This is a genomic window from Amycolatopsis sp. NPDC024027 (genome assembly GCF_040638975.1).
Classification (GTDB): Bacteria; Actinomycetota; Actinomycetes; order Mycobacteriales; family Pseudonocardiaceae; genus Amycolatopsis.
In genome coordinates, this window is the sequence record NZ_JBEZYY010000007.1 from 1 (window position 1) to 55,342 (window position 55,342).

The following is a 55,342-nucleotide window of genomic DNA, read 5'->3' on the forward strand; positions in this document are numbered from 1 at the left end:
AGACAAGAAGAAGGATCAACCAAGGGCTGCCTGCATGATCAACCAGGGTCGCCCCAACCGCCCCCGACGTTAAAACCCAAGGAGTCATTCACTGCGGCACCGCGGCCGGAAATCCCCACTGACCGGGCCGGTTTCGGGGAGCGAGCCGTTCCAGCCACCCCGAAGGTCAAAAGACTTGCGACGCGACTCCAGTTGGTGAAGCTGCCCGGAGCACCGGCTCACCGATCGGCGAGCCGCGAGGCCTCGCCCACCAGCCAGGTCCTGGCACCCGCGCATCGCGAGGGGGGCCGCACGCCGGGGAAGCCGCCTCGCTGCCCGCGCAGCGCCCGCGGCCGTCGGTGGCCGCGCCAGGGGAGCCGCCGCTCCGGCGTTGCGCAGCGCCGGCACCCGCGCGCCCCGTCGGCGACTGCACGCCGCGGAAGCCGGCACCCGCCCAGCCGCCACCCGACCAGCCGCCACCCGCCCACCGCCAGCACCGGCGCCGGGGTCAGCCACCCGCTTAACCCCAGCACGTGCCACCGAGCCGGCCGCCCCGTGCCGAGTAATCTGCTCCGGCGCCGCCCAGCCCTGGCACCCGCGCACCCCTGTCGACAGCCGCACGCTCGCCGAACCGCCCGTCGCGCCGCGAGCCTGAGCGCCCCGCGACCCGAGGCGTGGAATGTCCCGCAGCCCAGGGGCGTTGAGAGGTACGCTGGAGGTTCGCCGACCTACAGACCCCCCGCCGCGTTCCTCCCGGACCCGGGCGGGTATCTTTGGAGACCGTGCCCGGCATGCGTCGGGCCGCTCCGCGTGCCGTGCGCATGGACGGGGTGCTCAGGCACCCGGTCACCGGCTTCGGCAGGTCGGGGTTCCGACGGAAATCCCTCCGGGAAGTTACCGGTCGCGAGACCGTGACGCGGGCCGACACGCCCGACCGCGGGGGCCGGTGAAGACACGAAGAAGCAGATCACGACAGGAAGCTGGTCCATTGCCCACGATCCAGCAGCTGGTCCGCAAGGGCCGCCAGGACAAGGCTGCCAAGCAGAAGACCGCGGCCCTCAAGGGGAGCCCGCAGCGGCGTGGCGTGTGCACTCGCGTGTACACCACGACCCCCAAGAAGCCGAACTCGGCGCTTCGCAAGGTCGCGCGTGTGAAGCTGACCAGCGGCATCGAGGTCACCGCCTACATCCCCGGTGAGGGCCACAACCTGCAGGAGCACTCGATGGTGCTCGTGCGTGGTGGTCGTGTGAAGGACCTTCCGGGTGTCCGTTACAAGATCATCCGCGGTTCGCTCGACACGCAGGGTGTCAAGAACCGCAAGCAGGCGCGCAGCCGGTACGGCGCGAAGAAGGAGAAGAGCTAATGCCCCGCAAGGGTCCGGCCCCCAAGCGGCCGCTGATCTCCGACCCCGTCTACGCCTCCCCGCTGGTCACCCAGCTGGTGAACAAGGTGCTGAAGGACGGGAAGCGGTCCCTGGCCGAGCGCATCGTGTACGGCGCGCTCGAAGGCGCTCGCGAGAAGACCGGCACCGACCCGGTCGTCACGCTGAAGCGCGCCCTCGACAACGTGAAGCCCACCATCGAGGTGAAGAGCCGCCGCGTCGGTGGTGCCACCTACCAGGTGCCGATCGAGGTCAAGCCGGGCCGCTCCACGACGCTGGCGCTGCGCTGGCTGGTCTCCTTCTCGCAGGCCCGCCGCGAGAAGACGATGATCGAGCGCCTGCAGAACGAGCTCCTGGACGCTTCCAACGGCCTCGGTGCCTCGGTGAAGCGTCGCGAGGACACGCACAAGATGGCCGAGTCCAACCGGGCCTTCGCGCACTACCGCTGGTGATGACCGCCCGGCTGTCGACCAAGCCATGCCGGGCCCCAAGCTTGAGAACAGGGGAACACTCTCGTGGCACGTGAAGTGCTGACCGACCTGAACAAGGTCCGCAACATCGGCATCATGGCCCACATCGACGCCGGCAAGACGACCACCACCGAGCGGATCCTGTTCTACACCGGGGTCAACTACAAGATCGGTGAAGTCCACGACGGCGCCGCCACCATGGACTGGATGGAGGAGGAGCAGAAGCGGGGTATCACCATCACCTCGGCTGCCACCACCACCTTCTGGGACGACCACCAGATCAACATCATCGACACCCCGGGCCACGTCGACTTCACCGTCGAGGTGGAGCGCAACCTCCGGGTGCTCGACGGTGCGGTCGCCGTCTTCGACGGCAAGGAAGGCGTCGAGCCGCAGTCCGAGCAGGTCTGGCGGCAGGCGGACAAGTACGACGTCCCGCGCATCTGCTTCGTCAACAAGATGGACAAGCTGGGTGCGGACTTCTACTACACCGTGAAGACCATCGTGGACCGCCTCGGCGTGCGCCCGCTGGTCATCCAGCTGCCGATCGGCGCCGAGAACGACTTCGAAGGCGTCGTCGACCTGGTCCGCATGAAGGCGCTGACCTGGCGCGGCGAGGTCCAGAAGGGCGAGGACTACTCGGTCGAGGACATCCCGGCCGACCTGGCCGAGAAGGCCGCGGAGTACCGCGAGAAGCTCGTCGAGACCGTCGCCGAGGCGGACGACGCGCTGATGGAGAAGTTCCTCGAGGGTGAGGAGCTGACGGAGGCCGAGATCAAGGCCGGCATCCGGAAGCTCACCATCACCAGCCAGGTCTTCCCGGTGCTGGCCGGTTCCGCGTTCAAGAACAAGGGCGTGCAGCCCATGCTCGACGCGGTCATCGACTACCTGCCGACCCCGCTGGACGTCCCGGCCGTCGAGGGCCTGCTGCCCGACGGCGAGACCGTGGCCTCCCGCAAGGCGTCGGTCGACGAGCCGTTCGCCGCGCTCGCGTTCAAGATCGCCGCGCACCCGTTCTTCGGCAAGCTGACCTACATCCGGGTGTACTCGGGCAAGGTCGCCGCCGGCGCGCAGGTCATCAACGCGACCAAGGAGCGCAAGGAGCGCATCGGGAAGATCTTCCAGATGCACTCCAACAAGGAGAACCCGGTCGACGACGCCCAGGTCGGCCACATCTACGCGGTCATCGGGCTGAAGGACACCACCACGGGTGACACCCTGGCGGACCCGCAGAACCCGATCGTGCTGGAGTCGATGACGTTCCCCGAGCCGGTCATCCGGGTCGCGATCGAACCGAAGACGAAGGCCGACCAGGAGAAGCTGTCCCTGGCGATCCAGAAGCTGGCCGAAGAGGACCCGACGTTCCAGGTCAAGCTGGACGAGGACACCGGCCAGACGATCATCGCGGGCATGGGCGAGCTGCACCTCGAGGTGCTGGTGAACCGGATGAAGTCCGACTACAAGGTCGAGGCGAACATCGGTAAGCCGCAGGTCGCCTACCGTGAGACGATCAAGAAGACGGTCGACAAGCTCGACTACGTCCACAAGAAGCAGACCGGTGGTTCCGGCCAGTTCGCGAAGGTCATCGTGAAGCTGGAGCCGCTCGAGCGCACCGACGGCGCGCTCTACGAGTTCGACAACAAGGTGACCGGTGGTCGCGTGCCGCGGGAGTACATCCCGTCGGTGGACGCGGGCGCGCAGGACGCGATGCAGTACGGCGTCCTGGCCGGCTACCCGCTCGTCGGGTTGAAGTTCACCCTGTTGGATGGTGCCTACCACGAGGTCGACTCTTCGGAGATGGCGTTCAAGATCGCCGGTTCCATGGCGATGAAGGAAGCCGCGAAGAAGGCCGGCCCGGTGATCCTGGAGCCGATGATGGCGGTCGAGGTGACCACGCCCGAGGACTACATGGGTGACGTCATCGGTGACCTCAACTCCCGTCGTGGTCAGATCCAGGCCATGGAGGAGCGGGCGGGCATCCGCGTCGTGAAGGCGCTGGTCCCGCTGTCGGAGATGTTCGGCTACGTCGGCGACCTGCGGTCCCGCACCCAGGGCCGGGCGAACTACTCCATGTTGTTCGACTCCTACGCCGAGGTTCCCGCGAACGTCGCGAAGGAAATCATCGCGAAGGCGACGGGGGAGTAATCCCCCCAGCGCTCGCGGGCATTAAGGGACTCTCCTGAACGTCCGCAGCACCGACGAAGGAACAATCGTGGGGCGGCAGCCACGCCGCCCCACGAGCACAAAGCGAAATCAGTCCAGGAGGACATTCCAGTGGCGAAGGCGAAATTCGAGCGGACCAAGCCGCACGTCAACATCGGCACCATCGGTCACGTTGACCACGGCAAGACGACTCTGACCGCGGCCATCACCAAGGTGCTGCACGACAAGTACCCGGAGCTGAACGAGTCGCGGGCGTTCGACCAGATCGACAACGCGCCGGAAGAGAAGCAGCGCGGCATCACGATCAACATCTCGCACGTCGAGTACCAGACCGAGAAGCGTCACTACGCGCACGTGGACGCCCCCGGTCACGCGGACTACATCAAGAACATGATCACCGGTGCCGCCCAGATGGACGGTGCGATCCTGGTCGTGGCCGCCACCGACGGCCCGATGCCGCAGACCCGTGAGCACGTGCTGCTCGCCCGCCAGGTCGGCGTGCCCTACATCGTGGTCGCGCTGAACAAGGCCGACATGGTCGACGACGAGGAGATCCTCGAGCTCGTCGAGCTGGAGGTCCGCGAGCTGCTGTCCTCGCAGGAGTTCCCGGGCGACGACGCGCCGGTCGTGCGCGTTTCCGGCCTGAAGGCCCTCGAGGGTGACGAGAAGTGGTCCGAGGCCGTTCTCGAGCTGATGAGCGCCGTCGACAACAACGTGCCGGACCCGGTGCGTGAGCTCGACAAGCCGTTCCTGATGCCGATCGAGGACGTCTTCACCATCACCGGTCGTGGCACCGTGGTGACCGGTCGCGTCGAGCGCGGCCAGATCAACGTCAACGAAGAGGTCGAGATCGTCGGCATCAAGGAGAAGTCGACCAAGACGACTGTCACCGGTGTCGAGATGTTCCGCAAGCTGCTCGACTCGGGCCAGGCGGGCGACAACGTCGGCCTGCTGGTCCGCGGCATCAAGCGCGAGGACGTCGAGCGCGGCCAGGTCGTCGTGAAGCCGGGCACCACCACCCCGCACACCGACTTCGAGGGCCGGGTCTACATCCTGTCGAAGGACGAGGGTGGCCGTCACACCCCGTTCTTCAACAACTACCGCCCGCAGTTCTACTTCCGCACCACCGACGTGACCGGCGTCGTGACCCTCCCCGAGGGCACCGAGATGGTCATGCCGGGCGACAACACCGACATCACGGTCGCGCTGATCCAGCCGGTCGCGATGGACGAGGGTCTGCGCTTCGCCATCCGCGAGGGTGGCCGCACCGTCGGCGCGGGCCAGGTCACCAAGATCAACAAGTGATTTAGGCGCCCCACCCGGGGCTGATACACCCCCGGGTTCGGGGCGTCAAATCACGTGTGCGACACTATTCAGGTTGCTCGTCCTGGGGCGGCCGATCCCTTTGGGGATCCGGCCGCTCCGGTGCGAGTGGCCACGGTCCGCGGAGCTCTTTCCTTCGGGTGAGGCGAGCGGGCAAAGGCAGTGAGACGGGCAGTGCTTGCAAAAGCGGTGCCGGCTCAGCGCCTCCTCACGTTGAGGAAGACCAGGCAAGACGACGATCCCGCGGGATCCGTCTGTGCGTCGGGCGCGACACGCCCGACCGCGTGGACCGGGGACAGGGCCGTTGAACTGCGGAAACCCAGGCTCAGGGTGGCAACACCCAGCGGGGTTTGTGAGATAGCGGCACGAGACGACAAGGAACGAGCAGCCACCATGGCGGGACAGAAGATCCGCATCCGGCTCAAGGCCTACGACCACGAGGCGATCGACACCTCGGCGCGCAAGATCGTGGAGACGGTCACGCGCACCGGCGCCCGTGTTGTCGGGCCGGTGCCGCTGCCCACCGAGAAGAACGTTTACTGCGTCATCCGCTCGCCGCACAAGTACAAGGACTCGCGCGAGCACTTCGAGATGCGCACGCACAAGCGTCTGATCGACATCCTCGACCCGACGCCGAAGACGGTCGACGCGCTCATGCGCATCGACCTGCCGGCGAGCGTCGACGTCAACATCCAGTAGTAGCGGCGGGCGAGCGGCGGAGAGTAAGAGACTCATGTCTGACAGGCAGATGAAGGGCATCCTGGGCACCAAGCTCGGCATGACCCAGGTCTTCGACGAACAGAACCGGGTTGTCCCGGTCACCGTCGTGAAGGCCGGTCCGAACGTGGTCACCCAGGTTCGGACCCAGGACAAGGACGGCTACACGGCCGTGCAGCTGGCGTTCGGCGCGGTCGACCCGCGCAAGGTGAACAAGCCGCGCACCGGCCACTTCGACAAGGCGGGCGTGACGCCGCGCCGGTTCCTCGCCGAGCTGCGCACCACCGACGCCGAGACCTACGAGGTCGGCCAGGAGATCACCGCCGAGGTGTTCGCCGCCGGCGTCGAGGTCGACGTGACCGGGACCAGCAAGGGCAAGGGCTACGCGGGCGTCATGAAGCGCCACGGTTTCAAGGGCCAGGGCGCGAGCCACGGTGCCCAGGCCGTGCACCGCAAGCCGGGTTCCATCGGTGGCTGCGCCACCCCCGGCCGCGTCTTCAAGGGCCTGCGCATGGCGGGCCGGATGGGCAACGACCGGGTCACCACGCAGAACCTGACCGTGCACGCCGTGCGTGCCGACGACGGCCTGCTGCTGATCAAGGGCGCCGTGCCCGGTCCCAAGGGCGGCGTGCTGTTCGTTCGCAGCGCCGCGAAGGGTGGTAACTCCGAATGACAAGCGTCGAGCTGAAGACCCCGGCCGGTAAAGCCGACGGCACCGTGGACCTCCCCGAGGAGATCTTCGACGTGCAGGCCAATGTCGCGCTGATGCACCAGGTCGTGGTGGCCCAGCAGGCCGCCGCTCGCCAGGGCACGCACGACACGAAGACCCGTGGCGAAGTTCGCGGTGGCGGCAAGAAGCCGTACCGCCAGAAGGGCACCGGCCGTGCCCGCCAGGGTTCGACCCGCGCGCCGCAGTTCGTCGGCGGTGGCGTCGTCCACGGCCCCACGCCGCGTGACTACTCGCAGCGCACCCCGAAGAAGATGAAGGCCGCCGCCCTGCGTGGCGCTCTCTCCGACCGGGCCCGCGCCGGCCAGCTGCACGTCGTCACCGAGCTGGTGACCGGTGAGAAGCCGAACACCAAGGCCGCCAAGGCCGCCCTCGCCGCGGTGACGCTGGCGAAGCGCGTGCTCGTGGTGCTGCACCGGGACGACGAGCTGAGCTGGGTTTCCCTGCGGAACCTGCCCGAGGTGCACATCCTCTGGGCCGACCAGCTCAACACCTACGACGTGCTGGTCAACGACGACGTCGTGTTCACCAAGGCCGCGTACGACGCGTTCGTCGCCGGCCCCGTCCGCGGTAAGACCGTCAAGGCTTCCGCGCGGTCGGGCGAGGTCACGGAAGGGAGTGACGAGAAGTGAGTTCGGTCGCCATTCCGGACCCCCGCGACATCCTGCTCGCGCCGGTCATCTCCGAGAAGTCCTACGGGCTGCTCGAGGACCACAAGTACACGTTCATCGTCCGCCCGGACGCCAACAAGACCCAGATCAAGATCGCGGTCGAGAAGGTGTTCGGCGTCAAGGTGGTCAGTGTCAACACGGCCAACCGCCAGGGCAAGCGGAAGCGGACTCGCGCAGGCTTCGGCAAGCGCAAGGACACCAAGCGCGCCATCGTGACTCTTTCGCCCGAGAGCAAGGCGATCGAGATCTTCGGCGGACCCACCGCGTAAAGGACTGAGCTGACAATGGGCATCCGCAAGTACAAGCCGACGACCCCGGGTCGTCGCGGTTCGAGCGTCTCGGACTTCGCCGAGATCACCCGCTCGACTCCCGAGAAGTCGCTGCTGCGTCCGCTGAGCGGCACCGGTGGGCGTAACTCGTCCGGCAAGATCACCACCCGGCACAAGGGTGGCGGCCACAAGCGCGCTTACCGCCTGATCGACTTCCGTCGCAACGACAAGGACGGCATCCCCGCCAAGGTCGCGCACATCGAGTACGACCCCAACCGGTCCGCTCGCATCGCGCTGCTGCACTACGCCGACGGCGAGAAGCGCTACATCATCGCGCCGGAGAAGCTGAAGCAGGGCGACACCGTCGAGAACGGCCCCCGGGCCGACATCAAGCCGGGCAACAACCTGCCGCTGCGCAACATCCCGGTCGGCACCGTGATCCACGCGATCGAGCTCCGCCCCGGTGGCGGCGCGAAGATGGCGCGGTCCGCGGGCGCGAAGGTGCAGCTCGTCGCCAAGGACGGTCCGTACGCCCAGCTGCGTCTCCCCTCGGGTGAGATCCGCAACGTGGACGTGCGCAACCGCGCCACGGTCGGCGAGGTCGGCAACTCCGAGCACGCCAACATCAACTGGGGCAAGGCCGGCCGCAACCGCTGGCGCGGCAAGCGCCCCACGGTCCGTGGTGTCGTCATGAACCCGGTCGACCACCCGCACGGTGGTGGTGAGGGTAAGACCTCCGGTGGTCGCCACCCGGTCAACCCGAACGGTAAGCCCGAGGGTCGTACGCGTCGCCGCAAGGCATCCGACGCGATGATCGTCCGCCGTCGCCGTACCGGCAAGAACAAGCGCTGAGCAGGAGGTAGAAGAACATGCCACGTAGCCTCAAAAAGGGCCCCTTCGTGGACGACCACCTGCTCAAGAAGGTGGACGTTCTCAACGAGTCGGGCAAGAAGACCGTGATCAAGACTTGGTCGCGGCGCTCCACGATCATCCCGGATTTCCTGGGTCACACGATCGCGGTGCACGACGGCCGCAAGCACGTCCCGGTGTTCGTCACCGAGGCGATGGTGGGTCACAAGCTGGGCGAGTTCGCCCCGACGCGGACCTTCAAGGGCCACATCAAGGACGACCGCAAGTCGCGCCGCCGCTGAGCGGGCACGATAAGAGACAAGGGAAGTAGCGATGAACGCCCAGAACGACGCGACGACCGAGGCTGAACTGCCTACGGCGTACGCGCGGGCTCGCTTCGTCCGGGACTCGCCCACCAAGGTGCGCCGGGTGATCGAGCTCATCAAGGGACGTAGCGCCGCCGACGCCTTGGCCGTGCTCCGGTTCGCCCCGCAGGCGGCCAGCGAGCCGGTCGCGAAGGTGCTCGCCAGCGCCGTGGCCAACGCCGAGAACAACCTTCAGCTGGACCCGGAGACGCTCTGGGTCAAGAACGCGTACGCCGACGAGGGCCCCACCCTCAAGCGCATCCGTCCGCGGGCCCAGGGCCGCGCGTACCGGATCCGCAAGCGGACCAGCCACATCACCGTCGAGGTGGAGTCGCGTCCGGCCGTCGCGCAGAAGGCTCAGAGCAAGAAGAAGGCAGGTGGCCGGTAGTGGGCCAGAAAATCAACCCGCACGGTTTCCGCCTGGGTATCACCACGGACTGGAAGTCGCGCTGGTACGCCGACAAGCAGTACGCCGAGTACGTGGCCGAGGACGTCAAGATCCGCAAGCTCCTCGCCACGGGCATGGAGCGGGCCGGCATCTCCAAGGTCGAGATCGAGCGCACCCGTGACCGCGTCCGCGTGGACATCCACACCGCCCGGCCGGGCATCGTCATCGGCCGCCGCGGTGCGGAGGCCGACCGGATCCGCGGCGCGCTGGAGAAGCTGACCAAGAAGCAGGTCCAGCTGAACATCCTCGAGGTCAAGAACCCCGAGGCCGACGCCCAGCTGGTCGCCCAGGCGGTCGCGGAGCAGCTCTCCAACCGCGTGGCGTTCCGCCGCGCGATGCGGAAGGCGATCCAGACCTCCATGCGCTCGCCGCAGGTCAAGGGCATCCGCGTGCAGTGCGGCGGTCGTCTCGGCGGTGCCGAGATGTCCCGTTCCGAGCACTACCGCGATGGCCGTGTCCCGCTGCACACGCTGCGCGCCGACATCGACTACGGCTTCTTCGAGGCCAAGACGACGTTCGGTCGCATCGGCGTCAAGGTGTGGATCTACAAGGGTGAGCTCGTCGGTGGCCTGAAGGCCCGCGAAGCCCGCGACGCCGCCGAGCGCGCGCCGCGCGGTGGTCGCGACCGTGACCGCAGCGACCGGCCGTCCCGTCCGCGTCGTTCCGGCGCCTCGGGCACGACCGCCACCTCGACCGAAGCCGGTCGCGCCGCCGCTGCGGCCACGACCGAGGCCCCGGCGGCTCCGGCCACCGAGACCGCAGAAAAGACGGAGGGCTGAGACGTGCTCATCCCGCGCAGGGTCAAGCACCGGAAGCAGCACTCCCCGAAGCGCCACGGCGCCGCCAAGGGTGGCACGAAGGTCAGCTTCGGCGAGTACGGCATCCAGGCGCTTGAGCACAGCTACGTGACGAACCGGCAGATCGAGTCCGCTCGTATCGCCATGACCCGTCACATCAAGCGTGGTGGCAAGGTGTGGACGACCATCTACCCGGACCGCCCGCTGACCAAGAAGCCGGCCGAGACCCGGATGGGTTCCGGTAAGGGTTCGCCCGAGTGGTGGATCGCCAACGTGAAGCCGGGCCGCGTGATGTTCGAGATCTCGTTCCCGAACGAGGAGACGGCTCGCGAGGCGCTGCGCCGCGCGATCCACAAGCTGCCCATGAAGTGCCGCATCGTGACCCGTGAAGGTGGTGAGTTCTGATGGCTAACGCAGGTGCCGCACAGGCATCGGAGCTGCGTGAGCTCACCGCGGAAGAGCTCGTCCTGCGTCTGAAGGAATACAAGGAGGAGCTGTTCAACCTCCGCTTCCAGATGGCGACCGGGCAGCTCGACAACAACCGCCGTCTGCGCACCGTCCGCACGGACATCGCGCGGATCTACACGGTCATGCGCGAGCGCGAACTCGGCCTGTCCGTTGCCCCCGACGCCGAGAGTGAAGGTGCCGCATGAGCGAGCCCACCACCGAGACGCCGGCCCGGAACGACCGCAAGGTCCGCGAGGGCTACGTCGTCTCGGACAAGATGAACAAGACGATCGTGGTCGAGCTCGAGGACCGCAAGAAGCACCCCCGTTACTCGAAGGTCGTCCGCTCCACCTCCAAGGTGAAGGTGCACGACGAGAACAACGAGGCGGGCGAGGGTGACCGGGTCCTTCTGATGGAGACCCGCCCGCTGTCGGCGACGAAGCGGTGGCGCCTGGTGCAGATCGTGGAGAAGGCCAAGTAAGCAGGGCTCTTCGGAGTCTTTAGTTCCGCAAGGCTCGCCACTGTGAAACCTCACAAGCGGGCGAGAACCGGCGCGACATACAGGAGTTGACGTGATCCAGCAGGAGTCGCGGCTTCGGGTAGCCGACAACACGGGTGCGAAGGAAATCCTCTGCATCCGCGTTCTCGGTGGCTCCGGGCGGCGCTACGCCGGCATCGGTGACATCATCGTCGCCACCGTGAAGGACGCCATCCCGGCTGCCGGGGTGAAGAAGGGCGACGTCGTCAAGGCCGTCATCGTCCGCACGGTCAAGGAGCGCCGTCGTCCGGACGGTTCCTACATCCGGTTCGACGAGAACGCCGCCGTGCTCATCAAGAACGACAACGAGCCCCGCGGCACCCGCATCTTCGGCCCGGTGGGCCGCGAGCTGCGCGACCGAAAGTTCATGAAGATCATTTCGCTCGCGCCGGAGGTGCTGTGATGAAGGTGAAGAAGGGCGACACGGTCGTCGTCATCGCCGGCAAGGACAAGGGCGCCAAGGGCAAGGTCATCCAGGCTTACCCCGAGCGCGAGCGCGTGCTGGTCGAGGGCGTGAACCGGATCAAGAAGCACACGCGGATCAGCCAGACCCAGCGCGGTGCGCAGTCCGGCGGCATCGTCACGCAGGAGGCGCCCATCCACGTCTCGAACGTGATGGTCGTCGACTCGGACGGCAAGCCGGCCCGGGTGGGTTACCGCATCGGCGAGGACGGCAAGAAGGTCCGGATCTCGCGCCGGAACGGTAAGGACATCTGATGACCACCGCAGAGAAGACCTCGCCGCGCCTCAAGGTGCGCTACCGCGAGGAAATCAAGGGCCAGCTGCAGGCTGAGTTCTCCTTCGCCAACGTCCACGAGATCCCGGGCGTGACGAAGGTCGTCGTGAACATGGGCGTCGGCGACGCCGCCCGCGACAGCAAGCTGATCGAGGGCGCGGTCAAGGACCTCGCGCTGATCACCGGCCAGAAGCCGGAGGTCCGGAAGGCCCGCAAGTCCATCGCGCAGTTCAAGCTGCGTGAAGGCCAGCCGATCGGCGCGCGCGTCACGCTGCGCGGCGACCGGATGTGGGAGTTCCTCGACCGGCTGCTGACCATCGCGCTGCCGCGTATCCGCGACTTCCGCGGGCTTTCGCCGAAGCAGTTCGACGGCCACGGCAACTACACGTTCGGTCTCAACGAGCAGTCGATGTTCCACGAGATCGACCCCGACTCCATCGACCGCCCGCGCGGCATGGACGTCACCGTCGTCACCACCGCCACGAACGACGACGAGGGCCGGGCGCTGCTGCGCAAGCTCGGCTTCCCGTTCAAGGAGAACTGAGCCGATGGCCAAGAAAGCCCTGGTCCACAAGGCCTCGAAGAAGCCGAAGTTCGCCGTGCGCGCCTACACCCGCTGCCAGCGGTGCGGCCGCCCGCACGCCGTGTTCCGCAAGTTCGGGCTCTGCCGGATCTGCCTTCGCGAGATGGCGCACGCGGGCGAGCTGCCCGGCGTCCGCAAGTCCAGCTGGTAAGAGCTTCTTTTTAACTCCCACTTCGCCACAGGCCCCGCCCGCTCCGGTGGGCGGGGAACCAGGCGAGAAAGGTTGACAGGTCACCATGACGATGACCGACCCCATCGCAGACTTCTTGACGCGTCTGCGTAACGCGAACTCGGCGTACCACGACGAGGTCAAGCTCCCGCACTCGAAGCTCAAGGCGAACATCGCCGAGATCCTCAAGCGTGAGGGCTACATCGCGGGTTACCACGACGAGCCGGGCGAGAAGCACAAGAACCTCGTCGTCGAGCTCAAGTACGGCCCCAACCGTGAGCGGAGCATCGCCGGCCTCCGGCGCGTCTCCAAGCCCGGTCTGCGGATCTACGCAAAATCGACCGAACTGCCGTCCGTGCTCGGCGGCCTGGGCATCGCGATCATCTCGACGTCCGGTGGCCTGCAGACGGACCGGCAGGCCAAGCGCAACAGCGTGGGCGGCGAAGTCCTCGCCTACGTCTGGTAAGGGAAGGGGAACAGGCATGTCACGCATCGGAAAGCTGCCGGTCGCCGTCCCTTCCGGGGTCGAGGTGACCATCGACGGTCAGCAGATCAAGGTCAAGGGGCCCAAGGGCACCCTCGAGCACACCGTCGCCGAGCCGATCACCGTCGAGCGCGACGAGGACGGCACGCTGCTGGTCAAGCGCCCGGATGACGAGCGCACCAGCAAGGCGCTGCACGGGCTCACCCGTACGCTGGTGAACAACCTCGTCGTCGGCGTCACCGCCGGCTACGAGAAGAAGATGGAAATCCACGGCGTGGGTTACCGCGTGCAGGCCAAGGGTTCGGACCTCGAGTTCGCCCTCGGCTACTCGCACCCGGTCAAGATCGAGGCCCCGGAGGGCATCACCTTCAAGGTGGAGACCCCCACCCGGTTCTCGGTCTCGGGCATCGACAAGCAGAAGGTCGGCCAGATCTCGGCCGTCATCCGCAAGCTGCGGCGCCCGGACCCGTACAAGGGCAAGGGCCTGCGCTACGAGGGTGAGAAGATCCGCCGCAAGGTCGGAAAGACGGGTAAGTGATCATGAGCGACACGACTACGAAGCGCAAGCCGGTGGGCAAGGACATCTCGACCCGCCGCCGCGTCGCGAAGGCCCGTCGGCACTTCCGGCTCCGCAAGAAGGTCTCGGGCACCGAGCAGCGACCGCGCCTGGTCGTCAAGCGGTCCTCGCGGCACATCGCCGTGCAGGTGATCGACGACCTCGCCGGCCACACGCTGGCGTCGGCGTCCACCCTCGAGGCGGACGTCCGGTCGGTCGACGGCGACAAGAAGGCCAAGGCCGCCAAGGTCGGGGAACTCGTCGCCGCGCGGGCCAAGAGCGCCGGGATCTCGGCTGTGGTGTTCGACCGTGGGGGCAACGCCTACCACGGCCGCATCGCCGCGCTCGCCGACGCCGCCCGTGAGGCGGGGCTGGAGTTCTGACGATGCAGAAGCTTGTTAACGGAAGGAAAGCCTGATGCCGGGACGTACACGGCAATTCGGCGGCGGACAGGGCGGACCCGGCGGGCAGGGCGGCAACGACCGCAATGACCGTCGCGGTGGCGGCCGGGACCGGCGCGACAGCGGCCGTGGCGGGGCCGGCCAGGACAAGACCCCGCACCTCGAGAAGGTCGTGACGATCAACCGCGTCGCCAAGGTCGTCAAGGGTGGTCGTCGCTTCAGCTTCACCGCCCTGGTGGTCGTCGGCGACGGCGACGGTCAGGTCGGCGTCGGCTACGGCAAGGCCAAGGAAGTTCCCGCGGCCATCGCCAAGGGCGTCGAGGAAGCGAAGAAGAACTTCTTCCGCGTTCCGCGCGTCGGCGGCACCATCCCCCACCCGATCACGGGTGAGGAAGCCGCTGGTGTCGTCCTGCTCCGCCCGGCTTCCGCCGGTACCGGCGTCATCGCCGGTGGCCCGGTGCGTGCGGTGCTGGAGTGCGCGGGTGTCCACGACGTGCTGTCGAAGTCGCTCGGCTCCGACAACGCGATCAACATCGTGCACGCGACCGTGGCGGCCCTGAAGGGTCTGCAGCGTCCCGAAGAGGTCGCGGCTCGCCGCGGTCTCCCGCTCGAGGACGTCGCGCCGGCCCGGATGCTGCGCCAGCGTGCGGGCCAGGGGGTCTGACATGGCTCAGCTCAAGGTCACCCAGGTCAAGAGCAAGATCGGCACGAAGCACGCTCACCGCGAGTCGCTGCGCACCCTCGGGCTGCGCAAGATCCGCCAGAGCGTCGTGCGTGATGACACCCCCCAGGTGCGCGGCCTGATCCACACCGTCCGCCACCTGGTGGAGGTCGAGGAGGTCCAGGCATGACGGCCATCAAGATCCACCACCTGCGTCCGGCTCCGGGCGCCAAGCGCGAGAAGATGCGCGTCGGTCGTGGTGAAGGTTCGAAGGGCAAGACGGCCGGTCGCGGTACGAAGGGCACCAAGGCCCGGAAGAACGTGCCGGCCCGGTTCGAGGGTGGGCAGATGCCCATCCAGATGCGGCTCCCGAAGCTTCGCGGCTTCAAGAACCGCTTCCGCACCGAGTACCAGCCGGTGAACGTGGGCGACATCGCCCGCGTCTTCCCGGACGGCGGCAAGATCAGCGCCGAGGAGCTCGCGCAGAGCGGTCTGGTCCGCAAGGGCAAGCTGGTGAAGGTGCTCGGCAACGGCGATCTGAACGGCGTCAAGCTGGACATCACCGCCGACGCGTTCTCCGGCTCGGCCAAGGAGAAGCTCGAAGCGGCCGGTGGCTCCGCCACCACCAACTGAGGTTGCTCGTTCGAAGGCCCGTCTGGCTCTGCCAGGCGGGCCTTCGCCGTCTGCTCCTGACGGCGGTTCCTTGCCGGGAAGGGAATCCGGACGGAGGATCAAGGGGTGGACAGACCGTCGCAGGAGCCCGCAGCACAGCCCGACGGCGCCGAGTCGCCGCTGAGCTTCCCGGTCGAAGCACCGCGGCCCGCCGGCCCTGAACCGGGAGCAGGCGCGCCGCAGGCCGAGCCGCTGCGTTTCCCGGCGGAGGCTTCGGGGCCCGATGCGCCCTCGCCTGGCGTTCCGCGGCCTGCCGATGTGCCGCCGCTGGGGGAGCCGCTGCGTTTCCCGGCGGAGGCTTCGGGGCCCGATGCGCCCTCGCCTGGCGTTCCGCGGCCTGCCGATGTGCCGCCGAAGGCGGAGCCGCTGCGATTCCCTGCCGAGGCGCCGCGGCTGGAGGCGGCTTTCCAGCCCGCTGATGTGCCGCCGCTGGCTGAGCCGCTGCGTTTCCCGGCGGAGGCCCCGCGGCCCGAAGTGCCCTCGCAGACCGCACTCCAGCCCGCCGACGTGTCGCCCCCATCCCAGCCCTCGCCGTTCCCGGGTGCCGCGTCTCCGCCGCCCGGACCGCCCTTCCACCCCGCCGAGCTGCCGTACCCCGTCGCTCAGCTCCCGGGAGCCGTGCCCGGCAGCACCCAGCCGCCACCGCCGCACGCCGACCAACCTGCCGCCGAACCGCCGGCTCCCGCCGCCGCTTCCCTCCTGCGGTTCGCTCCGCCCGTGCTCGCGGTCGTCGCGGCCGTCATGACCCTGCTCGGGGCCTTCCTCCCGCTCTTCCGGATCCGTGAACACTTCGGCGCCGGCCAGCAGTACCTGGACGCCCAGATGCTCATCACCGAGACCGCATGGGGCCACACCATCGAAGTCCCGGGCCAGGAGCTCACCGACCAGGCCGGTGCACCGGTCGGCGTCCCGCTCCTCTTCGCCGTCGTCGTCCTGGTCGCCGCCGCGCTCCTCACCTTCAGCCGCCCGGGCCACCGGCTCGGCCGGTGGCTGATCGCCGCGGGGGCTGTCTTCGCCGCCGGTGTGGTCAGCACCGCCGGCACGAGCGGGATCGGGTGGTCCGCCAGGTCCAGCGAGGTCGAGGTCACGGTCGCCACCGGGCCGGGCCTGTGGCTGCTGATCGGCGGCACCGTCGTGGCCGCGGCCGCCGCTGTCGTCGCGTACCTGCCCTGGCGGCAGCCGCCCGGCTGGGCCGATCCGGCGCTCGCCTACGCCGACACCCCGACGCCGCCGTCCGGGGTCGCCATCACCGTCCTGCCGCCGGACGACGAACAGCCCTGACCGCCGCTACCGTGGAGGTGTGTGGGTCTTCTTCGGGGCGTCCGTGCTCGTCGCCCTTACGCCCGGGGCGAACAACCTGCTCGGTCTCCACCACGGCATGACGCACGGTGTTCGCCACGGACTCGCCGGGCTCGGCGGCCGGCTGGCCGCTTTCACCCTGTTGATCGCCGCTGTCGCGGCCGGGCTGGGGCAGCTGCTGGCCGCGTCCGAGACCGCGTTGACGATCATCAAATGGGCCGGCGCCGCCTACCTGCTCTACCTCGGCCTCCGCCTGCTCTGGTCCACCTTCCGCGGCGAAAACACCCCGAAAGAGCTGCCGAAAACCCCCACGACGGCGTGGCGCGTGACCCGCAAAGAGTTCGGTGTCGCCCTCACCAACCCGAAGGCGATCCTGATCTTCACCGCCTTCGTCCCGCAGTTCATCGACGCAGGTCACGGGCCATATCCGGGACAGCTCGCGCTGCTGGGCGCGGGCTACCTGCTGGCCGAGTTCCTGGCCGGCTCGGTTTACGTCGGCGTCGGCGCCGCGGTGAAGACGATCAGGCTCTCCCGGCGGGCCCGGCGCAACGTCGATCGGGGCACCGGTGCGGTCCTCGTCGGCCTGGCCGGAGCGCTCGCGATGTCGAACGCCTGAGCCGCATTCTGTCAAGGAATCCGGCCAAGACGGCGATGTGGATCAACCCGCCGGAGCAACCTTGGTACGGAAAACGCACACGGACTGCGGACACGCCCTGTGAAGCTGTTAGAGTCGGCGACACGCTTCGGGACGAGTGTGCCCCGAAGCGTTCCTGGCTTGCGTGCCAGTAGTGCTGTGTGTTCCTGCCGGCCCCGTGCCGGCCAAGCCGATCGTCGGTTAGGACAGCCGACGACGCCGAGGAGGTCCCCCGCGTGCTCAGCGCCTTCCGCTCGGCTCTCGCGACGCCGGATCTACGCAAGAAGATCCTGTTCACGCTAGCCATCGTCGCGGTTTACCGAATCGGTGCGACTATTCCGGCGCCCGGCATCTCGTACGGTGCCGTACAGGCCTGTAGCTCCCAGGCGCAGCAGGAGGGCGTCTACCAGCTGCTGAACCTGTTCAGCGGTGGTGCGCTGCTGCAGCTGTCGCTCTTCTCGACCGGCATCATGCCGTACATCACGGCGAGCATCATCATCCAGCTGCTCACCGTGGTCATCCCGCGGTTCGAGGAGCTGAAGAAGGAAGGGCAGTCCGGCCAGGGCAAGCTGACCCAGTACACCCGGTACCTGACGATCGCCCTGGCGATCCTGCAGGCCACCGGCGTGGTCGCGCTCGCGGACCGCAAGCAGCTCTTCCCCGACTGCCAGTCGCCGATCATCCCGGACAACAGCGTCTACTCGCTGGCCATCATCGTCATCACGATGACCGCGGGCACCGCCGTCATGATGTGGCTGGGCGAGCTGATCACCGAGCGCGGTGTCGGCAACGGCATGTCCGTCCTGATCTTCCTGAACATCGCGGCGCGCATCCCGGTCGAGGGCGGCAACATCCTCAGCAACGCCGGTGGCGTGGGGCTGGCGATCGTCTGCGTCTTCGGCCTGGTGATCATCGCCAGCGTCATCTTCGTCGAGCAGGGGCAGCGCCGGATCCCGGTGCAGTACGCCAAGCGCATGGTCGGTCGCCGGATGTACGGCGGCACGTCGACCTACCTGCCGATCAAGGTCAACCAGGCCGGCGTCATCCCGGTCATCTTCGCGTCGTCCCTGCTGTACCTGCCGGACCTGATCAGCCGCCTCGTCGGCGACCAGAACGCCAACTCCGGCTGGCAGGTCTTCATCAAGAACTACATCGTGAACCAGTCCAGCTGGGCGCACATCGCGCTGTACTTCGCCCTGATCATCTTCTTCACGTACTTCTACATCACGATCACGTTCAACGTGGACGAGCGTGCGGAAGAGATGAAGAAGTTCGGCGGCTTCATCCCGGGCATCCGCCCGGGCCGCCCGACGGCGGAGTACCTGAGCTTCGTGCTCGGCCGGATCACCCTGCCGGGTTCGCTGTACCTGGGCATCATCGCGATCCTTCCGAACTTCTTCCTGTCGTTGACCGGTAGCGGGAACAACCAGAACTTCCCGTTCGGTGGCACCGCTGTGCTGATCATGGTCGGTGTCGGTCTCGACACCGTGAAGCAGATCGAGAGCCAGCTGATGCAGCGCAACTACGAAGGGTTCTTGAAGTGACGCGCCTGGTTCTCGTGGGCCCGCCCGGCGCGGGCAAGGGCACGCAGGCGGTGGCCCTGTCCGAGCAGCTGCGTGTCCCGCACATCTCCACCGGTGACCTGTTCCGCGCGCACGTCGGCCAGGAGACCCCGCTCGGCCAGGAGGCGAAGCGCTACCTGGACTCGGGTGAGCTCGTGCCCGACTCGGTGACCAACGAAATGGTCCGCGAGCGGCTCGCCGAGCCGGACGCCAAGGCCGGCTTCCTGCTCGACGGCTTCCCCCGCAACACCAAGCAGGCCGAGGTCCTCGGCGAGATCCTGGGCGACGCGGATGTTTCGCTCGACGCGGTGATCCAGCTGCAGGTCCCGGAGGACGTCGTCGTCGGGCGGCTCATGTCACGCGGCCGAGCGGACGACACCGAAGAGGTCATCCGCCGCCGTCAGCAGATCTACGTGTCGGACACCGCGCCGCTGCTGGAGTACTACGCCGACATCCTGGTGACCGTCGACGGTGTCGGCAGTGTCGAGGAGATCTCCGGCCGGGTGCTGAAAGCGCTGCGCGACCGCACGTGAACCTCGGAGGATTGCGTGTTCTGCAAGTGCTCCGCCGTGGGCGCATGATCGAAGTCAAGACGCCGGACGAGCTGCAGGCGATGCGGGCCGCGGGCCTCGTCGTCGCCCGCACGCTCGCGGCGGTCCGCGCCGCGGCGAAGCCGGGCGTCAGCACCGCCGAGCTCGACGAGCTGGCCGAGCAGACGATCCGGGACGCCGGGGCGGTGCCGTCGTTCAAGGGCTACCACGGTTTCCCGGCGTCGATCTGCGCGTCGGTGAACGAGCAGATCGTCCACGGCATCCCGGCGAAGACCCAGGTGCTGGCCGACGGCGACATCATCTCCGTCGACTGCGGTGCCATCCTCGACGGCTGGCACGGCGACTCCGCCGTGACGCTGGCCATCGGCCAGGTCTCCGACGCCGACCTCGCGCTGTCCGCGGCGACCGAGGCGGCGATGTGGGCCGGGATCGAGGCGGTCCGCGCCGGCGGCCGGCTCACCGACATCTCCTACGCCGTCCAGTCCGCCGCCGAGCGCGCGGCCCGCGACGACGGCATCGAGTACGGGATGATCGTCGAGTACGGCGGCCACGGCATCGGCCGCGAGATGCACATGGACCCGTTCCTGCCCAACGTCGGCAAACCCGGCAAGGGCCCGCGGCTGAAGCCCGGCATGGCGCTCGCGATCGAGCCGATGCTGACCGGTGGTGGTGGCGAGACCCGCGAGCTGGACGACGGCTGGACGGTCGTCACGGCCGACGGCTCCCGCGCGGCCCACTGGGAGCACACCGTCGCGATCACCGAAGACGGCCCCTGGGTGCTCACCGCCCCGGAAGACGCCTGACCTGCACGTTCACCCACAAGCGGTGATCGCGATCACGTCCACCTGCACGTTCCTTTAGCATGGTCACCCCCGGTTTGGGGGTCGCGACACGGGTTGCGTACACTGTCAAGTCGGCGCACTTATCGCGCCCGGATCCTGCGCGCTCGTGAATTCACGGTCTACTGGGACTCGGGCACCGGTGTGCCGACGCACCGCCCAACCAGCACTCGTGCTCCGGTTGGTCACAGACTGTAGCGACAGACAGTGTCGACAAAGGAAATGCGGAGGACATGGCGAAGAAAGACGGGGCCATCGAGGTCGAAGGCCGCGTAGTCGAGCCGCTCCCCAACGCGATGTTCCGCGTCGAGTTGGAGAACGGTCACAAGGTCCTGGCACACATCAGCGGCAAGATGCGGCAGCACTACATCCGCATCCTGCCCGAGGACAGGGTTGTCGTGGAGCTCTCGCCCTACGACCTCTCTCGTGGTCGCATCGTCTACCGCTACAAGTGATCACGAAGAGCAGCTAACAGGAGAGCAGAAGACGTGAAGGTCCAGCCGAGCGTCAAGAAGATCTGCGACAAGTGCAAGGTGATCCGCCGTCACGGCCGGATCATGGTGATCTGCGAGAACCTGCGGCACAAGCAGCGGCAGGGCTGATTACCAAGCACTCGACCAGAGTGGATTGACGGCTACACAACCTCCCCGCACCTGCCGGTTCACGCGAGTGAACCGGTTCACCCCCGGGCTTCAGGCCGGGGCCGGGACACCCGAAGCGCAAGCCGAGGGCACGACAGGCGAGTCGGTCCCGGAACCGGACGGGGAGCAGACCTGAAGATGAAACCGAAGAAGGAGCATCAACGCCAATGGCACGACTCGCTGGCGTAGACCTCCCCCGCGAAAAGCGGTTGGAGATCGCGCTTACCTACATCTACGGCATCGGCCGTACCCGCTCGAAGCAGCTCATCAAGGCTGCCGAGCTCAACGCGGACACCCGCGTCAAAGACCTCAGCGATGACGACCTCGCGAAGCTGCGTGTGTACATCGAAGAGAACTTCAAGGTCGAGGGTGACCTTCGCCGCGAGGTGAACGCCGACATCCGTCGGAAGATCGAGATCGGGTGCTACGAGGGCCTTCGCTGGCGCCGCGGACTTCCCGTCCGTGGTCAGCGCACGAAGACCAACGCCCGTACCCGCAAGGGTCCGAAGAAGACGGTCGCCGGCAAGAAGAAGGCTGGCAAGAAGTGAGCGTCCAGGGCAAGAAGGTCGTGCAGATGGGTGGCGTTCACCGCCGCGGCTCGGCTTGTGTCTCGCCCAAGGCGCTCTACGCCCGCCCGATGGCGCTCCGCAACCTGTACACCGACGCCGGTTCGATCATCCGGCGCGGACAGGCCGAAGCGGTCGCCGCTCACCAAGAGAACGCGCGCTAACAGGAGATCCCTCACAACATGCCACCGAAGTCTCGTACTGCGGCCGGGGCCAAGAAGGTCCGCCGCAAGGAAAAGAAGAATGTCGCGCACGGTCACGCGCACATCAAGAGCACCTTCAACAACACCATCGTCTCGATCACGGACCCGACCGGTGCCGTGATCGCGTGGGCGTCGAGTGGGCACGTGGGCTTCAAGGGCTCCCGCAAGTCCACCCCGTTCGCCGCGCAGATGGCCGCCGAGAACGCTGCCCGCAAGGCCGCCGAGCACGGCATGAAGAAGGTCGACGTCTTCGTGAAGGGCCCGGGTTCGGGCCGCGAGACGGCGATCCGCTCGCTGCAGGCGGCCGGCCTCGAGGTCGGCACCATCCAGGACGTGACCCCGCAGCCTCACAACGGCTGCCGCCCGCCCAAGCGGCGCCGGGTCTGAGGAACGGGGAGGAGTAAGAAGAAATGGCTCGTTACACCGGCCCCGCGACGCGTATTTCGCGTCGCCTCAAGGTTGACCTCATCGGCGGCGACCAGGCTTTCGAGCGTCGCCCCTACCCGCCGGGCCAGCACGGCCGCGGGCGCATCAAGGAGTCCGAGTACCTCCTGCAGTCGCAGGAGAAGCAGAAGGCTCGCTACACCTACGGCGTTCTCGAGCGTCAGTTCGTCCGGTACTACAAGGAAGCCGTCCGGCGTCCGGGCAAGACCGGTGAGAACCTGCTCCAGATCCTCGAGTCCCGCCTGGACAACGTGATCTACCGCGCCGGCATCGCCCGCACCCGCCGTCAGGCGCGTCAGCTGGTGAGCCACGGCCACTTCCTGGTCAACGGCGTCAAGGTCAACGTCCCGTCGTACCAGGTCACCAAGTGGGACATCATCGACGTGCGGCCGAAGTCGTTCTCGATGCTGCCCTTCGTCGTGGCCAAGGAGTCCTTCGGCGACCGCCCGATCCCGGCGTGGCTGCAGGTCGTCCAGTCCAACCTCCGCGTGCTGGTCCACCAGCTCCCGGAGCGTGCGCAGATCGACGTTCCGGTTCAGGAACAGCTGATCGTCGAGCTCTACTCGAAGTAGTCCGGCCTCGTCGGACAAGGCGGCGGCGCGACAGGTGCGCCGCCGCCGCGCCATCCCTTCGACGTCATATGGCGGGCGTCGTCTGGAAAGGAATTAGGAAGAAATGCTGATTTCCCAGCGGCCGGCTCTCGGCGAAGAGACGGTCAACGAGACCCGCTCCCGGTTCACCATCGAACCGCTGGAGCCCGGCTTCGGCTACACGCTCGGCAACTCGCTGCGTCGTACGCTGCTGTCGTCCATCCCGGGCGCGGCCGTGACGAGCATCCGCATCGACGGCGTGCTGCACGAGTTCACCACCGTTCCCGGGGTGAAGGAAGACGTCACCGACATCATCCTGAACCTCAAGGAGCTCGTGGTGTCCTCGGAAGAGGACGAGCCGGTCACCATGTACCTGCGCAAGCAGGGCCCCGGTGAGGTCACGGCGGCCGACATCGTGCCGCCGGCGGGTGTCACCGTGCACAACCCGGATCTGCACATCGCGTCGCTGAACGGCAAGGGCAAGCTCGAGATCGAGCTCGTCGTCGAGCGCGGCCGCGGTTACGTTCCGGCCCTGCAGAACAAGCAGGCGGGCGCGGAGATCGGCCGGATCCCGGTCGACTCGATCTACTCGCCGGTCCTCAAGGTGACCTACAAGGTCGAGGCCACCCGTGTCGAGCAGCGCACCGACTTCGACAAGCTGATCCTGGACGTCGAGACCAAGCCGTCGATCACGCCGCGCGACGCGGTCGCGTCGGCCGGCAAGACGCTGGTGGAGCTGTTCGGTCTCGCTCGCGAGCTGAACGTCGACGCCGAGGGCATCGAGATCGGCCCGTCGCCGCAGGAGGCGGACACCATCGCCGCCTACGCGATGCCGATCGAGGACCTGGACCTCACCGTCCGGTCGTACAACTGCCTCAAGCGCGAAGGCATCCACACGGTGGGCGAGCTCGTCTCGCGCAGCGAGGCGGACCTGCTCGACATCCGCAACTTCGGCGCCAAGTCGATCGACGAGGTCAAGCTCAAGCTCGTCGGCCTCGGCCTCGCGCTGAAGGACAGCCCGCCCGGGTTCGACCCGACCGCGGCTGCGGCCAGCTACGACGGTGAAGGCTGGTCGGAGGGTGTCGGTGGCATCGCCGACGGGATTTCGGACGGCCACGACGATGGCCAGGACTACGCAGAGACCGAGCAGCTCTAGGGCTCTGTGCCTGGACGCTGCGAGCTGAACTAGTAGGAGAACCAATGCCCACCCCTACCAAGGGAGCCCGGCTCGGCGGGTCGTCCGCGCACGAGCGGCTGATCCTGGCCAACTTGGCCACGCAGCTGTTCGAGCACGGCAAGATCACGACCACCGAGGCGAAGGCCCGCCGGGTCCGCCCGCTGGCCGAGAAGCTGATCACGAAGGCGAAGCGGGGCGACCTGCACAACCGCCGTCAGGTGCAGAAGGTCGTCCGTGACAAGGACGTCGTGCACAAGCTGTTCGCCGAGATCGGTCCGCACTTCGCGGAGCGGGCGGGCGGCTACACCCGGATCACCAAGACGATGGCGCGCAAGGGCGACAACGCCGCCATGGCCGTCATCGAACTGGTGGCCGAGAAGACCGTGACGTCCGAGGCCGAGCGCGCTCGCAAGACGAAGTTCGCCAAGGACGAGAAGGCCGCCGCCCCGGTTGCCGAGGAGACCACCACCGAGGCTCCGGCCGAGGAGGCTCCCGCTGCCGAGGAGGCCAAGGCCGAGGACACCACCGAGGCTCCCGCCTCGGAGGAGACCGACGCCGACGCCAAGAAGGACTGACGTCCTGACGGCCGCTTCGACACCGGACGAGCCCGCCACTCCCTTCGGGGAGGGCGGGCTCGTTCGTCTGCGCCTGGACGTCTCTTACGACGGCACGGACTTCTCGGGCTGGGCCCGGCAGCCGGGCCGCCGGACGGTCCAGGGCGTCCTGGAGGAGGCCCTGCAGCGGCAGCCACCGGGAGCCGCGGTGCCGAAGTCCGTCGTCGTGGCGGGCCGTACGGACGCCGGGGTGCACGCGACCGGCCAGGTGGTGCACGTCGACGTCGTGCCGCTCGCTCCGGGCGCCTCCGGCCGTGTCCCGGTCTCCGCCGAGGGCATCCCGGACCTGACGCGCATGGCGGGCCGCTGGAACCGCCTGCTGCCGGGTGACGTCCGGGTGCTGGGTGCCCGGGTCGCTCCCGAGGGCTTCGACGCGCGGTTCTCGGCGATCCGCCGTCACTACCGCTACCGCGTCTCGGACGCGCCGTGGGGCGTGGACCCGTTGCGCCGCCACGACACCCTGGCGTGGAACCGTCCACTGTCGACGGACGCGATGAACGCCGCCGCCGCGGAGCTGCTGGGCCTGCACGACTTCGCGGCCTACTGCAAGCAGCGCGAGACGGGCACGACGATCCGTGAGCTGCAGCGCCTGGAATGGGCGCGGGTGGACGAGCACCTGCTGGAGGTCCGGGTCTCGGCGGACGCGTTCTGCCACTCGATGGTCCGCAGCCTGGTGGGCGTGCTCCTCCTGGTCGGCGACGGCCGCCGCACGGACGCGTGGCCGTCGAAGGTGCTGGAGAGCGGCATCCGGGACAGCGCGGTGGCCCCGGCCCACGGCCTCACGCTGCTGCGCGTGGACTACCCCCCGGACACCGAGCTGGCCGCGCGCGCGGAGCAAACCCGCAACGTCCGCACCTCGCTCTAGCCCGTTCCGATGCAGTGAATGACTCATTCCTGACGTCAGACGCCAGGAATGAGTCATTCACTGCGTGGGTCAGTCGCCGCGGCGGACCGGGCCGAGGAGCTGCTGCTCCTTGCCCGTGGTGACCAGGCGAAGCGGTCGCCAGAGGTTGCGGCCCAGGGCCACCGCCTGGTCGTCCTTCAACGTCGTCAGCTGGCGCATCATCTGGGGCGGCAGGCGCCAGATGCGGGCCGCCAGCTCGGCCTGGCCGGCCGGGAGGCGCTGCATCAGGACCAGGTCCGCCGCGTTGGCCGTCGCGCCCGCCTGCGGGTGCAGGTAGGGGAGCACGTAGACCGTCGTCTGCCAGGGCGAGCGGGGCGGGAACAGGTCCTGGGGCGTCGGGCCGCCGTCGGTCACCACCAGCAGCGGCGCGTCCTCCGACGGCCGCGGCAGCTCGACCGGTGACAGCCGCCGGATCTGCACCAGCGGCGACGGTCGCCCGTCGCGGCTGCCGGCCGCCCGGGAGAGCACCTGCCACTCGGTCGGGCGCCCGGTGGCGACGACGACCCAGGCGCCGACCGCCATCGCGCGCATGGCCACCTGGCGGGCCAGGTAGAGCCCGCCCACCAGCACGATCCGGGTGGGGGTCGAGCGCAGCGCCGAGATCGTCAGCGGCTCGCCCTTGAGGCCCGAGCCGAGCACGATGCCGCCGCGGTCACCCGAGGGGCTGATCGCGTCGAGCATCGCGGGGTCCACGGTGAACTCCGGCGCGACACCGCTGTTCTGCCCGGCGTCACGGACGCGGGAACTCATGCGCACACCTCGCTCACGCTCGGCGCGGCATTCGCCGAAGACGCAGTGTTGAATGATTCGGTCGCAAGCTCCCTCATGCTGTTCCTCCGATCGGCAGCGTCGCGGCGAAGGCGGAAACCTGCAGGCCGCGCAGCGGCGTCAGGTCCACTCCGAGCCGCTCGGACAGCCCCTGCAGCCGCTGGTCGGCGGCGTCGAGCTCACGCGGGTTCCGCGCGCTCAGCCGGACCACGCCGCGCAGCCCGATCTTGCCCTCGTCGGACGCCGGGGAAATCGACATCGCGAGCGTCGCCGACAGCGCTCGGACGCTCGTCAGCGCGTTCAGGCTGTTGGCGACCTTGCCCTTCGGCCAGCCGGTGATGGCGTAGCTCGCGTGGCCGATCCCGGCCGCGGTCACGCCGGACCAGCGTTCCTGCAACGTCACCTTGGTGGGCGACCCGGCCACCGACGTCAGCTCCGCGGCGGAAATGCTCGCCCGCAGCAGCTCGTCCGGGTCCAGGGGCCGCGTCGGCACGCCCTGGGACTCCAGTGCGTTGCGCACCCGCGACAGCGCCCCGATCAGCGCGCGGTGGGCGCCGACGACGCCGCCGCCGCGCTCCCGGATCGCCGCCGGGCACCGCCTCGGGTCGAGCCGGATCGCCACCCACGTCGTCCGCCGGGCCGCCGCGGGCAGCGGCCCCAGCACCTCCATGTAGGAGCTCAGCGCCGGCGAGTCCGACGGCAGCGCCGCGCTGCCCGGGTAGCAGTGCCAGATCATCTGGATCGAGTCGAGGACCACGCCGCGGTCTTCGAGGCAGGGCGCCAGCGCCGACAGCGGCAGGCTCGGCGCGCCGTCGGCCTGGGTGATCAACGCGGGCGCCGGCTCGACGAGCAGCACCGCCGTCCACGTGCCGTCGTTCCAGGCGAGCCCCACCTGCTGGCGCTCGTGGTCGACGCCGTGGGCGACGACGAGGTCCGGCACGGCGATGCGGAGCAGGTTCACGCGGGCGTCGTCGGGGCCGGTGACCGTGGTCTCTTCGGCGGTCATGGCTTCGACGGTGCTCGGCGGCAGCGGGTCCGCGACCCGGTCGTGCGAGCGGAAGGTGTAGCGCAGCGTCAGGCCGACCCACTGGGTGAACCAGCGGCCGCGCCAGCGCAGCAGCGCGACGATGAGGGCGAAGCCGACGATGCCGATGCCGACGTACTTGAGCGACATGTCGATCGCGAGCAGGACCAGGCCGATCGCCAGGCCGACTTCGAGCACGACGAGGTTGGCCACGGGCAGCGGGCCGAGGGTGACGCCGGCCGACCGCCGCCGCGCCGGCGGGGCCACCCGGGCCGGGCCGGGCGGGGGAGTGGCGGGACCGCTGTCGTCGGGCCCTTGCGGGCCGCCGGGGCCGCCACCGGGACCACCCGGGCCACCGCCGCCGGGACCACCGGGGCCACCGGGACCGCCGCCGCCAGGACCGCCGGGGCCGCCGGGGCCACCCGGGCCGCCAGGGCCTCCGGGACCACCCGGTCCGCCGGGACGTCCGCCAGGGCCACCGGGAACCGGGCCGCCGGGACCGCGCGGGGGCATGCCAGGGACGCCACCGGGTCCGCCGGGGCCGCCACCGGGTCCGCCGGGGCCGCCACCGGGTCCGCCGGGTACGCCGGGAACGCCTCCGGGACCACCGGGAACGCCTCCGGGACCACCGGGTCTGCCCGGCCGGGGCGGCGGGCCCGGCGGACGGCCACCGGGCGGCGGGGGCCCGGGCGGGCCAGGCGGACGTGGAGGAGTGGTGACGGACATCCGCGCTTTCTCTTCCCCTCGTGCTTGCTGCGTACCCGGAAGCCGGGTCCCGGGGAGCCCGACCCTAGCTGGAGTTGGTAGAAACCCCACACCAGACGGTCCCCGTACGGCTATCCTGCGGAACCGTACCGCGACGGGGAGAGCTGTAGGTCGAGAATGCCATCAACACCGACGACTAAGTCTCAGGTCCAGGCGTATCAGTTCGTCCTACGGCGGATGCAGTCGGCGCTGGTCCGGCGGGACGCCGTGATGCTGCACGACCCGATGCGCACCCACACGCGGGCCACGATCGTGGGGGTGGTGCTGGGCGCGCTCGGCATGATCGTGTTCGTCGTCTGGGGCCTGCTCAGCCCGGCGCCTTCGGTGCCCGAGGCCGGGAACATCGTGATCGGCGAACAGTCCGGCACGGTGTACGTGGTGACGGGCAACCCGAAGAAGCTGATTCCGACGTTCAACCTCGCGTCGGCGCGGCTGTTGCTGCTGGCCCAGCAGAAGTCGACCAGTGCGGGCGCGGGCGCCGGCGGCGCGGCTGCCACCCCGGCCCCCGCCGCGGCGAGCCCGGCGAGTGTGAAGAATCCCACGGTCGTTTCCGACGAGCAGCTGAAGGACATTCCGCGCGAGAAACTGACCGGAATTCCGGACGGTCCGCAGCTGATCCCGACGGATTCCCAGCGAATTTCCCCGAATTGGGCCGTCTGCGACCAGGTTCAGCTGGACCCGTCGCTGCCGAACCCCGACACCGGCCGGACCAACACCTACGTTTTCGGCGGCATCGCGCCGAGCGGGCTGGGCACCGAGCTGCGCGAAAACGAGGCGCTGCTGGCGAAGGCCGACAACGGGAAGACCTACCTCGTGTACCGGCTGCCGAGCTCCCGGAACCGGCCGAACGCGAACACCGTGCGCGCCGAGATCGACGTCGACAACCCGAATGACGCGGTGCGGACGGCGCTGCAGCTGCCGCCGTCGCCGCGGAAGATCACGCAGGGGCTGCTCAACGCGATCCCCGAGGTCGCGAAGCTGACGCCGCCGAAGATCGCCGGCGGCCAGGTCCCGGCGGACTTCGACGGCCTGACCGTCGGCGACGTCTTCGCCACGCAGCAGGCCGGCGAGACGACGCTCAACTACTGGGCGATCACCCGCGGCGGCATCCAGCGGGTGTCCAACGCCGTCGCCGACATCATCCGCGTCGCGAAGAACGGCAGCTCCGGCCGGATCCAGACGCTGGGCCTCGACAAGCTCGCCGGGGTGCACACCATGCAGCCGGCCGACCCCGACTACATCGCGGTCGACGACTTCCCGCGCTCGGTGCCGACGGTCCTCGACGCGACGAAGAACTCGTCGGTCGCGTGCCTGGGCTGGTCGCTGGCGGGGTCCGGTCCCGACCAGGACGCGCACACCTCGGTGTACGTCGACACGCAGCTGCCCGGTCAGAAGAGCGGCGGCGAAAAGTTCGTCCCGATGACGGTGACCACGCCGGGCCCGAACCGGGTGCCGCTCAACGGCTTCTACCTCAAGCCCGGGTTCGCCGCGGTCGTCCAGTCCGCCACCGGCAAGGCCAGCTTCGGCAAGGGCCAGATCCAGCTGATCTCCGACCGGGGCGTCCGCTACAGCGTCCCGGACGCCCAGACCGCGGACGCGATCGGCATGAACAACCGGCAGCCGGCGCCGGAGTCGATCATCGGGCTGCTGCCGACCGGGGCGTCGCTGAACACCCAGGACGTGCTGCGGCAGTTCGACGCGGTGCCGATCGACCCGAACGCCGGCGCGTACCCGACCCCGCAGCCGGGGAACTGAGCGGAACCGCCGGACCGCGCCGGGCGTCCCACGCTCGAGGGTCTTTCTCGTGAGTGGAGGTGCCGTGGCCGGCTTGAGGATGGACGGCGTCGTCGTCGCCCGGTACGCCGAGACGGCCGACGCCGCCGCGGCCGACCTGGACGTGGCGGCGGCCGAGGTCGGCGGGGACGTCACCGCGGAGTCCTACGGGACGCTGGGCGCGCAGATCGGCCTCGGCGAGTCCTACGGCCGCGCGTCCGGGGCGTTGCGGCGGCAGCTGGCCGACGGCGCCGAGGCGCTGCGTTCGGCGGCGGAGGCGTTGCGGCAGGTGGCGATCCGCCACGGCGGGCAGGACGCGGAAGCCGCGGAGCTGATCAAGCGGGCCGGGAGGCTCGACGGATGAAGACCGAGACCGGCTCCCCGGCGGCTTCGGTGCCGGTGCCCGCGGGCGAGGACATCACGGCGGCGGCCGAGCCGTACCTGGCGTACCTCACGGATCTGGCGCGGCAGCTGGGCGTCATCGACCCCGTCGAGACGTACTTCCGCCCGCTGCTCGGCCGCTGGGCCGACCTCGGTGCGGAAGCGGATCGCCTGCGGCAGGCGGCCTCGGTCGCGGCCGAGGTCTCGGCCCGCTTGGACGACGAGCTCGGCCGGCTCGACGCGGGCTGGGAGGGCCGGGACGCGGACTCGTTCGTCACGTACATCCGCGCGGTCGGCGCGGCGGGCGGCGACCTCCACGAGGCGCTCGACACCCTGGCCGGCGCGCTGGACGAGCTGGTGACGACCGTGCGGCACGTGGTCGTCGACCTCGTCGAGGTGCTGGTGGACGCGGCGGAGCTGACGTCGGAGACGATGCTGCTCCCGGCCGGCGGCCCCAAGCGGGCGCGGGCCCAGCTGGAGGAGACCCAGGAGTCGGCGAAGGCGCTGCACGAGACCGCGCGCGACGTCATGGAGGCGTTCGACCGGCTGTGCGACGGCGTCGACGACCCGGACGCGGCGTCCCGCACCATCGAGATCCGGCACCGGTACCCGCCGGAGCGCTTCAAGCTGCACGACGACGCCCTGAACGAAGCGGGCGAGCAGGCCACCACGGACGCCACGGCCGCGGCTCCGGCCGACGAGGTGATGACCCCGTCTTCGGCCGACGGCCAGGCGGAGGGCCGTCACACGGGCGCGGGAACCCCCGAAACGGCGCAACCCGCCGACCCGCAGCCGGCCCCTCCCGCGCAGCAGGACCACAGCTCATCGGGCGGAGTCCCGATGATGCCGATGATGGGTTTCGGGGCGTTCGGCTCGGGCGGCGGGCAGGCTCGCCGCCCGTCGAAGACCCGCCCGGTCACGAAGTCGTCCGACCTGCTGGGCGAGCCCGGCCTGGTCGCACCCCCGGTGATCGGCGAGGACGAAACCCCGCAGCAGAAGAAACCGCCGGCCCCGCCCGCGACGTGATCCCCAGGCCGGAACGGATCCCGTTCCGGTCCGAGGGTCAGCGGCGGGTGCCGGTTTCGGCCGGGCGGTTGCGGCGGATCGTGTGCATCACGAACAACGTGATCAGCAGCGCGAGCACGCCGCCCGCCGTGCCGGCCAGCGCCACGATCATCGGGGTCGAGCTGTGGTCGTTCGCCGGGGGGAGCTGGGCCATCTGCGGGGCGGGGATCGGCGCCTGGTTCCCGACCTCCGACGGCAGGACCTGCGTCAGCGCCGCCACCGGGTCGATCACGCCGTAGCCGACGAAGTTGTCGCGGCCGCCCGGGGCCGCCGGGTGCTGGGCCGTCTCCTTGATCCGGTTGACGATGCCCTTGGCGGTGAGCTTCGGGTACATCGCCTTGACCAGCGCCGCCAGGCCCGCCACGTACGGAGACGCGAAGCTGGTGCCCTGGATTTCGCTGGCCTTGTCGCCGTTTTCGAAGGTCAGGTTCGCCAGGCTGCCGGACCCCTCGGCGGGGTCGAGCGAGACGATCTTCGTGCCGGGCGCCGCGACTCCGACCCACGGGCCGTGCACGCTGAACGGCGCCACGCTGCCGAACTCGTCGATCGCCCCGACCGACAGCACGTCGTCGGCGAACCACGGCGGCGTCACGATCGTCTTCGGCTTCCGCGCGTCCGGCTGGTCGTTCTGCGGGCACGTGTCCGTCGCGTTGCCGGCGGCGGCGACGATCACGATGCCGGCGTCCGCCGCGAAGCGCACGGCTGCCTGGACCTGCTGCTCGCCTTCGGTGATCGACCCGCTGGCCGTGCGGCAGTTGTCGACCGACATGTTGATGACGTCGGCCTCGTGCCGCTCGGCGATGCCGTGGATGATCTCGGCCAGCGTCCTCAGCGTGCCCGCGGTGCCGGCCTTTTCCAGCTGCCGCCCGCCGTTGGACTGCCCGGGCGACGTCCCGTCGCCTTCGGCGCTGCCGCCGCCACCCCCCGGGGGCAGTTCCGTGCTCGACCCGGACGGCGGGTTGGTGCTCGACGAGGACGGCGGAGTGCTCGAGCCGGGGGTCGCGGTCTGCTTGGCGGGCTCGTAGTTTTCGCTGAGCTGGCGGTAGGACACGATCGTCGCGTCCGGCGCGACGCCGACGAACCCGACCTCGGGGTTGTCCGGCTTGGCCCCGATGATCCCGGCGACCTCGGTGCCGTGGCCGTCGCAGTCCTCGAGTCCCGGTGGCTGGCCCTTCGTCGGCGTGGCCACGTAGTCGCCGCCGGACTTGAGCCGGTCCTGGAACCACGGGTGCTTCGTCACGCCGGTGTCGATCACCGCGACGCGGACGCCGCCGCCGGCGCTGCCCTTGGCCGCCTTGACGATCTCCTGCGCCTTGGAGATCTGCAGGTACTCCTGGCCCCACGGCCGGTTCTTGATCTGGATGTCCTGGCCGAGGGTGCTGCGCTGCACGCAGCCCTTCGTTTGCGTGTACGTCTTGTCGGGCTGGCGCGTGTCGGGGATCAGCTTGTCCATGTCGACCGGCGGCGGCGTCCCGAAGTAGCCGTCGGCCGGTGCGGCCTGCGCCCCCGCGGGCACCGCGAGCGTCAGCGGCGACAGGAGGCCGATCGTGCCGGCCAGCAGGGCCGTCGTGGTCCTTCGGGGGGCGCCGTGACGCCGTGCTGCTGCCATCGGAGAGTCACCCGATCCGGTCACTTGAAGTTCAGGTGCCGCAGGGTGGTGTAGAGGTCCATCACACCGAGGGCGAGGGGCAGCACGGAGGCGATGCAGATCGCTTCGATGATCTCCACCGTGCGCCGCAGCGGCGGCGAGAACCGCTGGTTCGGGAAGATCACGCCGACGACGAGCGCGCCCGCGGCGAGCAGGATCAGCACGCCGAAGACGTAGAGCAGGCGGTTCTGGGCGTTCGCCGAGACCAGCCAGCCGATGGCGATCCCGGTGGCGGAGACCAGGCCGGTGGTGAGCAGGGCGATCGCCTGGCTGCCGTTGGCGTACGCGCGGGCACGCAGCAGCAGGACGAGTGTCGCGACGACGCCCAGGATGATCCCGAACGTCCCGGGCGCGCTCGCGGCGATGATCGCCGAGACGGCCACCGTGGCACCGCAGCCGACCATCAGGCCGGTCATGTAGTTGTGCGCGATCGCCGTGCGGCGCTCGATCGCCCGGTAGTCGGGGAAGCCGGAGTCTTCCTTCAGCTCTTCGGCGTTGCTCGGCACGTGCGGCAGCGGCAGCTTCGCGAGCCAGATCGTGGCGCGCGGCAGGATCGAGATGCAGGCGAGGGCGACCGCGACGGTGCCGGCCGCGATCCCGGCCGCCGGGTGCGCGACGAGCGTGCCGAACAGGAAGGCCAGCGCGCCGAAGGTGCCCGCGGTGGCCGCGGCGATGAAGGTCGTGATGCCGGCGCCGATGACCATGATGCAGACCGAGGCGACGATGATCACCAGGACCGCGCCGAGCAGCAGGTTCGCCCGCAGGGACAGCCCGGGCACGATGTAGAAGCCGCTGACGAAGGCGAGCGGGAGCCCGCCCGCCGCGGCGATCAGCACGCCGGTCGGTTCCGCCTGGTAGCCCTTGGCGAGCGTCGCGCCGATCGCGACGCAGGCGATCGCGCCGATACCGCCGGCGATGGCCGCGCCCAGCGCGCTCCCGCCGTAGAAGGAGCCGCTCATGAACAGCGCGACGGCGGCGGCGAACAGTGCCAGCCCACCGGCAACGTGCCCGAACCGGTTGGCGGTCTCCTTCGTCCACGGCCGGAAGCTGTCCGGGGACGACTCGGCGATGGCGTCGACGACGTCGTCGTACAGCGGCGGCGGCGGGTTTTCGTTGCGCTTGCGCAGCTGGAGGAGTTCGCCGTCGACCACTCCGAGCGAGGCGAGGGTGCGGCTCGGATCGAGCGGCGCGTCCCCGAGCTTCGCCAGCGCCCAGCCACCGTGGCGGGCCCCACCGTCGGGCGCGGTCTCCTTGGCCATGTCCAGCAGCATCGGCAGCAGATCGGCCACCGCGACGTCGGCGGGCAGCGCCACGTCGATCCGGGTGGACGGCGCGACGACCGTCACCCTGCTGAAAACTGTCGTGCCCGTAGCCACTGCACTGCCCCCGCTCGGTCGATACTGCTCCCGGGGAACTTATACCGAACCCCGGCGCGGGCAGCACCGAACGTCCGAAATTCACCGGCAGCCGCAGCTCATGGCGTGGGCCGCCCGTCGTTTCCGCGGCTGGTGGCCGGTGCCGCCGGTGGTTCCGCGCCGGCTTGTCCGGGTGTGGTGGGGTCGGGGCGGTGGCCGGCGCCGATGGGAAAGTGCCGCCGCGACGGCCTCACCCTGCCGGTGACCTCGGCTTACGGCCGGAACGCCCGTCGTTTTCGCGGGCCGTGCCGGCGGAGCTGCGGAGGATTGGTGACGGTGGTGCCGTGGTGGAAGAGAGGAGCAGTCGTAGGGGGCTCAGCCTCACCGAACGGCGGCCGCGGCTCATGGCGTGGGCCGCCCGTCGTTTCCGCGGCTGGTGGCCGGTGCCGCCGGTGGTTCCGCGCCGGCTTGTCCGGGTGTGGTGGGGGTCGGGACGGTGGCCGAGCAGTCGTGGGGCGCTCAGCTTCACCGGCCGCCGACCGCAGCTCACAAGGCAGAGTGCGCGATTACTGTCGGTGCCGCGCCGTACACTCGTCAGGCGAGGTCAGGACCGGTTCACGAGGGCGTTACGGCATCCGCCGGAATTCCACCGCGGCGTTCGATAGGTTGTTCCGCGCACCTTGCGCACTAAACGGTGGCCGCCATCGTCGAGTTTGAAGAGGGGTCCTTCGATGAGCACGCTGCAGTTCAAGAAGTCGCCGCGGCTGGCGGCACCGCGGCCGCCGGGTGGTGAGGTGCACCTCGAGCCGCCGCCCGAGGTTCCGCGCGTCATCCCCGGGAACATCGTGATGAAGGCGCTTCCGGTCGTCATGATCGTCGCGTCGCTCGGGATGATGGTCTTCATGTTCCAGGCCAGCAACCGGAACCCGATGATGATGGCCATGGGCGGCATGATGGTCGTCGGCACGCTCGGGATGATGGCCGGCGGTGGCGGCAAGGGCGGCGGCGCCAAGCGCGCCGAGATGGACGAGGACCGCAAGGACTACCTCCGCTACCTGGGCCAGATGCGCGACCGCGCCCGTGAGGCCATGGTCGACCAGCGCGCCGCCCTGGAGTGGGTGCACCCCGACCCGCAGTCCCTCTGGTCGCTGGCCGCCAGCCGCCGGATGTGGGAACGCCGCCAGAACGACCAGGACTTCCTGCACCTGCGCGTCGGGCGCAGCTCGCACCGGCTCGCCACGCGGCTCGTCCCGCCCCAGACCGGGCCCGTCGACGAGCTGGAGCCGATCGCCACCCTGGCGCTGCGCCGGTTCGTGCGCGCGCACTCGATCGTCCCCGACCTGCCGACCCAGATCACCCTCCGCGGGTTCGCCGCGGTCAGCATGCAGGGCGACCGCGCGCTGACCCGCGGCCTCACCCGCGCGATGCTCGCGCAGCTCGTTTCCTTCCACAGCCCCGACGACGTGCTGATCGCGGTCGCCACCGCGGGCCGGGCGAAGGAGGAGTGGGAGTGGGCGAAGTGGCTGCCGCACGCCCAGCACCCCACGCTGTCGGACGGCATCGGCCAGCTCCGGATGATGGCCGGCTCGCTGGCCCAGATCGAAGACTGGCTCGACGAAGAACTGCGTGACCGCCAGCGCTTCTCCCGCAACGCCACGCCGGCGCCGGACCAGCCGCACGTCGTCATCATCATCGACGACGCCGAGGTCACCCGCGAAGAACAGATCGTCCTGGAGGAGGGCCTGGTCGGCGTCACGCTGATCGACCTGTCCGACTCTCTCGGCAACCTCGCCGCCCGCCGCGGCCTCCGGCTGGTCGTCGAAGCCGACAGGCTGGGTGCGCGCAGCGCCGGCGGTGTCGAGTGGTTCGGCCGCCCGGACACCCTCAGCCTGGTCGAGACCGAGTCGCTGGCCCGGCTCATCTCGCCGTACCGCGTCGGCGGCGCCGCCGGCCAGGACGTCGGCGACGAAGAGCCGCTGCTGTCCAACCCGTCGCTGCTGGAGCTGCTCGGCATCCCCGGCGACCCGATGACCTTCGACGTGCAGCAGGCGTGGCGGCCGCGGCCGATCCGCGACCGCTACCGCGTGCCCTTCGGCGTCGGCGAGTACGGCCAGCCGGTCGAGCTGGACATCAAGGAAGCCGCCGCCGAAGGCATGGGCCCGCACGGCCTGTGCATCGGCGCCACCGGTTCCGGCAAGTCGGAGTTCCTCCGCACCCTGGTGCTGGGCCTGCTGTCCACGCACTCGTCGAGCACGCTGAACTTCGTCCTCGTCGACTTCAAGGGTGGCGCGACGTTCATGGGCCTGGACAAGGCCCCGCACGTCTCCGCGGTCATCACCAACCTCGCGGACGAGGTCACGCTGGTCGATCGCATGAAGGACGCGCTGGCCGGCGAGATGAACCGGCGCCAGGAAGCGCTGAAGAACGGCGGCAACTTCAAGAACGTCTGGGAATACGAGAAAGCCCGGGAAAACGGCGCGGACCTCGACCCGCTGCCCGCGCTGTTCATCGTCTGTGACGAGTTCTCCGAGCTGCTGTCGGCGAAGCCGGACTTCATCGACCTGTTCGTCGCCATCGGCCGGCTGGGCCGGTCGCTGCAGATGCACATGCTGCTCGCCTCGCAGCGCCTCGAGGAAGGCAAGCTGCGCGGCCTGGACTCGCACCTGTCGTACCGGATCGGCCTCAAGACGTTCTCGGCGGCGGAGTCCCGCGCCGCGATCGGCGTGCCGGACGCGTTCGAGCTGCCGTCGGTCCCCGGTGGTGGCTACCTGAAGTACGACACCTCGACGCTGGTGCGGTTCAAGGCGGCCTACGTCTCGGGTCCGTACCGGCCCGCCGGCCTGAAGGCGGCGGGCCCGGCGGCGACCGTGGTCCGCGCGGACAAGCGGCCGCAGCTGTTCGTCCCGGACTTCGTCGAGCTCCCGAAGGAGCCGGAACCGCAGTTCGTCGAGGCGGCGCCGAAGGAAGAGCAACGGCAGCCCGAAGAGGCGGTCGAACCCAGCGAGCTCGACGTCATCGTCTCGCGCCTGGTGGGCCAGGGCCCGCCGGCGCACGAGGTGTGGCTGCCGCCGCTGAAGGACCCGAACTCGCTCGACACCCTGCTGCCGAACCTGAACCCGACCGACGACCGCGGCCTGTCCCCGGTCGGCTTCTTCGGCAACGGGCGGCTGCAGGTGCCGCTGGGCATCATCGACCGGCCGTACGAGCAGCGCCGCGACCCGCTGTGGGCCGACTTCTCCGGCGCGGCCGGCCACGGCGTGATCGTGGGCGGCCCGCAGACCGGCAAGTCGACCATGCTGCGGACGCTGATCATGTCGATGGCACTGACGCACACGCCGGAGGAGGCGCAGTTCTACTGCCTCGACCTCGGTGGTGGCACCCTGGCCGGGCTGGCCGGCCTCCCGCACGTCGGCGGGGTCGCGGTGGCGCGGCGCGAGCCGGACAAGGCCCGCCGGATCGTGGCCGAGCTGACCACCCTGCTCACCGAGCGGGAAGGCCGGTTCGGGGCGATGGGCATCGACTCGATGACCGAGTTCCGCAACCGCAAGCGCCGCGGCGAGATCCGGCCGGACCAGGACCCGTTCGGCGACGCGTTCCTGGTCGTCGACAACTGGCGGGCCCTGCGCGACGACTTCGAAGAGCTCGAAACCTCGATCACCCGGCTCGCCACGCAGGGTCTGTCCTACGGCGTGCACGTGATCATCTCCGCCAACCGGTGGGCCGACATCCGCCCGGCGATCAAGGACATGCTGGGCACCCGGTTCGAGCTGCGCCTCGGTGACCCGACCGAGTCCGACATCGACCGGCGCATCGCGGTGAACATCCCGGCCGGGCGGCCGGGCCGGGGCCTGACCCGCGAGAAGCTGCACATGCTGGGCGGCCTCCCGCGGATCGACGGCTCCAGCGACCCGGAGACGGTCGCGGCCGGCGTGGCCGACGCGGTGGCGAAGATCAAGGGCGCCTGGCGCGGCCGGGTCGCGCCGCAGGTCCGCCTGCTGCCGGAGCTGATCACCTACGAAGACGTGCTCAAGCTCGACCCCGCCCGGGACTCCAAGCTCGTCCCGATCGGCGTCAACGAAGAGGACCTGCAGCCGGTCTACCTCGACTTCAACGCCGAACCGCACTTCTACGCCTTCGCGGACGGCGAGTCGGGCAAGACGAACCTGCTGCGGCAGATCGCCCGGGGCATCTCGGAGCGCTACACCGCCAAGGAAGCGCTGATCCTGCTGGTCGACTACCGGCGCACGATGCTCGGCTTCATCCAGGGCGATTCGCTGCTCGGCTACGCGGTTTCGGCCGCGCAGCTGGAGAGCATGGTCGGCGACGTCTTCAACTCGATGACGCGCCGCCTGCCGGGCCCGGACGTCACGCAGGAGCAGCTGAAGACGCGGTCCTGGTGGAAGGGCCCGGAGCTGTTCATCCTCGTCGACGACTACGACCTGGTCGCCACGTCGTCGAACAACCCGCTGCGGAAGATCTCCGACTTCCTGCCCCAGGCCAAGGACGTCGGTCTGCACCTGGTGGTCGTGCGGCGCACCGGTGGCGCGAGCAAGGCGATGTACGACCCGATCATCGGCAAGCTCAAGGAGATCGCGGCCCCGGGCATGGTGATGAACGGCTCGCGGGACGAAGGCGCGCTGGTCGGCAACATCAAGCCCGGCCCGATGCCACCGGGCCGGGGCAACATGCTCACCCGCAAGTACGGCAAGCAGCTCATCCAGGTGTCGTGGATCCAGCCCGACTGACGACGGCGGCGGGACGTGCTCCCGGCGGGGTGGGTAGGTTCCTCCCCGAGGGAGCGCCCCGCCGGCGGGGCGTGGGGGATCGCGAACATTACTGCGGGAGCTGCTGGTGACGGTCCGGGTTGCGGTGGACTTCGGGACATCGAGCACCTGCGTCGTCGCCTCGGTGAACGGGCGCGAGCCGCAGGTCGTGGTGATCGACGGCCAGCCGCTGATGTCCTCGGCGGTCTACGCGGCGGCGGACGGCACGCTGTTCGTCGGCCAGGAGGCCGAGCGGCAGGCGGCGGTCGACCCGTCGCGGTACGAGCCGAACCCGAAGCGGCGGATCGACGAGGGCGAGCTGCTGCTCGGCGAGAACGTCCTGCGGGTCACCGACGTCGTGCACGCGGTGCTGGGGCGCGCGGTGTCCGAAGCGCGCCGCCTGGCCGGGGACGCCGAGGTCGACCTGCTCGTGCTGACCCACCCCGCGGACTGGGGCGCGATCCGCACCCGGCTGCTGCGGCAGGCCGCGGGCGGGCTGGCGCGCGAAGTGGCGCTGGTGCCGGAGCCGGTCGCCGCGGCGGTCTACCACGCGGCGACGTTCGCGCCGCAGGACATGAAGGACGATCGCACCGTCGAGTTCAGCGGCCGCCCCGGCGAAGCGCTCGCGGTGCTGGACCTCGGCGGCGGCACGGTCGACGTCAGCGTGGTGCGCCGGCTGCCGCCGGACACCGCGCGGGACCGCGCCGGCCGTCCCCAGCGCGGCGGTTTCCAGGTGCTCGCCACCCGCGGCGATCCCGCCTTCGGCGGCGCGGACATCGACCAGGCGTTGCTGGAACACCTGGGTTCCCTGGTTTCCGCGGCCGATCCGGACGCGTGGCGCGAGCTCGTCGAAGGCCGTGAGCTGGCCGACCGGCGCCGGCGCCGCGTACTGCGCCAAGACGTGCGGGGCGCGAAGGAGACGTTGTCCCGGCACGCCTACACCGATGTGCCGATGCCGCCGCCGTTCGCCGACGCGCACGTCACGCGCGAGGACCTCGAGCGGCTGATCGCGGCGCCGCTGGGCCGGGCCGTCGAGCTGACGGTCGCCGCGATCGGCGACGCCGGGTTGCGGCCGAAGCAGCTCACGGCGATTTTCCTGGTCGGCGGGTCGAGCCGGATCCCGATGATCTCGCGGCTGGTGCACGAACGCACCGGTGTCGTGCCGACCAGCCTCGACCAGCCCGAGACGGTCGTCGCGCGCGGCGCGCTGCGGGCGGTGCTGGTGGACCCGGACCGCACCGGCGCGCTGCCCGGCGAAGCGATGGCCCGGCTGGGCGCGGCACCGGGCGGCGCCCTCAACCCGGCGGCGCAGCGCACGGAGGTCGTCCGCCCCGGCGACGTCGCCCCGCGCCCGGCACCGCCCCGCTCCGGTCCGGGTGGGTTCCCGAACCGCCCGGCGCCCCCGCCGTCGCCGCCGGCCGGCCAGCCGGTGGCCCGGCCGTGGACGCCGCCCGCCGGGCAGCCCGCCCGGCCGAACCCGCCGGGCCCGCCCGCCGGGGCCCGTCCCGCACCGGAACCGGCCGGGAAGAGCCGCCGCAAGCTGTGGGGCCTGATCGCGGCCGCGGTGGTCGTCGTGGCGGCGCTCGTCGTCGCCGGGGTTCTCGTGTTCGCGAACTCGGGGACCCAGGCCGAGAGCGGCCGGACGCTTTCGCAGTACGACTTCAAGTTCGTCGCACCGGAGGACTGGGTCCAGACCGATGACCGGGTCGCCGACAAGCAGGTCGTGATCCACCCGCAGGAGTCCCGTGACGGCAACGACCTGCTGGTCGCGCAGGAGTACGTCATGGACTACGACGCGACCGCCGACCCGCAGAAGCTCGTCGACGCGCTGAAGCAAAGCGCGGAGCGGGAGTCCGCGCGCTACAGCGCGTTCGACCCGAGCCTGTCGTACGCCGGCAAGACGGTGATCGGGTACCACGAGAGCAAGCCGGACCGGCCCGATCTCCAGGTCGACTGGTACGTCGTGGCGAAGGGCCGGATCCGCGTCCACGTCGGCTGCCAGTACGCCACGGCCCCGCTGCGGGACCGGGTCGCGGCCGCCTGCGTGCAAGCCGTGCGCACGGTGGAAATCCTCAACTGAGAGGAGGGCACGCGGTGCCGTCCGAAGAATTCGAAAGCGCCGCGGCGTCCTTCACGCGGATCGGGCAGGACGCGGTGACGCATTCCCGGCGCGTCACCGGGAACGCGCTCGCGCGCGGCCGGCGGCGGCGCAGCGAGAACGCCGAACTGCTGAAGCAGAGCGGGCGCGGCACGAAGTCCGGCGACCCGACGCCCGCCACGCTGCGCGCGGCCGCCGAGCGATTCCGCCGCGCCCGCGGGCTGGCGGTTCCCGCGGCGCCCGATCCGGTTCCTTCGCGTTCGCAACCTCCGGCGCGGACCCCTCGATCGGGTGACGACGACGAAGACTTTTCCCAGATGCGAATCATGCAGCGCGATCAGTGAAACCGCGCCACCGGTTGCTGTGCGCGTGCTAATCCTGCTGGTGAGGAAGGCATTTCCGGGCGATGCGCCACGAGTTCGGGGCGTTCTCCGGATACCCGCGGCGACCGGTTCCCGGTGCGGGCGTTCACGCAAGCAACTACTTCCGGGCAAACCACGACAAGGGGGAACCGGACATGGCAGTGTCTGCGTCGTAGGGCCGTACGAACGAACAAGCTTGGTACGGACAACCACCACTCTTATGAAGGGGGTACCGGTATGAGCGCCGGACAGGGATTCCAAGGAACAGTTGCCCAGTTCACCGATGCCGAGGGCAAGGTCACCGAGGTTCGGGCCCAGATGGACCAGAACCTCTCGACGCTGCGCGACCGCATCGAGGCCACCCGCGCCGGCTGGCAGGGTGAGGCGCAGAAGGCGTTCGACCACGTGATGCTGCGCTTCGACGAGGACGCTCGCGGCATGAACCAGGCGCTGCAGCGGATCGGTGAGCTGCTCCGCGAGGCCGGCTCCAAGTACGAGCGTTCCGAGCAGCAGCAGCAGGAGATCCTCGGCGCCGTGAACCGCGGCTTCGACGCCCTCGGCTGAACACCTTCCGAATCCTTTCCCAACACCCATTTTCTTCAGCTCAAAAGGAGTAAGTCATGCCTGATGGCGCCGGCATTGTCGTCAATTACGCCACCATCCGCCAGGCCGCGGACGACTGCACGTCGACGGGGGGCGAGCTGCAGGCAGCCTTCGACCGCCTCAAGGACGACCTGCGGCCGCTGACCACCACCTGGACCGGTTCCGCGAAGGAGCAGTACGACGCTGCCCAGCGCACCTGGGACCAGAAGTTCGAGGACCTGAAGCAGGTGCTGGCGCAGATCGCCACCGCCCTGCCGCAGATCGCCGACGGTTACCAGTCGACCGACAGCGCCGTCGAAGGCCTGTTCTGAGCCGGTAGCCCCGGAAACCACGGCGGGCCCGCACTCCGGTGCGGGGCCCGCCGTTTTCCGTTTCCGGCAACGGAACCGGCCGACAGCACCGGCCGCGGACGGGGACGGGCTCAGTGCGGGGCGCCGACCTCGTACTCGGGCCGGTCGTTGAGCACCCGCACGGTCACCTTCTTCTGCTGCCCGCCGATGGTCACCGTGCAGTCGAACATCGTCCCGTTCCGCGCGGCTTCGTTCGCCGGGCACTGCGCGTTCTTCACGTCGGGCTCGCCGTAGTTCTCGTTCAGGACCTTGACCACACCGTCCTGAAGGGACTGTTGCTCCAGGACGTCCCCGCGGAACGCGCCCAGCAGCCACGCGGCACCACCGCCGGCGGCGAGCACCAGGACCGCGGCGAGGGCGATCAGCAACGGCTTCTTCGACTTCGGCTTCTTCGCCGGCTCAGCCGGGAACGCGCCGAGACCGCCGTACTGCGACGGCTGGAACCCACCGCCGTACTGCGGCTGCCCGTGGCCCGGCGTCGTCGGCGGCTGCTGCTGCGGCGTCGGCTGGGACGGCGGCTGCCACGGCCCGCCGCCCTGCTGCCCCGGCGGCCACGGCCCCGAGAACGAGCCCGACGGCTGCCCCGGCTGCCACTGGCCGGTGTAGGAACCCGACACCGCACCGGGGTCGGCGTTCTGTTGCCACTGCCCGGCGTGCGGGCCGGTCGCCTGCTGCTCCGGCGACCACCCAGCGGGGGCGCCGGGCGGGGTCGGCGGCGGCTGCCACCACTGCGGCTGCCGCGGGTCGGGTGGCTGGGACGGTGGCGACGGTGTCGACGGTGTTGTCATCGGAGATCACCTCGGGTCGTGGGCACGCCTCAGCTGCCCTGCGCTTCGCCGAGCCGGCGGTAGAAGTCGTCCATCGCCGCCCGGTCGGGCAGCACCGTGATCTGGCTCGCGTCCGGCAGCTTCGGCATGTCCTGCAGGCTCGCCTTTCCGGTGAACCGGAACTCGTACTTGAGTTCGAGCTGGTGGCCGTCGCCGGCGAACTTGGCCTCCATCGCGAAGGAGGCGAGGCTGCCGTCCGGGTTCAGCGTGATCGTGGCCGGGACCGCGGCCTTCTTCAGCTCCGGCCCGATCTGGCCGGTGATGCTCGGCGGCAGGATCTCGACCTTGTCCTTGACGAAGATCCCGAACGGCACGTTCACCGTCAGCGCGGTCTTGCCGTCGCCGAGGCTCTTCGCCCCGCGGACGGCGCGCTTGTCGGCCTGGTACGCCTCCACGGTCGAGTCCGCCATCCGGCAGGGCGTCAGCACCCCGCCCCAGGCGCACGGCAGGACCAGCCCGCCCTCCGGCTTCGGCATCGACACCCACGCCGTCGGCGAGACGCCCTTCTGCACGTACATCGGGCCGAGGTAGGTGTACTCCACCGTGCCGTCCGCGGGCGTGTACGTGTCGATGATCTCGTCCGGGTTCTTCTGCGACCGGTGCCGCACCGCGCGGTTCTCCGGGTTGCCGGTGCGCGCCGACGTCACGGTGCTGTGGATCCACTTGTCGTCGAACTTGAAGTAGGCGTCCAGCGAGTTGGTGACGTCGCGCGTGTCGGTGATGGCGTCGGAGAGCTTGCCGATCACCTGCTCGAACTTGGCGCCGACGTAGTCCGCCGCGTCGTCGCCCTTCGGCAGCGCGGTGCCCGCCTTCGCCTGGCCGCAGGCGCTGACCAGGGCCAGCAGGGCGCCCAGGACGAAGATCGCCGTCGGTCGTTTGCTCATGCCGTCCCCTGCTCGCCTGGTGCTCCGGATGGCCCCATCCTCGCGTGTCGAGGTGGCGCGTGCAGGCGCTTCGGGCGGAAAATTCCGGTAGGGTCCCGGCTGCGCCCGGGCCGCCCGGAGCCTAGTATGGGCGCTTCCACCACCCCCCATGCGCGGGTGCGGTGACCGTGGGGGTATCTTCATATGTCGTTGTGCGCTGCGGCGCGTAAGCGCTAGGCCCGCACAGAACCCACACGCAATGTTGACGACGAGGTAGACCCTTGCCCACGTACAGCCCCAAGCCCGGCGACGTCACTCGTGCCTGGCACGTGATCGACGCCGAGGATGTCGTGCTCGGACGGCTGGCGACCGAGGTCGCCACGCTGCTGCGCGGCAAGCACAAGCCGACCTACGCCCCGCACGTGGACACCGGTGACTTCGTCATCATCGTCAACGCCGAGAAGGTCGCGCTCACTGGAAACAAGCGCGAGCAGAAGTTCGCGTACCGGCACAGCGGTTACCCGGGCGGTCTGCGGAAGCGCTCGTTCGGCGAGCTGCTGGACACCAAGCCCGAGCACCTTGTCGAGAAGGTCGTCAAGGGCATGCTGCCGAAGAACAAGCTCGGCCGCGCCCAGGCGAAGAAGCTGAAGGTGTACGCCGGCCCGCAGCACCCGCACGCCGCGCAGCAGCCGCAGGCGCGCGAGATCACCAAGATCGCGCAGGTCGCGCAGTGAGTGAGGAACAGTCTGTGACCAGCACCGAGACCGAGACCCCCGAGGTCGTCGAGGCCCCCGAGGCGACCGAGTCCGGCGCCGTCGAGACCAGCGAGACTCCGGTCGAGACCAGCGAAACCCCGGCCGCGACCAGCGAGACGCCGGTCGCGACCAGCGAGACCCCCGCCGCGACCAGCGAGACCCCGGTCGCCACGAGCGAGAGCGCCGCCGCGCCGCGCCCGTCGCGCGCCGCGGGCGGCAACGCGCAGACCGTCGGCCGCCGCAAGGAAGCCGTCGTCCGCGTGCGGGTCGTCCCGGGCACCGGCCAGTTCAAGCTCAACGGCCGCACCCTCGAGGAGTACTTCCCGAACAAGGTGCACCAGCAGCTCATCAAGGACCCGCTGGTCCTGGTCGAGAAGCCGGACTCGTTCGACATCTTCGCCAACCTCCACGGTGGCGGCGTCTCGGGTCAGGCGGGCGCGCTGCGCCTGGCGATCGCCCGTGCGCTCATCGAGGTCGACGCCGACGACCGCCCGGCTCTCAAGAAGGCCGGCTTCCTGACTCGTGACGCGCGCGCCACGGAGCGGAAGAAGTACGGCCTCAAGAAGGCCCGCAAGGCCCCGCAGTACAGCAAGCGCTGATCGCGCCCTCCAGGCGCGAACCACCGGAGCGCCCATCCGTCCATCGGATGGGCGCTCCGGCGTTTTTCCCGGGGGTCTGGTTCGTTTCCGGGCCCCGGTGCGACTTCACCGGGGCGAGGGAACGCGGTCCGCCGGGATCGCTAGGTTGTCGTGGTGGTCGCACCGGTGTGACCGCGCAGAGGAGGTCGATCGATGGCACGCCTGTTCGGAACCGACGGGGTCCGTGGCCTGGCCAACGCCGAGCTGACGCCGGAGCTGGCGCTGGCGCTGGCGGCCAGTGCCGCCCGCGTGCTCGCCGCGCACGACCGCTCGCACCGGCCGGTCGCGGTCGTCGGCCGCGACCCGCGCGCCAGCGGCGAGATGCTGGAAGCCGCGGTCGTGGCGGGCCTCACGTCCGCCGGGGCCGACGTGCGCCGCGTCGGGGTGCTGCCCACGCCGGCCGTCGCCCACCTGGTCGGCGCGCTCGAGGCCGACCTCGGCGTGATGATCTCCGCCTCGCACAACCCGATGCCCGACAACGGCATCAAGCTCTTCGCCGCGGGCGGGCACAAGCTCCCCGACGGCATCGAGGACGAGATCGAAGCCGGCGTGTCCGCCGACGCCGTCCGCCCGACGGGTGCCGGTGTGGGGCGCGTCACGGACGTCGAAGACGCCCTCGACCGCTACGCCGCCCACCTGCTCGGCGCCACGCCGAACCCGCTCGCCGGGCTCAAGGTGGTCGTCGACTGCGCCAATGGCGCTGCCTCCGCCGCCGCGCCCGAGGTCTACCGCCGCGCCGGTGCCGAGGTCGTCGCGCTGCACGCCGACCCGGACGGCATCAACATCAACCAGCACTGCGGCTCCAACCACCCGGAGAAGCTGCGCGAAGCGGTCGTCGCCCACGGCGCCGACCTCGGCATCGCGCACGACGGCGACGCCGACCGCTGCGTGGCCGTCGATTCCGCCGGCGAGCTGGTGGACGGCGACCAGATCATGGCGGTCCTGGCGCTCGCGCTGGCCGAGTCCGGCGAGCTGACCAAGGACACCCTGGTCGCGACCGTGATGAGCAACCTCGGCCTGCACCTGGCCATGAAGGCGCACGGCATCACCGTGGTCACGGCCGCGGTGGGTGACCGGTACGTCCTGGAGGAGCTGCGGGCGGGCGGGTTCGCGCTGGGCGGCGAGCAGTCGGGCCACGTCGTGCTCCCGGCGCACGCCACCACCGGCGACGGCCTGCTGACCGCGTTGCGCCTGATGAGCCGCATGGCCGAGACGGGCAAGTCCTTGGCCGACCTGGCGGCCGTGATGAACCGCCTGCCGCAGGTGCTGGTCAACGTCCCGGTGGCGGACAAGGCCGCGGTCGCCAGCTCGTCCGAGGTCCGCACCGCCGTCGGCGAGGTCGAGGCCGAGCTGGGCGAGGAGGGCCGGGTGCTGCTGCGCCCGTCCGGCACCGAGCAGCTGGTCCGCGTGATGGTCGAGGCACCGGCGCAGTCCACCGCGCAGGCCGCGGCCGACCGCTTGGCCGGCGTGGTCTCAGCCGTCTCCTGACGCGAGGGTGACCACGGCCTTCGCCGGGCCGTGGAACACCGGGTGGGTCTTCCAGCGGACTTCGTCCACCCGGCAGCCGGGGCCGAGGATCTTCGTCAGCGCCGTGAGCGCGATCTCGCCTTCGGCCACCGCGACCCCGGAGCCGGGGCACGCGTGCCGGCCGAGGCCGAACGGCAAGCTGTCGGTCAGGGAGATCGCCAGCGGGCCGTCCGGGCCGAACCGGAGGACGTACCGGGCCGGGCAAATCGCCGTCACCAGCTCCCGCACGCTCCGTGGACCCGAAGTCGCGAGTTCCAGGCCGGCGCCGGCCAGGAAGTTCAGCGAGTTCTCGTACGCCGCGTGCGCCAAGACCACCGGGTTGAACATCAGCTCGTCGTCGTCGAGGCGACCCGCCGCGTGCGCCGCGCGCAGCGCCGTCAGCCCGCCCGGCCCGGCCGGGGTCCGGCTGAGCTGCACCGCCAGCCGGAACGCCGATACCTGCCCTGCCCGGTCGGTGCCGCCGAAAACGTCGAGGTTCGCCGTCGTCGCCTCGAGGTGGTCCAGGAACACGTCGTCGAGGGGCACGCCCAGCACCGCCGACGTCACCGCGCCCGCCACCGGCCGCGCGAAGTCGCGCACCAGGTCGAACGACGTCCCCAGCCCGGCCACGGTCGTTTCGATCCCGGCTCGGAGGGCCTCGGGAAACGGCTCCAGCCCGGCGATGATCTCCCGCAGCACCGCACGCACGCGAGTGTGTGCTTCGCCGTCTCGCAGCAGCACGCTGGGCGAGCCGCCGCCGGGATCCGACGTCAGCTCGGGTGACCGCAGGGCCCGCGCGCACGCGTCGCGGCCGGAGACCACCCCGATGCCGTGCCGTTCGAACTCGTCCATCGCTTCGACACCGTAGGGCAGGATGGGGCGGTGCCGCCCGCAGCTGTCCCGGATGACGTCCTGGCCACGCCGTTCACGGACTACCTGCTCCGCAACGCGGGCGAAGATCGCCCCGCCTTCACCTGCCGCACCTTCCCGGGACCCGCCGACCACACCCTGACCTGGCCGCAGGTGCTCACGCGCGTCCGTGGCGTCGCCCGCGAGCTGCGGCGCGTCACTCGCCCGGGTGACCGGGTGGCGATCGTCGCCCGGCAGGACCTCGGCTACGTCACCGCCTTCCTCGGGACGCTCTACGCGGGGCGCGTCGCGGTGCCGCTGTCCGTCCCGACCGGCCGCACCGGCCGCGCCCGGATCGAGGCGGCCTTCGCGGACGCCACCCCGGCGGCCTGCCTGACCTCGAGGGACTTCCTGGACAAGGTCCCGCCGGGCACCGCGCTCGCCGTCGAGGACATCGACGACGTCGAGCCCGACGACGCCGAGCCGCCCGCCGCCGTGGCGATGACCGACCCCGCGTACCTGCAGTACACGTCCGGCTCGACGCGCCGCCCGGCCGGCGCGGTGATCTCGCACCGCGCGCTGGTGGCCGCCTGCTGGCAGACCACGCGGTGCTACGGCGCCGGCGCGTCGACCCCCTTGGCCGGTTGGGTGCCGTTCTTCCACGACATGGGCCTGGTCCTGCTCATCGCCACGCCGGTCTTCCTCGGCTCGCGGTCGGTCTTCTGCACGCCGATGGAGTTCGTGCGCGACCCGCTGCGCTGGATCCGGCTGCTGGCCGAGCTCCCGGGAGTCGTCAGCGCCGCGCCCAACTTCGCCTTCGACCTGGCCGCGGAAGCGGCGGGGGACCTCGAAGCCCTCGATCTCTCGCAGGTGAACTCGGTGCTCAACGGCAGCGAGCCGGTCCGCGCGGCCACCGTCGAGGCCTTCGCGCGGGCCTTCGCCCCCTTCGGGCTGCCGCCGGCCGCGCACAAGCCGTGTTACGGGCTGGCGGAGGCGACGGTGTTCGTCACGAGCGCGGGCGCCGAGGGGCCCACCGTGCGGACGTTCGACGGCGAGCCGCGTGTGTCGGTGGGGCGGCCGTACGGCCAGCGGATCCGCATTGTCGACAAAGAGATCCAGGTGTCCGGGCCCAACGTCGCCGACGGCTACTGGGGGCGGGACGACGTCATCGCCCCCGGCGGCTGGCTGCGCACCGGCGACCTCGGTTTCGTCCACGACGGCGAGCTCTACGTCACCGGGCGGCTCAAGGAGCTGATCATCGTCGACGGCCGCAACCACCACCCGCAGGACATCGAAGCCACCGTCGAGGCCGCGCACCCCGGCATCCGGCGCGTCGCCGCGTTCGCCGTGCGGGACGGCCACGGCGAAGGCGTCGCGGTCGTGGCCGGGTGCGCCGCGCCGGACGCCTCGGTCGAGACGGCCGTGCGGCGGGCCGTCTCGGCGGCCCACGACCTGCCGCTGCGCGCCCTGTGGCTGGTGCGGCCGGGCGAGGTGCCGCGGACCACCAGCGGCAAGGTGTCCCGCACCGCCGCCCGTGAGCGCTGGTGGGGCGAGAATGAGCGGCATGGCTGACCCGGGCACCTACGTCGACGAGATCCGGCGGATCATCAGCTTCGCGCTGGAGATCCCGCCCGAGCGGCTTGCCGACACGACGCCGTTCGACGACCTCGGCATGACGTCCCGGCAGCGGATCCAGCTGCTGGCGCGGGTCGAGGTGAACTACGGCGTCTCGGTCGACCTCGACGAGCTCGACCGGCTGGTGGACATCCGCGGCGTCGCCGAGGTGATCTCCGAGGCGGTCGCGGCGCAGCACACCGGCGGGTAGGTCCCCGCCGGGTGCAGTTGGCGGAAGCCCAGGTCCGCCGCCCGGCCGGACGCTAGACTCTGTGTGCATCTGCGACGGCACCGAACGGTGTCCGGGCGCGTCACAGTCCCGGAACGTCAGTAGGGACCTGTGGGGATCGAAGGGGGCAGCGACCATGCCGAACGGGTATGAAGCGAGTTCGGAGGCGATGACGCGGGCGCAGATCCGCCTGGCGGACGTCGCCGACGACCCGGCGGCCGAGGCCAAGAAGGTCGCGCCGACGGAAATCGTCGCCGTGGACTTCGGCCGCGTGCACCAGGAGAGCTTCGGCAAGTACAAGGCCGGGATGGACGAGATCGGCGCGGGCCTGACGGGGTTGTCGAACGCCCTGATGAACCTCGGCGGCGGAATCGGGACCGCGGGCGGCAAGTACACCACGCAGGAAGCGAACGCCGGCGCGACGGCGAACCAGGCCGGGGGTAACCGCTGATGGCCGAATGGGCTGAGATCAAGAAGGTCCTCGACGACCCGAACGTCTCCATGGCCGCCAAGTCCAAGCTGATGGACGAATACGGCGAGGACACGTTCAACTTCAACGCGGAAGAAGAGGAATACGCGAAGAAGTACATCGAGGACTACTCCGGCTGGAACCCGACCAACGACTGGCTGCCGGGTTCGTCCTCCGACGTCGACGAAGCGCTGAAGGAAGCCCAGCAGGAATCCGCGGCCAAGAACCAGGAACACCAGCGGCAGACCGCCGAGCGTGACCAGGCGAAGAAGAACCTCGACGGAATCGCCACGCCGACGCTGGGGGTCGGCGCGAAGAGTTCCGACGAACAGCTCGACCAGGGCAATGTCGCGGTCGACCTGCTGGCGAAGTGGACCGACGAGGTCTGGAACCAGATCAAGGGCGGCGAGAGCGAGAAGAAGAACTCCCAGACGGACCTCAAGGACAAGTTCCACGAGAACCGCGGGATCCAGTACCAGAAGTTCCTGAGCGACGCCGACGACCTCGGCAAGGCGCACAAGGTCGTCGAGGACACCCTCGGCAAGAGCGACACCGAGCTCCAGACCCTCTTCGGCGAGTGGAAGGGCAAGGGCGCCAACGCCGCGGAGATCAAGTACGACGAGACGATCAAGCCGCACGCCAAGGAGCTGTCGCAGCAGATCGACGGGGCGGCGAAGCTGATCCCGCAGACCGTGACGCAGGTCTTCACCGCGGTCAAGAAGAAGGTCGACGAGGTCCTGCAGCTGCACCGCCCGGTGATCGCCGAGGCGGACATCCCGATGGCCAAGGACGTCCTCAAGATCGCCAACGGCGACACCGGGGAATTCGACGACTTCATGAAGGTCGCCGGCTGGATCGACGCCGTCAACGCGAAGAACGGCAACCCGTCGAACCTCGCCGAGCGCCTGCAGAACGACGACTGCGGCTTCAACGACGAGAACAAGGAATACGGCCGCAACGTCTGCCGCTACTGGCGCGACGGCGCGTTTTCGACCGAGTACAAGAGCCTGATCACCGCGTTCGACGGTTCGTGCCGGGCGGCCAAGCAGACCATCGACCAGCAGTTCGGTGCGCTGGCGCGGTTCATGGACGGCTACCGCAACCAGCTGACCGAGGCCAAGAACGAAGGCGGCGGCGACAAGCCCGGGAACACCGGCAACACGGGGAACACCGGCAATAGCGGGAACACGGGGAACACCGGCACCGGCAGCACGGGCAGCACCGGATCCGGGAGCACGGGCAGCACCGGGAGCGGCTCCACGACGCCGTCGGCGGCCGAGCCCCCGAAGGCCGAGGAGCCCGCGAAGCCCGAGGAGGGCAAGAACCCGATCACCGGGAAGCCCCTCGAAGTCGACCCGTCGACCGGTGAGCCGTACCCGATCGACCCGAAGACCGGCGAAGCCATCAAGGACACCGACGACACGGACACGGTGTCGGTCAAGAAGGGCGACAACACGATCTCGATGTCCGAGCCCGACAAGGAGGGCAAGCAGGACATCTCCGTGGACGACGGCCACGGCAACAAGAAGGACTACCACCTCGACTGGGGTGACGACGACAAGGCCGAGGCCGGTAAGGACGGCGCCGGCAAGGACGGCGCCGCCACCGGGGACAAGGCGTCCTTCGGGCCGCAGGGGGTCAAGGAGGGCCAGCCCTCGGCCGACGGCTCCTACAAGCCGGGCCCGGACGGCAAGATCCACATCCAGGACGGCAACCTCAAGATCACCGCGGAGCGGCCGGAGGGCCCGGACGGCCCGACGATCGTGACGGTCGACGACGGCAAGGGCGAGCCGACCACCTACACCCTGGACGAGAAGGACGACCCCAAGGCCGCGGACCTCAAGGGGGACGGCCTGAAGGCGGACGTCAAGCCGGTGACCGACGGCGCGGGCTCGGAGATCCGGCACGACGCCAACGCCGAGCTCCCGTCGGCGAAGGACCCCGCGCCGGCCAACCCCGACCCGGGCTTCACACGCAGCGAAGCGGCCTCGGGGGGCGGCGGGTTCAGCACGCCCGGCGGCTTCGACGGCGACCTCGGCGGCGGGGGCAGCGGGGCCGGCGTGGGGGCGGAGCCGGCGGTGGCGACGGCCGACGCGGGCGTCGGGGCCGGGGCGGGGGCGAGCTCCGCCGACTCGACCACGACGGCCGGCGCGAGCGACTTCGGCTCGGCCGTCACCGGCGGCGGGTCGCCGGACTTCGCCGGCGCGGTCTCGCTCGACCCGGGTGCCCAGACGGGCAGCGACGCCTCGCTGCCGATGTCCGACGGCGGCGGTGGGCTCGGGGCGACCCCGGTCGACCCCGGCATGCACCAGGCGGCCGCGAATTCGTCGAGCTCGAGCGCGATGTCGGGCATGGGCGGCATGGGCATGATGGGCGGCATGGGCGGCGCGCCCGGTGGCGGTGGCGGCGGCGGCGACCAGCAGCGCGGGCCCAGCCAGTACCGCATCGAGGGCGGCGTGTTCGAGACGAGTGGCGCGAAGGGCCGCATCAGCGGCTCGCTCGACGACGAGGGTGACCGTTCGATCCGGTACGACCGGTGACGAGGGCCGAGGAGGACCGATGAGCAGCGCCGAAGACCGGTATCGCGCGGCGATTTCGACGATGGAAGCGGCGGCACGGGAGCAGGACGAGCAGCGGGGGCTGCGCGAACGCCGGCTCGCGGAGGCCCAGCAGCAGGCCCGCGAGGGCATGCAGAAGGAGCTGGCCGCCGCGCAGAAGTACGCCGAGCACATGGACGAGCTCAACAAGCGCAAGCAGAGCGCGGGCGGCTGGGCGACGGAGAAGACGCTGGCCGACAAGTCCCGCGAGTCGCTGATGGAGTTCGGCGTCCACGAGGAAGAGGCGGCCACCGGCTACACGAACTACCCGACCCCGAGCTACGGAACCCCGGCGGCGGCGGCGGTCCCGCCACGGCCGGAACCGGCACCGGAACCACCACCGGCGGCGCCCGAGCCGCCGAAGCGGGGGCGGCACGCGCGTCAACCCGACGACGAGGACGACTTCTCCAGCACGAGCTGGCTGGTCTGAGGAAGGGCCCGGCTCCGGCCGGGCCCTTCTCACGTCAGTGGGCGGGTTCTTCTTCGCGCTCGATGGGGGCGCGCTTGACGTCCGCCTCGAGCAGGGGCCGGTACTTGTCGGTGCCGGTCAGGTGGGTCAGGAAGAAGGCCGTGAAGAGTGCCCGCGTGACCTGCTGCGTCTTGCGGTGCGGCTTGCCGTGCATGAACAGCTGTGACCAGTGCCTGCCCTCGGTGACGCCCAGGTGGGACGCCTTGCCGAGGAACCGCAGCTGGACGTCGTCACCGCCCCAGGCGCCCGCGATGGCCTCGGCGTGCGCGACGGCGGGGGCGACCAGGTCGGCTTCCGCGGCGAGGTGCATACCGGGGACGGTGATCGCCTTCGCCGACTCGCTGGCCGGCGGCAGCGTCTGAGCCGCGGTGATGGTGGCGACGGCCTTGATCCGCGGGTGGTCACTCCGCGCGTCCTGCGCCGCGGCGAGGACGGCGGAGCCGCCGCCGGTGGAGTGGCCGGCGAGACCGAGCTTGCCGGGGTCGACGCTGATGCCGTCCGGGCCGAGCCGGACGGTCGTGACGACGTCGAGGGTGGTCAAGAGGTCGGAGGCGAGCAGCCGGTGCGAGGGCAGCGGCCCGCGCTGGGTGGCCGGCGCGGCGGCGACGATGCCCCAGCTGGCGAGGTGGCGCAGCAGCTCCCGGTACCGATCGGGTGGCTGCAGCCACCCGTGCCCGAAGGCAACGGCCGGCAACCCGAGCCCGGCGCGCGGCGTGAAGACCACGCCGGGCAGCCCGACCAGGGCGAGGTTGCCCCGCAGGACCTCGTGCGGACCCGGGTGCGTCAACTCCGCGAGCAGCTGCTTGGGCTTGCTGGCCATGTCCGGAACCCTACTGTGCGAGCTCCACCGCGGCTCGCCCGCCGCCCCGGCGCGCCGCAACGCTCGGCTCGCGGTCACCCCCAGGGTTCCGGCAAAGTCACAGCGCCCCAGGTGCCTCACCGGCATGACCGGCGCCCACCCAGACCTCCCCTGCCACCCCGATCCGAAGCCAGCACGCGGACGGTGGTGCCGGGTCAAGGCACGCTTTCCCGCCTTGACGCGGCGCTACCGTCCGTAGTGACAATTGCGCTTCGGGGTGGTGGGTCAGCGAGTGCCCGGCCGTCCACCCGCGGGGCGCCCCCCCGTTTTCCACGTTACCGGCAGCCACCGACGGTTTCGGTCGCCCGCGCGTCCCGAGGGGCTCGGCCGAGCCGCATTGGTTCGAACCACCGCGGCCGCGTCCCCGCAGGTCGGAGCCCGTTCGCGGACCCGGTCAGCCCGCTGAATATCCCTCGTTAGGCTGGTGAGCGTGTGTGGAATCGTGGGATATGTCGGGCACCGCCCGGCTCTGGACGTCGTCCTCGGCGGGCTCCGGCGCATGGAGTACCGCGGTTACGACTCCGCCGGTGTCGCGGTCCTCGACGGCGCCGGTGCGCTGACCGTCGAGCGCAAGGCGGGCCGGCTGGCCAACCTGGAAGGCCGGCTCGACGAGGTCGGCCGCGAGCACTTCGGCGGCACCGCCGGCATGGGGCACACCCGCTGGGCCACCCACGGGGCGCCGATCGACCGCAACTCGCACCCGCACCGGGACGCCTCGGAGCGCGTCGCCGTCGTGCACAACGGCATCATCGAGAACTTCGCCGCCCTCCGTGCCGAGCTCGAAGCCGACGGCGTCGAGATGGCCAGCGACACCGACACCGAAACCGCCGCCCACCTGGTGGCCCGCGCGTACACCGAAGGCGACACCAAGGGTGACTTCACCGCCAGCGTCGCCGCCGTCTGCCGCCGCCTCGAAGGGGCGTTCACCCTGGTCGTGACGCACGCCGACCACCCGGACACGATCGTGGCCGCGCGCCGGTCTTCGCCGCTGGTCGTCGGGGTCGGCGAGGGGGAGCACTTCGTCGCCTCCGACGTCGCCGCCTTCATCGAGCACACCCGCGAGGCCGTCGAGCTCGGCCAGGACCAGCTCGTCGTCATCACCCGCGAGGGCTACGACGTCCTGGACTTCCACGGCGACGCCGCCCAGGCCAAGCCGTTCACCGTGGACTGGGACCTGTCCGCCGCCGAGAAGGGCGGCCACGAGTACTTCATGCTCAAGGAGATCGAGGAGCAGCCCGAAGCGCTGGCCAACACGCTGCGCGGGCACTTCGAGTCCGGCCGG

64 protein-coding genes (1 of these 64 cut by a window edge) are annotated in these 55,342 nt (G+C 70.1%); 56 read left to right on the forward strand and 8 right to left on the reverse strand.

What is annotated here, in order from left to right:
* Nucleotides 1-967: 967 nt before the first annotated feature.
* The 39 genes from rpsL (at nt 968) to truA (ending at nt 25,391) form a co-directional block, all read left to right on the forward strand.
* Nucleotides 968-1,342 carry a 30S ribosomal protein S12 gene (rpsL, locus tag AB0F52_RS18675; protein ID WP_003102113.1) on the forward strand — a complete coding sequence of 125 codons (375 nt, stop codon included), beginning with the start codon at nt 968-970 and terminating at the stop codon, nt 1,340-1,342.
* A complete protein-coding gene (gene rpsG / locus AB0F52_RS18680) occupies nt 1,342-1,812 on the forward strand; it encodes a 30S ribosomal protein S7 (RefSeq protein WP_003102106.1) in 471 nt (156 codons plus the stop codon). The genes rpsL and rpsG overlap by 1 nt, the downstream gene beginning before the upstream one ends.
* 63 nt (nt 1,813-1,875) lie before the next feature.
* Nucleotides 1,876-3,975, forward strand: a complete 2,100-nt coding sequence (gene fusA, locus AB0F52_RS18685) for an elongation factor G (protein ID WP_360172082.1) — start codon at nt 1,876-1,878, stop codon at nt 3,973-3,975.
* 129 nt (nt 3,976-4,104) lie between these two features.
* Nucleotides 4,105-5,298, forward strand: a complete 1,194-nt coding sequence (gene tuf, locus AB0F52_RS18690; protein ID WP_360172085.1) for an elongation factor Tu — start codon at nt 4,105-4,107, stop codon at nt 5,296-5,298.
* A gap of 411 nt (nt 5,299-5,709) precedes the next feature.
* A complete protein-coding gene (gene rpsJ / locus AB0F52_RS18695) occupies nt 5,710-6,015 on the forward strand; it encodes a 30S ribosomal protein S10 (RefSeq protein ID WP_003102098.1) in 306 nt (101 codons plus the stop codon).
* Between the two features lie 34 nt (nt 6,016-6,049).
* Nucleotides 6,050-6,706 (forward strand): 50S ribosomal protein L3, encoded by a 657-nt coding sequence (gene rplC / locus AB0F52_RS18700; RefSeq protein ID WP_013222604.1) that lies wholly within the window; start codon nt 6,050-6,052, stop codon nt 6,704-6,706.
* Complete coding sequence (rplD, locus tag AB0F52_RS18705) at nt 6,703-7,392, forward strand: 50S ribosomal protein L4 (protein WP_103342410.1); 690 nt, start codon at nt 6,703-6,705, stop codon at nt 7,390-7,392. Before rplC ends, rplD begins: the two co-directional genes overlap by 4 nt.
* Entirely contained in the window at nt 7,389-7,700 is a 312-nt protein-coding gene (gene rplW / locus AB0F52_RS18710) for a 50S ribosomal protein L23 (RefSeq protein ID WP_003102087.1), read from the forward strand. Before rplD ends, rplW begins: the two co-directional genes overlap by 4 nt.
* Before the next feature lie 15 nt (nt 7,701-7,715).
* Entirely contained in the window at nt 7,716-8,552 is an 837-nt protein-coding gene (rplB, locus tag AB0F52_RS18715) for a 50S ribosomal protein L2 (RefSeq protein WP_020643204.1), read from the forward strand.
* Between the two features lie 17 nt (nt 8,553-8,569).
* On the forward strand, nt 8,570-8,851 hold the full coding sequence (gene rpsS / locus AB0F52_RS18720; RefSeq protein ID WP_026468892.1) for a 30S ribosomal protein S19: 282 nt from the start codon (nt 8,570-8,572) through the stop codon (nt 8,849-8,851).
* A 31-nt stretch (nt 8,852-8,882) separates the two neighbouring features.
* Nucleotides 8,883-9,302, forward strand: a complete 420-nt coding sequence (gene rplV / locus AB0F52_RS18725; RefSeq protein WP_013222606.1) for a 50S ribosomal protein L22 — start codon at nt 8,883-8,885, stop codon at nt 9,300-9,302.
* A complete protein-coding gene (rpsC, locus tag AB0F52_RS18730; RefSeq protein WP_013222607.1) occupies nt 9,302-10,141 on the forward strand; it encodes a 30S ribosomal protein S3 in 840 nt (279 codons plus the stop codon). The genes rplV and rpsC overlap by 1 nt, the downstream gene beginning before the upstream one ends.
* 3 nt (nt 10,142-10,144) lie before the next feature.
* Complete coding sequence (rplP, locus tag AB0F52_RS18735; protein ID WP_004558864.1) at nt 10,145-10,564, forward strand: 50S ribosomal protein L16; 420 nt, start codon at nt 10,145-10,147, stop codon at nt 10,562-10,564.
* Nucleotides 10,564-10,812 (forward strand): 50S ribosomal protein L29, encoded by a 249-nt coding sequence (rpmC, locus tag AB0F52_RS18740; protein ID WP_013222608.1) that lies wholly within the window; start codon nt 10,564-10,566, stop codon nt 10,810-10,812. The genes rplP and rpmC overlap by 1 nt, the downstream gene beginning before the upstream one ends.
* Nucleotides 10,809-11,087 (forward strand): 30S ribosomal protein S17, encoded by a 279-nt coding sequence (gene rpsQ / locus AB0F52_RS18745; protein WP_103342411.1) that lies wholly within the window; start codon nt 10,809-10,811, stop codon nt 11,085-11,087. Before rpmC ends, rpsQ begins: the two co-directional genes overlap by 4 nt.
* Nucleotides 11,088-11,178: 91 nt before the next feature.
* Nucleotides 11,179-11,547, forward strand: a complete 369-nt coding sequence (gene rplN, locus AB0F52_RS18750) for a 50S ribosomal protein L14 (protein WP_004558867.1) — start codon at nt 11,179-11,181, stop codon at nt 11,545-11,547.
* Nucleotides 11,547-11,861: a 50S ribosomal protein L24 gene (gene rplX, locus AB0F52_RS18755; protein WP_013222610.1), complete on the forward strand. Its 315-nt coding sequence runs from the start codon at nt 11,547-11,549 to the stop codon at nt 11,859-11,861. Before rplN ends, rplX begins: the two co-directional genes overlap by 1 nt.
* Nucleotides 11,861-12,424, forward strand: a complete 564-nt coding sequence (gene rplE / locus AB0F52_RS18760; protein WP_103342412.1) for a 50S ribosomal protein L5 — start codon at nt 11,861-11,863, stop codon at nt 12,422-12,424. The genes rplX and rplE overlap by 1 nt, the downstream gene beginning before the upstream one ends.
* Nucleotides 12,425-12,428: 4 nt before the next feature.
* On the forward strand, nt 12,429-12,614 hold the full coding sequence (locus AB0F52_RS18765; RefSeq protein ID WP_285988108.1) for a type Z 30S ribosomal protein S14: 186 nt from the start codon (nt 12,429-12,431) through the stop codon (nt 12,612-12,614).
* 85 nt (nt 12,615-12,699) lie between these two features.
* Entirely contained in the window at nt 12,700-13,098 is a 399-nt protein-coding gene (gene rpsH / locus AB0F52_RS18770; RefSeq protein WP_103342413.1) for a 30S ribosomal protein S8, read from the forward strand.
* A 16-nt stretch (nt 13,099-13,114) separates the two neighbouring features.
* Nucleotides 13,115-13,654 (forward strand): 50S ribosomal protein L6, encoded by a 540-nt coding sequence (gene rplF / locus AB0F52_RS18775; RefSeq protein ID WP_013222612.1) that lies wholly within the window; start codon nt 13,115-13,117, stop codon nt 13,652-13,654.
* Nucleotides 13,655-13,656: 2 nt separating this feature from the next.
* Nucleotides 13,657-14,055, forward strand: a complete 399-nt coding sequence (rplR, locus tag AB0F52_RS18780) for a 50S ribosomal protein L18 (protein WP_360172100.1) — start codon at nt 13,657-13,659, stop codon at nt 14,053-14,055.
* A gap of 34 nt (nt 14,056-14,089) precedes the next feature.
* Nucleotides 14,090-14,737, forward strand: a complete 648-nt coding sequence (rpsE, locus tag AB0F52_RS18785) for a 30S ribosomal protein S5 (RefSeq protein ID WP_103342416.1) — start codon at nt 14,090-14,092, stop codon at nt 14,735-14,737.
* Between the two features lies 1 nt (nt 14,738).
* Nucleotides 14,739-14,924, forward strand: a complete 186-nt coding sequence (gene rpmD / locus AB0F52_RS18790; protein WP_013222615.1) for a 50S ribosomal protein L30 — start codon at nt 14,739-14,741, stop codon at nt 14,922-14,924.
* Nucleotides 14,921-15,367 (forward strand): 50S ribosomal protein L15, encoded by a 447-nt coding sequence (rplO, locus tag AB0F52_RS18795; protein ID WP_360172105.1) that lies wholly within the window; start codon nt 14,921-14,923, stop codon nt 15,365-15,367. Before rpmD ends, rplO begins: the two co-directional genes overlap by 4 nt.
* 459 nt (nt 15,368-15,826) lie before the next feature.
* Nucleotides 15,827-16,687, forward strand: a complete 861-nt coding sequence (locus tag AB0F52_RS18800) for a hypothetical protein (protein WP_360172108.1) — start codon at nt 15,827-15,829, stop codon at nt 16,685-16,687.
* A 19-nt stretch (nt 16,688-16,706) separates the two neighbouring features.
* Nucleotides 16,707-17,321 carry a LysE family translocator gene (locus AB0F52_RS18805; RefSeq protein ID WP_360172111.1) on the forward strand — a complete coding sequence of 205 codons (615 nt, stop codon included), beginning with the start codon at nt 16,707-16,709 and terminating at the stop codon, nt 17,319-17,321.
* Nucleotides 17,322-17,575: 254 nt separating this feature from the next.
* A complete protein-coding gene (gene secY, locus AB0F52_RS18810) occupies nt 17,576-18,883 on the forward strand; it encodes a preprotein translocase subunit SecY (protein WP_360172114.1) in 1,308 nt (435 codons plus the stop codon).
* Nucleotides 18,880-19,434, forward strand: a complete 555-nt coding sequence (locus AB0F52_RS18815) for an adenylate kinase (protein ID WP_103342420.1) — start codon at nt 18,880-18,882, stop codon at nt 19,432-19,434. The genes secY and AB0F52_RS18815 overlap by 4 nt, the downstream gene beginning before the upstream one ends.
* Nucleotides 19,435-19,478: 44 nt before the next feature.
* A complete protein-coding gene (gene map, locus AB0F52_RS18820; RefSeq protein ID WP_360172117.1) occupies nt 19,479-20,255 on the forward strand; it encodes a type I methionyl aminopeptidase in 777 nt (258 codons plus the stop codon).
* 269 nt (nt 20,256-20,524) lie between these two features.
* Nucleotides 20,525-20,746: a translation initiation factor IF-1 gene (infA, locus tag AB0F52_RS18825; protein ID WP_004558881.1), complete on the forward strand. Its 222-nt coding sequence runs from the start codon at nt 20,525-20,527 to the stop codon at nt 20,744-20,746.
* Between the two features lie 33 nt (nt 20,747-20,779).
* Nucleotides 20,780-20,893, forward strand: coding sequence for a 50S ribosomal protein L36 (rpmJ, locus tag AB0F52_RS18830; RefSeq protein WP_004558882.1), 114 nt, complete (start codon nt 20,780-20,782; stop codon nt 20,891-20,893).
* A gap of 206 nt (nt 20,894-21,099) precedes the next feature.
* Complete coding sequence (gene rpsM / locus AB0F52_RS18835; protein WP_034285908.1) at nt 21,100-21,480, forward strand: 30S ribosomal protein S13; 381 nt, start codon at nt 21,100-21,102, stop codon at nt 21,478-21,480.
* Nucleotides 21,477-21,662 carry a hypothetical protein gene (locus tag AB0F52_RS18840; RefSeq protein ID WP_004558884.1) on the forward strand — a complete coding sequence of 62 codons (186 nt, stop codon included), beginning with the start codon at nt 21,477-21,479 and terminating at the stop codon, nt 21,660-21,662. The genes rpsM and AB0F52_RS18840 overlap by 4 nt, the downstream gene beginning before the upstream one ends.
* An 18-nt stretch (nt 21,663-21,680) precedes the next feature.
* Nucleotides 21,681-22,088 carry a 30S ribosomal protein S11 gene (rpsK, locus tag AB0F52_RS18845; RefSeq protein ID WP_004558885.1) on the forward strand — a complete coding sequence of 136 codons (408 nt, stop codon included), beginning with the start codon at nt 21,681-21,683 and terminating at the stop codon, nt 22,086-22,088.
* 23 nt (nt 22,089-22,111) lie between these two features.
* Nucleotides 22,112-22,717, forward strand: coding sequence for a 30S ribosomal protein S4 (gene rpsD, locus AB0F52_RS18850; RefSeq protein ID WP_013222624.1), 606 nt, complete (start codon nt 22,112-22,114; stop codon nt 22,715-22,717).
* Nucleotides 22,718-22,820: 103 nt separating this feature from the next.
* The gene (locus AB0F52_RS18855; protein WP_004558887.1) at nt 22,821-23,891 is read left to right on the forward strand and encodes a DNA-directed RNA polymerase subunit alpha; all 1,071 of its coding nucleotides are present in this window, start codon (nt 22,821-22,823) and stop codon (nt 23,889-23,891) included.
* A 44-nt stretch (nt 23,892-23,935) separates the two neighbouring features.
* Complete coding sequence (gene rplQ / locus AB0F52_RS18860; protein WP_360172124.1) at nt 23,936-24,487, forward strand: 50S ribosomal protein L17; 552 nt, start codon at nt 23,936-23,938, stop codon at nt 24,485-24,487.
* Between the two features lie 73 nt (nt 24,488-24,560).
* The gene (gene truA, locus AB0F52_RS18865; protein ID WP_360173181.1) at nt 24,561-25,391 is read left to right on the forward strand and encodes a tRNA pseudouridine(38-40) synthase TruA; all 831 of its coding nucleotides are present in this window, start codon (nt 24,561-24,563) and stop codon (nt 25,389-25,391) included.
* Nucleotides 25,392-25,460: 69 nt separating this feature from the next.
* Here the strand turns inward: truA and AB0F52_RS18870 are convergent, their stop codons facing one another.
* Both AB0F52_RS18870 and eccE read right to left on the reverse strand, forming a co-directional pair.
* Entirely contained in the window at nt 25,461-26,180 is a 720-nt protein-coding gene (locus AB0F52_RS18870) for a hypothetical protein (protein WP_103342423.1), read from the reverse strand.
* Nucleotides 26,181-26,253: 73 nt separating this feature from the next.
* Nucleotides 26,254-27,435: a type VII secretion protein EccE gene (gene eccE, locus AB0F52_RS18875; RefSeq protein ID WP_360173184.1), complete on the reverse strand. Its 1,182-nt coding sequence runs from the start codon at nt 27,433-27,435 to the stop codon at nt 26,254-26,256.
* Between the two features lie 669 nt (nt 27,436-28,104).
* Here eccE and eccB point away from each other — a divergent pair.
* The 3 genes from eccB to AB0F52_RS18890 all read left to right on the forward strand — a co-directional run bounded on the left by eccB (nt 28,105) and on the right by AB0F52_RS18890 (nt 31,167).
* Entirely contained in the window at nt 28,105-29,742 is a 1,638-nt protein-coding gene (eccB, locus tag AB0F52_RS18880; protein WP_360172127.1) for a type VII secretion protein EccB, read from the forward strand.
* Nucleotides 29,743-29,806: 64 nt separating this feature from the next.
* Complete coding sequence (locus AB0F52_RS18885; RefSeq protein ID WP_360172131.1) at nt 29,807-30,124, forward strand: hypothetical protein; 318 nt, start codon at nt 29,807-29,809, stop codon at nt 30,122-30,124.
* On the forward strand, nt 30,121-31,167 hold the full coding sequence (locus AB0F52_RS18890; protein ID WP_360172134.1) for an endo-1,4-beta-glucanase: 1,047 nt from the start codon (nt 30,121-30,123) through the stop codon (nt 31,165-31,167). Before AB0F52_RS18885 ends, AB0F52_RS18890 begins: the two co-directional genes overlap by 4 nt.
* A gap of 37 nt (nt 31,168-31,204) precedes the next feature.
* Here AB0F52_RS18890 and AB0F52_RS18895 read toward each other — a convergent pair whose 3' ends face one another.
* The gene (locus AB0F52_RS18895; protein WP_360172137.1) at nt 31,205-32,815 is read right to left on the reverse strand and encodes a S8 family serine peptidase; all 1,611 of its coding nucleotides are present in this window, start codon (nt 32,813-32,815) and stop codon (nt 31,205-31,207) included.
* 20 nt (nt 32,816-32,835) lie between these two features.
* On the reverse strand, nt 32,836-34,200 hold the full coding sequence (eccD, locus tag AB0F52_RS18900; protein WP_285988122.1) for a type VII secretion integral membrane protein EccD: 1,365 nt from the start codon (nt 34,198-34,200) through the stop codon (nt 32,836-32,838).
* A gap of 740 nt (nt 34,201-34,940) precedes the next feature.
* On the opposite strand from eccD, the gene eccCa reads away from it, so the two are divergent.
* The 5 genes from eccCa (at nt 34,941) to AB0F52_RS18925 (ending at nt 42,346) form a co-directional block, all read left to right on the forward strand.
* Nucleotides 34,941-38,954: a type VII secretion protein EccCa gene (eccCa, locus tag AB0F52_RS18905; RefSeq protein WP_360172141.1), complete on the forward strand. Its 4,014-nt coding sequence runs from the start codon at nt 34,941-34,943 to the stop codon at nt 38,952-38,954.
* 106 nt (nt 38,955-39,060) lie between these two features.
* The gene (locus tag AB0F52_RS18910) at nt 39,061-41,052 is read left to right on the forward strand and encodes an Hsp70 family protein (RefSeq protein ID WP_360172144.1); all 1,992 of its coding nucleotides are present in this window, start codon (nt 39,061-39,063) and stop codon (nt 41,050-41,052) included.
* Between the two features lie 14 nt (nt 41,053-41,066).
* A complete protein-coding gene (locus AB0F52_RS18915) occupies nt 41,067-41,414 on the forward strand; it encodes a hypothetical protein (RefSeq protein ID WP_360172148.1) in 348 nt (115 codons plus the stop codon).
* Nucleotides 41,415-41,669: 255 nt separating this feature from the next.
* Nucleotides 41,670-41,996: a WXG100 family type VII secretion target gene (locus AB0F52_RS18920; RefSeq protein ID WP_360172151.1), complete on the forward strand. Its 327-nt coding sequence runs from the start codon at nt 41,670-41,672 to the stop codon at nt 41,994-41,996.
* A gap of 56 nt (nt 41,997-42,052) precedes the next feature.
* Nucleotides 42,053-42,346, forward strand: coding sequence for a WXG100 family type VII secretion target (locus AB0F52_RS18925; protein ID WP_360172154.1), 294 nt, complete (start codon nt 42,053-42,055; stop codon nt 42,344-42,346).
* Nucleotides 42,347-42,456: 110 nt separating this feature from the next.
* On the opposite strand, the gene AB0F52_RS18930 is transcribed toward AB0F52_RS18925, so the two are convergent.
* Together AB0F52_RS18930 and AB0F52_RS18935 are read right to left on the reverse strand one after the other, a co-directional pair.
* On the reverse strand, nt 42,457-43,173 hold the full coding sequence (locus AB0F52_RS18930) for a DUF4333 domain-containing protein (protein WP_360172157.1): 717 nt from the start codon (nt 43,171-43,173) through the stop codon (nt 42,457-42,459).
* Nucleotides 43,174-43,202: 29 nt separating this feature from the next.
* Nucleotides 43,203-44,096, reverse strand: coding sequence for a hypothetical protein (locus AB0F52_RS18935; protein WP_360172160.1), 894 nt, complete (start codon nt 44,094-44,096; stop codon nt 43,203-43,205).
* Between the two features lie 260 nt (nt 44,097-44,356).
* Here AB0F52_RS18935 and rplM point away from each other — a divergent pair, with 260 nt between their 5' ends.
* From rplM to glmM, 3 genes are all read left to right on the forward strand, one after another.
* Complete coding sequence (gene rplM, locus AB0F52_RS18940; RefSeq protein ID WP_004560141.1) at nt 44,357-44,809, forward strand: 50S ribosomal protein L13; 453 nt, start codon at nt 44,357-44,359, stop codon at nt 44,807-44,809.
* Nucleotides 44,810-44,823: 14 nt separating this feature from the next.
* Complete coding sequence (gene rpsI / locus AB0F52_RS18945; RefSeq protein ID WP_360172164.1) at nt 44,824-45,429, forward strand: 30S ribosomal protein S9; 606 nt, start codon at nt 44,824-44,826, stop codon at nt 45,427-45,429.
* 192 nt (nt 45,430-45,621) lie between these two features.
* Nucleotides 45,622-46,956 (forward strand): phosphoglucosamine mutase, encoded by a 1,335-nt coding sequence (gene glmM, locus AB0F52_RS18950; RefSeq protein WP_360172167.1) that lies wholly within the window; start codon nt 45,622-45,624, stop codon nt 46,954-46,956.
* On the opposite strand, the gene AB0F52_RS18955 is transcribed toward glmM, so the two are convergent.
* Nucleotides 46,942-47,826 (reverse strand): cytochrome P450, encoded by an 885-nt coding sequence (locus AB0F52_RS18955; protein WP_360172170.1) that lies wholly within the window; start codon nt 47,824-47,826, stop codon nt 46,942-46,944. The genes glmM and AB0F52_RS18955 overlap by 15 nt on opposite strands.
* A gap of 30 nt (nt 47,827-47,856) precedes the next feature.
* Here AB0F52_RS18955 and AB0F52_RS18960 point away from each other — a divergent pair, with 30 nt between their 5' ends.
* The 5 genes from AB0F52_RS18960 (at nt 47,857) to AB0F52_RS18980 (ending at nt 53,162) form a co-directional block, all read left to right on the forward strand.
* Nucleotides 47,857-49,395: a fatty acyl-AMP ligase gene (locus AB0F52_RS18960; RefSeq protein WP_360172173.1), complete on the forward strand. Its 1,539-nt coding sequence runs from the start codon at nt 47,857-47,859 to the stop codon at nt 49,393-49,395.
* Complete coding sequence (locus AB0F52_RS18965; protein WP_360172176.1) at nt 49,388-49,648, forward strand: acyl carrier protein; 261 nt, start codon at nt 49,388-49,390, stop codon at nt 49,646-49,648. Before AB0F52_RS18960 ends, AB0F52_RS18965 begins: the two co-directional genes overlap by 8 nt.
* A 154-nt stretch (nt 49,649-49,802) precedes the next feature.
* Nucleotides 49,803-50,117 (forward strand): hypothetical protein, encoded by a 315-nt coding sequence (locus tag AB0F52_RS18970; protein ID WP_233226169.1) that lies wholly within the window; start codon nt 49,803-49,805, stop codon nt 50,115-50,117.
* On the forward strand, nt 50,117-52,675 hold the full coding sequence (locus AB0F52_RS18975) for a hypothetical protein (protein ID WP_360172180.1): 2,559 nt from the start codon (nt 50,117-50,119) through the stop codon (nt 52,673-52,675). Before AB0F52_RS18970 ends, AB0F52_RS18975 begins: the two co-directional genes overlap by 1 nt.
* Before the next feature lie 19 nt (nt 52,676-52,694).
* Entirely contained in the window at nt 52,695-53,162 is a 468-nt protein-coding gene (locus AB0F52_RS18980; RefSeq protein WP_360172183.1) for a hypothetical protein, read from the forward strand.
* Nucleotides 53,163-53,196: 34 nt separating this feature from the next.
* On the opposite strand, the gene AB0F52_RS18985 is transcribed toward AB0F52_RS18980, so the two are convergent.
* On the reverse strand, nt 53,197-54,021 hold the full coding sequence (locus AB0F52_RS18985; RefSeq protein ID WP_360172186.1) for an alpha/beta hydrolase: 825 nt from the start codon (nt 54,019-54,021) through the stop codon (nt 53,197-53,199).
* 469 nt (nt 54,022-54,490) lie between these two features.
* Here AB0F52_RS18985 and glmS point away from each other — a divergent pair, with 469 nt between their 5' ends.
* On the forward strand, nt 54,491-55,342 hold the start of the coding sequence (gene glmS, locus AB0F52_RS18990) for a glutamine--fructose-6-phosphate transaminase (isomerizing) (protein WP_103342497.1). Its footprint extends 1,011 nt past the window's final position; 852 of the gene's 1,863 nt are visible here — the first part of the coding sequence; it begins with the start codon at nt 54,491-54,493; its stop codon lies off the right edge, out of view.

Bases quoted from the DNA above. Each gene is read 5' to 3' on its own strand.
- rpsG (WP_003102106.1), top strand. From the start codon at position 1,342: ATGCCCCGCAAGGGTCCGGCCCCCAAGCGGCCGCTGATCTCCGACCCC.
- rpsJ (WP_003102098.1), top strand. From the start codon at position 5,710: ATGGCGGGACAGAAGATCCGCATCCGGCTCAAGGCCTACGACCACGAG.
- rplC (WP_013222604.1), top strand. From the start codon at position 6,050: ATGTCTGACAGGCAGATGAAGGGCATCCTGGGCACCAAGCTCGGCATG.
- rplD (WP_103342410.1), top strand. From the start codon at position 6,703: ATGACAAGCGTCGAGCTGAAGACCCCGGCCGGTAAAGCCGACGGCACC.
- rplB (WP_020643204.1), top strand. From the start codon at position 7,716: ATGGGCATCCGCAAGTACAAGCCGACGACCCCGGGTCGTCGCGGTTCG.
- rpsS (WP_026468892.1), top strand. From the start codon at position 8,570: ATGCCACGTAGCCTCAAAAAGGGCCCCTTCGTGGACGACCACCTGCTC.
- rplV (WP_013222606.1), top strand. From the start codon at position 8,883: ATGAACGCCCAGAACGACGCGACGACCGAGGCTGAACTGCCTACGGCG.
- rpmC (WP_013222608.1), top strand. From the start codon at position 10,564: ATGGCTAACGCAGGTGCCGCACAGGCATCGGAGCTGCGTGAGCTCACC.
- rpsQ (WP_103342411.1), top strand. From the start codon at position 10,809: ATGAGCGAGCCCACCACCGAGACGCCGGCCCGGAACGACCGCAAGGTC.
- rplX (WP_013222610.1), top strand. From the start codon at position 11,547: ATGAAGGTGAAGAAGGGCGACACGGTCGTCGTCATCGCCGGCAAGGAC.
- rplE (WP_103342412.1), top strand. From the start codon at position 11,861: ATGACCACCGCAGAGAAGACCTCGCCGCGCCTCAAGGTGCGCTACCGC.
- AB0F52_RS18765 (WP_285988108.1), top strand. From the start codon at position 12,429: ATGGCCAAGAAAGCCCTGGTCCACAAGGCCTCGAAGAAGCCGAAGTTC.
- rpsH (WP_103342413.1), top strand. From the start codon at position 12,700: ATGACGATGACCGACCCCATCGCAGACTTCTTGACGCGTCTGCGTAAC.
- rplF (WP_013222612.1), top strand. From the start codon at position 13,115: ATGTCACGCATCGGAAAGCTGCCGGTCGCCGTCCCTTCCGGGGTCGAG.
- rplR (WP_360172100.1), top strand. From the start codon at position 13,657: ATGAGCGACACGACTACGAAGCGCAAGCCGGTGGGCAAGGACATCTCG.
- rpsE (WP_103342416.1), top strand. From the start codon at position 14,090: ATGCCGGGACGTACACGGCAATTCGGCGGCGGACAGGGCGGACCCGGC.
- rpmD (WP_013222615.1), top strand. From the start codon at position 14,739: ATGGCTCAGCTCAAGGTCACCCAGGTCAAGAGCAAGATCGGCACGAAG.
- rplO (WP_360172105.1), top strand. From the start codon at position 14,921: ATGACGGCCATCAAGATCCACCACCTGCGTCCGGCTCCGGGCGCCAAG.
- map (WP_360172117.1), top strand. From the start codon at position 19,479: ATGATCGAAGTCAAGACGCCGGACGAGCTGCAGGCGATGCGGGCCGCG.
- infA (WP_004558881.1), top strand. From the start codon at position 20,525: ATGGCGAAGAAAGACGGGGCCATCGAGGTCGAAGGCCGCGTAGTCGAG.
- rpsM (WP_034285908.1), top strand. From the start codon at position 21,100: ATGGCACGACTCGCTGGCGTAGACCTCCCCCGCGAAAAGCGGTTGGAG.
- rpsK (WP_004558885.1), top strand. From the start codon at position 21,681: ATGCCACCGAAGTCTCGTACTGCGGCCGGGGCCAAGAAGGTCCGCCGC.
- rpsD (WP_013222624.1), top strand. From the start codon at position 22,112: ATGGCTCGTTACACCGGCCCCGCGACGCGTATTTCGCGTCGCCTCAAG.
- AB0F52_RS18855 (WP_004558887.1), top strand. From the start codon at position 22,821: ATGCTGATTTCCCAGCGGCCGGCTCTCGGCGAAGAGACGGTCAACGAG.
- rplQ (WP_360172124.1), top strand. From the start codon at position 23,936: ATGCCCACCCCTACCAAGGGAGCCCGGCTCGGCGGGTCGTCCGCGCAC.
- AB0F52_RS18870 (WP_103342423.1), bottom strand. From the start codon at position 26,180: ATGAGTTCCCGCGTCCGTGACGCCGGGCAGAACAGCGGTGTCGCGCCG.
- eccB (WP_360172127.1), top strand. From the start codon at position 28,105: ATGCCATCAACACCGACGACTAAGTCTCAGGTCCAGGCGTATCAGTTC.
- AB0F52_RS18890 (WP_360172134.1), top strand. From the start codon at position 30,121: ATGAAGACCGAGACCGGCTCCCCGGCGGCTTCGGTGCCGGTGCCCGCG.
- AB0F52_RS18895 (WP_360172137.1), bottom strand. From the start codon at position 32,815: ATGGCAGCAGCACGGCGTCACGGCGCCCCCCGAAGGACCACGACGGCC.
- eccCa (WP_360172141.1), top strand. From the start codon at position 34,941: ATGAGCACGCTGCAGTTCAAGAAGTCGCCGCGGCTGGCGGCACCGCGG.
- AB0F52_RS18920 (WP_360172151.1), top strand. From the start codon at position 41,670: ATGAGCGCCGGACAGGGATTCCAAGGAACAGTTGCCCAGTTCACCGAT.
- AB0F52_RS18925 (WP_360172154.1), top strand. From the start codon at position 42,053: ATGCCTGATGGCGCCGGCATTGTCGTCAATTACGCCACCATCCGCCAG.
- AB0F52_RS18930 (WP_360172157.1), bottom strand. From the start codon at position 43,173: ATGACAACACCGTCGACACCGTCGCCACCGTCCCAGCCACCCGACCCG.
- AB0F52_RS18935 (WP_360172160.1), bottom strand. From the start codon at position 44,096: ATGAGCAAACGACCGACGGCGATCTTCGTCCTGGGCGCCCTGCTGGCC.
- glmM (WP_360172167.1), top strand. From the start codon at position 45,622: ATGGCACGCCTGTTCGGAACCGACGGGGTCCGTGGCCTGGCCAACGCC.
- AB0F52_RS18955 (WP_360172170.1), bottom strand. From the start codon at position 47,826: ATGGACGAGTTCGAACGGCACGGCATCGGGGTGGTCTCCGGCCGCGAC.
- AB0F52_RS18965 (WP_360172176.1), top strand. From the start codon at position 49,388: ATGGCTGACCCGGGCACCTACGTCGACGAGATCCGGCGGATCATCAGC.
- AB0F52_RS18970 (WP_233226169.1), top strand. From the start codon at position 49,803: ATGCCGAACGGGTATGAAGCGAGTTCGGAGGCGATGACGCGGGCGCAG.
- AB0F52_RS18975 (WP_360172180.1), top strand. From the start codon at position 50,117: ATGGCCGAATGGGCTGAGATCAAGAAGGTCCTCGACGACCCGAACGTC.
- AB0F52_RS18980 (WP_360172183.1), top strand. From the start codon at position 52,695: ATGAGCAGCGCCGAAGACCGGTATCGCGCGGCGATTTCGACGATGGAA.
- AB0F52_RS18985 (WP_360172186.1), bottom strand. From the start codon at position 54,021: ATGGCCAGCAAGCCCAAGCAGCTGCTCGCGGAGTTGACGCACCCGGGT.